This window comes from Halorubrum aethiopicum (genome assembly GCF_001542905.1).
GTDB classification, from domain to species: domain Archaea; phylum Halobacteriota; class Halobacteria; order Halobacteriales; family Haloferacaceae; genus Halorubrum; species Halorubrum aethiopicum.
In genome coordinates this window covers 54,641-110,687 of sequence record NZ_LOAJ01000001.1, presented here as the reverse complement: position 1 = coordinate 110,687, position 56,047 = coordinate 54,641, and the positions used below count along the sequence as shown (strand labels likewise).

52 protein-coding genes, 1 tRNA gene and 1 pseudogene (1 of these 54 only partly in view) are annotated in these 56,047 nt (G+C 65.8%); 20 read left to right on the top strand and 34 right to left on the bottom strand.

Annotated elements, in window-relative coordinates:
- Window positions 1-281: 281 nt before the first annotated feature.
- Entirely contained in the window at window positions 282-2,126 is a 1,845-nt protein-coding gene (locus AXA68_RS00535) for an ATP-binding protein (protein ID WP_066411376.1), read from the bottom strand.
- A gap of 318 nt (window positions 2,127-2,444) precedes the next feature.
- Between AXA68_RS00535 and AXA68_RS00530 the strand changes: the two genes are divergently transcribed.
- Together AXA68_RS00530 and AXA68_RS00525 are read left to right on the top strand one after the other, a co-directional pair.
- Complete coding sequence (locus AXA68_RS00530) at window positions 2,445-3,197, top strand: hypothetical protein (RefSeq protein ID WP_066411373.1); 753 nt, start codon at window positions 2,445-2,447, stop codon at window positions 3,195-3,197.
- A 292-nt stretch (window positions 3,198-3,489) separates the two neighbouring features.
- Window positions 3,490-3,717, top strand: a complete 228-nt coding sequence (locus tag AXA68_RS00525) for a hypothetical protein (RefSeq protein ID WP_066411370.1) — start codon at window positions 3,490-3,492, stop codon at window positions 3,715-3,717.
- On the opposite strand, the gene AXA68_RS00520 is transcribed toward AXA68_RS00525, so the two are convergent.
- Window positions 3,700-4,098 (bottom strand): hypothetical protein, encoded by a 399-nt coding sequence (locus AXA68_RS00520; RefSeq protein ID WP_066411367.1) that lies wholly within the window; start codon window positions 4,096-4,098, stop codon window positions 3,700-3,702. The two genes, AXA68_RS00525 and AXA68_RS00520, sit on opposite strands and share 18 nt — an antisense overlap.
- Complete coding sequence (locus AXA68_RS00515; RefSeq protein WP_066411364.1) at window positions 4,091-4,396, bottom strand: hypothetical protein; 306 nt, start codon at window positions 4,394-4,396, stop codon at window positions 4,091-4,093. Before AXA68_RS00515 ends, AXA68_RS00520 begins: the two co-directional genes overlap by 8 nt.
- A 531-nt stretch (window positions 4,397-4,927) precedes the next feature.
- Here AXA68_RS00515 and AXA68_RS16565 point away from each other — a divergent pair.
- Window positions 4,928-5,467, top strand: a complete 540-nt coding sequence (locus AXA68_RS16565) for a hypothetical protein (RefSeq protein ID WP_157884764.1) — start codon at window positions 4,928-4,930, stop codon at window positions 5,465-5,467.
- 1,163 nt (window positions 5,468-6,630) lie between these two features.
- On the opposite strand, the gene AXA68_RS00510 is transcribed toward AXA68_RS16565, so the two are convergent.
- The 10 genes from AXA68_RS00510 to AXA68_RS00465 all read right to left on the bottom strand — a co-directional run bounded on the left by AXA68_RS00510 (window position 6,631) and on the right by AXA68_RS00465 (window position 19,531).
- Complete coding sequence (locus tag AXA68_RS00510; RefSeq protein WP_066411362.1) at window positions 6,631-7,587, bottom strand: tyrosine-type recombinase/integrase; 957 nt, start codon at window positions 7,585-7,587, stop codon at window positions 6,631-6,633.
- A 3-nt stretch (window positions 7,588-7,590) separates the two neighbouring features.
- The gene (locus AXA68_RS00505) at window positions 7,591-8,139 is read right to left on the bottom strand and encodes a MarR family transcriptional regulator (RefSeq protein WP_066411360.1); all 549 of its coding nucleotides are present in this window, start codon (window positions 8,137-8,139) and stop codon (window positions 7,591-7,593) included.
- 1,037 nt (window positions 8,140-9,176) lie between these two features.
- Window positions 9,177-9,899 (bottom strand): M48 family metallopeptidase, encoded by a 723-nt coding sequence (locus AXA68_RS00500; protein WP_066411358.1) that lies wholly within the window; start codon window positions 9,897-9,899, stop codon window positions 9,177-9,179.
- The gene (locus AXA68_RS00495; protein ID WP_066411355.1) at window positions 9,889-12,924 is read right to left on the bottom strand and encodes an HsdR family type I site-specific deoxyribonuclease; all 3,036 of its coding nucleotides are present in this window, start codon (window positions 12,922-12,924) and stop codon (window positions 9,889-9,891) included. The genes AXA68_RS00500 and AXA68_RS00495 overlap by 11 nt, the downstream gene beginning before the upstream one ends.
- Window positions 12,917-14,296, bottom strand: coding sequence for a restriction endonuclease subunit S (locus tag AXA68_RS00490; RefSeq protein ID WP_066411354.1), 1,380 nt, complete (start codon window positions 14,294-14,296; stop codon window positions 12,917-12,919). The genes AXA68_RS00495 and AXA68_RS00490 overlap by 8 nt, the downstream gene beginning before the upstream one ends.
- On the bottom strand, window positions 14,289-15,908 hold the full coding sequence (locus AXA68_RS00485; RefSeq protein WP_066411352.1) for a class I SAM-dependent DNA methyltransferase: 1,620 nt from the start codon (window positions 15,906-15,908) through the stop codon (window positions 14,289-14,291). Before AXA68_RS00485 ends, AXA68_RS00490 begins: the two co-directional genes overlap by 8 nt.
- Window positions 15,905-16,594, bottom strand: coding sequence for a hypothetical protein (locus AXA68_RS00480; RefSeq protein WP_066411350.1), 690 nt, complete (start codon window positions 16,592-16,594; stop codon window positions 15,905-15,907). The genes AXA68_RS00485 and AXA68_RS00480 overlap by 4 nt, the downstream gene beginning before the upstream one ends.
- A 2-nt stretch (window positions 16,595-16,596) precedes the next feature.
- Window positions 16,597-17,211: a hypothetical protein gene (locus AXA68_RS00475; protein WP_157884763.1), complete on the bottom strand. Its 615-nt coding sequence runs from the start codon at window positions 17,209-17,211 to the stop codon at window positions 16,597-16,599.
- Between the two features lie 199 nt (window positions 17,212-17,410).
- On the bottom strand, window positions 17,411-18,928 hold the full coding sequence (locus AXA68_RS00470) for a site-specific integrase (protein WP_157884762.1): 1,518 nt from the start codon (window positions 18,926-18,928) through the stop codon (window positions 17,411-17,413).
- Between the two features lie 186 nt (window positions 18,929-19,114).
- On the bottom strand, window positions 19,115-19,531 hold the full coding sequence (locus AXA68_RS00465) for a hypothetical protein (protein WP_066411340.1): 417 nt from the start codon (window positions 19,529-19,531) through the stop codon (window positions 19,115-19,117).
- Window positions 19,532-19,657: 126 nt separating this feature from the next.
- Here AXA68_RS00465 and AXA68_RS00460 point away from each other — a divergent pair, with 126 nt between their 5' ends.
- Both AXA68_RS00460 and AXA68_RS00455 read left to right on the top strand, forming a co-directional pair.
- Window positions 19,658-20,263 (top strand): hypothetical protein, encoded by a 606-nt coding sequence (locus AXA68_RS00460; protein WP_066411338.1) that lies wholly within the window; start codon window positions 19,658-19,660, stop codon window positions 20,261-20,263.
- 156 nt (window positions 20,264-20,419) lie between these two features.
- The gene (locus AXA68_RS00455; RefSeq protein WP_066411336.1) at window positions 20,420-21,193 is read left to right on the top strand and encodes a 23S rRNA (uridine(2552)-2'-O)-methyltransferase; all 774 of its coding nucleotides are present in this window, start codon (window positions 20,420-20,422) and stop codon (window positions 21,191-21,193) included.
- A 4-nt stretch (window positions 21,194-21,197) separates the two neighbouring features.
- Here AXA68_RS00455 and AXA68_RS00450 read toward each other — a convergent pair whose 3' ends face one another.
- The 4 genes from AXA68_RS00450 to thsB form a co-directional block, all read right to left on the bottom strand.
- Window positions 21,198-21,824: a dihydrofolate reductase gene (locus AXA68_RS00450; RefSeq protein ID WP_066411335.1), complete on the bottom strand. Its 627-nt coding sequence runs from the start codon at window positions 21,822-21,824 to the stop codon at window positions 21,198-21,200.
- 115 nt (window positions 21,825-21,939) lie between these two features.
- A complete protein-coding gene (locus tag AXA68_RS00445; protein ID WP_066411333.1) occupies window positions 21,940-22,956 on the bottom strand; it encodes an ornithine cyclodeaminase family protein in 1,017 nt (338 codons plus the stop codon).
- Window positions 22,957-23,094: 138 nt separating this feature from the next.
- Complete coding sequence (locus AXA68_RS00440; protein WP_066411331.1) at window positions 23,095-24,555, bottom strand: sensor histidine kinase; 1,461 nt, start codon at window positions 24,553-24,555, stop codon at window positions 23,095-23,097.
- Between the two features lie 237 nt (window positions 24,556-24,792).
- On the bottom strand, window positions 24,793-26,442 hold the full coding sequence (thsB, locus tag AXA68_RS00435) for a thermosome subunit beta (RefSeq protein WP_066418275.1): 1,650 nt from the start codon (window positions 26,440-26,442) through the stop codon (window positions 24,793-24,795).
- Between the two features lie 258 nt (window positions 26,443-26,700).
- Between thsB and AXA68_RS00430 the strand changes: the two genes are divergently transcribed.
- Window positions 26,701-29,217, top strand: a complete 2,517-nt coding sequence (locus AXA68_RS00430; protein WP_066411329.1) for an extracellular solute-binding protein — start codon at window positions 26,701-26,703, stop codon at window positions 29,215-29,217.
- A gap of 33 nt (window positions 29,218-29,250) precedes the next feature.
- Here the strand turns inward: AXA68_RS00430 and AXA68_RS16955 are convergent, their stop codons facing one another.
- The 4 genes from AXA68_RS16955 to AXA68_RS00415 form a co-directional block, all read right to left on the bottom strand.
- Window positions 29,251-29,421: a hypothetical protein gene (locus AXA68_RS16955; RefSeq protein ID WP_198529998.1), complete on the bottom strand. Its 171-nt coding sequence runs from the start codon at window positions 29,419-29,421 to the stop codon at window positions 29,251-29,253.
- A 102-nt stretch (window positions 29,422-29,523) separates the two neighbouring features.
- Window positions 29,524-29,605, bottom strand: a tRNA-Ser gene (locus AXA68_RS00425).
- Window positions 29,606-29,632: 27 nt separating this feature from the next.
- Entirely contained in the window at window positions 29,633-30,046 is a 414-nt protein-coding gene (locus tag AXA68_RS17540; RefSeq protein ID WP_394326463.1) for a hypothetical protein, read from the bottom strand.
- Between the two features lies 1 nt (window position 30,047).
- A complete protein-coding gene (locus tag AXA68_RS00415; RefSeq protein ID WP_066411327.1) occupies window positions 30,048-30,428 on the bottom strand; it encodes a Rid family detoxifying hydrolase in 381 nt (126 codons plus the stop codon).
- Window positions 30,429-30,521: 93 nt separating this feature from the next.
- Between AXA68_RS00415 and AXA68_RS00410 the strand changes: the two genes are divergently transcribed.
- The gene (locus AXA68_RS00410; RefSeq protein ID WP_066411326.1) at window positions 30,522-30,923 is read left to right on the top strand and encodes a DUF7577 domain-containing protein; all 402 of its coding nucleotides are present in this window, start codon (window positions 30,522-30,524) and stop codon (window positions 30,921-30,923) included.
- A 27-nt stretch (window positions 30,924-30,950) separates the two neighbouring features.
- Here the strand turns inward: AXA68_RS00410 and AXA68_RS00405 are convergent, their stop codons facing one another.
- The 3 genes from AXA68_RS00405 to AXA68_RS00395 all read right to left on the bottom strand — a co-directional run bounded on the left by AXA68_RS00405 (window position 30,951) and on the right by AXA68_RS00395 (window position 32,707).
- On the bottom strand, window positions 30,951-31,262 hold the full coding sequence (locus tag AXA68_RS00405) for an MTH1187 family thiamine-binding protein (protein WP_066411323.1): 312 nt from the start codon (window positions 31,260-31,262) through the stop codon (window positions 30,951-30,953).
- A gap of 69 nt (window positions 31,263-31,331) precedes the next feature.
- A complete protein-coding gene (locus tag AXA68_RS00400; RefSeq protein ID WP_066411321.1) occupies window positions 31,332-32,270 on the bottom strand; it encodes an alpha/beta hydrolase in 939 nt (312 codons plus the stop codon).
- Window positions 32,267-32,707, bottom strand: a complete 441-nt coding sequence (locus tag AXA68_RS00395; RefSeq protein WP_066411318.1) for a hypothetical protein — start codon at window positions 32,705-32,707, stop codon at window positions 32,267-32,269. Before AXA68_RS00395 ends, AXA68_RS00400 begins: the two co-directional genes overlap by 4 nt.
- Before the next feature lie 395 nt (window positions 32,708-33,102).
- Between AXA68_RS00395 and AXA68_RS00390 the strand changes: the two genes are divergently transcribed.
- The 3 genes from AXA68_RS00390 (at window position 33,103) to AXA68_RS00380 (ending at window position 37,205) form a co-directional block, all read left to right on the top strand.
- Window positions 33,103-34,332, top strand: coding sequence for a DUF4013 domain-containing protein (locus tag AXA68_RS00390; protein WP_066411310.1), 1,230 nt, complete (start codon window positions 33,103-33,105; stop codon window positions 34,330-34,332).
- Between the two features lie 103 nt (window positions 34,333-34,435).
- Entirely contained in the window at window positions 34,436-35,503 is a 1,068-nt protein-coding gene (locus AXA68_RS00385; RefSeq protein WP_066411308.1) for an mRNA surveillance protein pelota, read from the top strand.
- A gap of 226 nt (window positions 35,504-35,729) precedes the next feature.
- On the top strand, window positions 35,730-37,205 hold the full coding sequence (locus AXA68_RS00380; protein WP_232745032.1) for an MATE family efflux transporter: 1,476 nt from the start codon (window positions 35,730-35,732) through the stop codon (window positions 37,203-37,205).
- Window positions 37,206-37,244: 39 nt separating this feature from the next.
- Here the strand turns inward: AXA68_RS00380 and AXA68_RS00375 are convergent, their stop codons facing one another.
- The 4 genes from AXA68_RS00375 to glyA form a co-directional block, all read right to left on the bottom strand.
- Window positions 37,245-38,243: an ornithine cyclodeaminase family protein gene (locus tag AXA68_RS00375; RefSeq protein ID WP_066411307.1), complete on the bottom strand. Its 999-nt coding sequence runs from the start codon at window positions 38,241-38,243 to the stop codon at window positions 37,245-37,247.
- A gap of 47 nt (window positions 38,244-38,290) precedes the next feature.
- On the bottom strand, window positions 38,291-38,539 hold the full coding sequence (locus tag AXA68_RS00370; protein WP_066411304.1) for a hypothetical protein: 249 nt from the start codon (window positions 38,537-38,539) through the stop codon (window positions 38,291-38,293).
- Between the two features lie 651 nt (window positions 38,540-39,190).
- On the bottom strand, window positions 39,191-39,601 hold the full coding sequence (locus AXA68_RS00365) for a DUF3054 domain-containing protein (RefSeq protein ID WP_066411302.1): 411 nt from the start codon (window positions 39,599-39,601) through the stop codon (window positions 39,191-39,193).
- An 86-nt stretch (window positions 39,602-39,687) separates the two neighbouring features.
- Window positions 39,688-40,935, bottom strand: a complete 1,248-nt coding sequence (gene glyA / locus AXA68_RS00360; protein WP_066411300.1) for a serine hydroxymethyltransferase — start codon at window positions 40,933-40,935, stop codon at window positions 39,688-39,690.
- Window positions 40,936-41,111: 176 nt separating this feature from the next.
- Here glyA and tbsP point away from each other — a divergent pair, with 176 nt between their 5' ends.
- From tbsP to AXA68_RS00310, 10 genes are all read left to right on the top strand, one after another.
- Window positions 41,112-41,924, top strand: coding sequence for a transcriptional regulator TbsP (tbsP, locus tag AXA68_RS00355; protein WP_066411298.1), 813 nt, complete (start codon window positions 41,112-41,114; stop codon window positions 41,922-41,924).
- A 95-nt stretch (window positions 41,925-42,019) separates the two neighbouring features.
- Window positions 42,020-43,807: a YcaO-like family protein gene (locus tag AXA68_RS00350; protein ID WP_066411296.1), complete on the top strand. Its 1,788-nt coding sequence runs from the start codon at window positions 42,020-42,022 to the stop codon at window positions 43,805-43,807.
- 102 nt (window positions 43,808-43,909) lie between these two features.
- Window positions 43,910-44,248, top strand: a complete 339-nt coding sequence (locus AXA68_RS00345; RefSeq protein WP_066411294.1) for a cupin domain-containing protein — start codon at window positions 43,910-43,912, stop codon at window positions 44,246-44,248.
- 85 nt (window positions 44,249-44,333) lie between these two features.
- Window positions 44,334-44,834, top strand: coding sequence for a PaaI family thioesterase (locus AXA68_RS00340; protein WP_066411291.1), 501 nt, complete (start codon window positions 44,334-44,336; stop codon window positions 44,832-44,834).
- 107 nt (window positions 44,835-44,941) lie between these two features.
- Window positions 44,942-46,090, top strand: coding sequence for a beta-ribofuranosylaminobenzene 5'-phosphate synthase family protein (locus tag AXA68_RS00335; RefSeq protein ID WP_066411288.1), 1,149 nt, complete (start codon window positions 44,942-44,944; stop codon window positions 46,088-46,090).
- Between the two features lie 25 nt (window positions 46,091-46,115).
- A complete protein-coding gene (locus AXA68_RS00330; RefSeq protein WP_066411286.1) occupies window positions 46,116-46,952 on the top strand; it encodes an RAD55 family ATPase in 837 nt (278 codons plus the stop codon).
- Window positions 46,953-47,153: 201 nt separating this feature from the next.
- Window positions 47,154-48,089, top strand: a complete 936-nt coding sequence (locus AXA68_RS00325; protein WP_066411283.1) for a hypothetical protein — start codon at window positions 47,154-47,156, stop codon at window positions 48,087-48,089.
- Window positions 48,086-48,613 (top strand): hypothetical protein, encoded by a 528-nt coding sequence (locus AXA68_RS00320; RefSeq protein ID WP_066411281.1) that lies wholly within the window; start codon window positions 48,086-48,088, stop codon window positions 48,611-48,613. The genes AXA68_RS00325 and AXA68_RS00320 overlap by 4 nt, the downstream gene beginning before the upstream one ends.
- A gap of 59 nt (window positions 48,614-48,672) precedes the next feature.
- Window positions 48,673-49,002, top strand: coding sequence for a transcription factor S (locus AXA68_RS00315; RefSeq protein WP_066411278.1), 330 nt, complete (start codon window positions 48,673-48,675; stop codon window positions 49,000-49,002).
- Between the two features lie 5 nt (window positions 49,003-49,007).
- Window positions 49,008-49,517: a hypothetical protein gene (locus AXA68_RS00310; protein ID WP_066411275.1), complete on the top strand. Its 510-nt coding sequence runs from the start codon at window positions 49,008-49,010 to the stop codon at window positions 49,515-49,517.
- 25 nt (window positions 49,518-49,542) lie between these two features.
- On the opposite strand, the pseudogene AXA68_RS00305 reads toward AXA68_RS00310, so the two are convergent.
- The 6 genes and pseudogenes from AXA68_RS00305 to AXA68_RS00280 form a co-directional block, all read right to left on the bottom strand.
- Window positions 49,543-50,165 (bottom strand): annotated as a pseudogene (locus AXA68_RS00305) (alpha/beta hydrolase).
- A gap of 47 nt (window positions 50,166-50,212) precedes the next feature.
- Window positions 50,213-50,611, bottom strand: a complete 399-nt coding sequence (locus AXA68_RS00300; RefSeq protein WP_066411272.1) for a DUF5778 family protein — start codon at window positions 50,609-50,611, stop codon at window positions 50,213-50,215.
- 141 nt (window positions 50,612-50,752) lie between these two features.
- Entirely contained in the window at window positions 50,753-52,114 is a 1,362-nt protein-coding gene (locus AXA68_RS00295) for an NAD-dependent succinate-semialdehyde dehydrogenase (RefSeq protein ID WP_066411270.1), read from the bottom strand.
- A gap of 170 nt (window positions 52,115-52,284) precedes the next feature.
- The gene (locus AXA68_RS00290; protein WP_066411267.1) at window positions 52,285-53,235 is read right to left on the bottom strand and encodes an A/G-specific adenine glycosylase; all 951 of its coding nucleotides are present in this window, start codon (window positions 53,233-53,235) and stop codon (window positions 52,285-52,287) included.
- 48 nt (window positions 53,236-53,283) lie between these two features.
- Window positions 53,284-54,672: a serine hydrolase gene (locus AXA68_RS00285; RefSeq protein WP_066411264.1), complete on the bottom strand. Its 1,389-nt coding sequence runs from the start codon at window positions 54,670-54,672 to the stop codon at window positions 53,284-53,286.
- Window positions 54,673-54,865: 193 nt separating this feature from the next.
- Window positions 54,866-56,047, bottom strand: partial view of an aminotransferase class III-fold pyridoxal phosphate-dependent enzyme gene (locus AXA68_RS00280; protein WP_066411262.1) — the 3' portion only. 159 nt of this gene lie beyond the right edge of the window; 1,182 of the gene's 1,341 nt are visible here — the last part of the coding sequence; the start codon falls outside the window, past its right edge; its stop codon occupies window positions 54,866-54,868.

Below are 56,047 nucleotides of genomic sequence, written 5' to 3'. Positions count from 1 at the left end.
TTCGAGAGGTAAGGAGTAAGGGTAAGTCATAACTTTCGTCGCGGATGCAGAGGGCAGGAGACAGTAAGGGACAGACGTTAGTTCTATAAAAACTAAACGCTCTACAGAAGCCCATAGGAGTGCGAAAAAGAGGTACAGAGAATATCCCGAACGAGTTATTGTGATGGGCTTGGCGTAGAATCTCTCGAATGAGACCTTCGTAATCTTGACTTAGATAGTGAGAACCAAGATACCGGTTTATAAGTAAAGCAGATACTATCTAAGTCTACTACAGAGGTGGCTCATTTCGAAGCTGAGGAGGTTAAGTCGTCCTCGATTGTGTCAATTGCTACGTCAATATTCCCTTGATCGGTAAAGTCATTGAGCTTATCCTCAATGAGATCGTCTAACGCGTACACGTACTCGCCTCGCTTCCGTTTGCGAATGAAATTTTTCTCGACCAACGTCTCGGCCTTCTCGTACCGCTGAGAGGAGTTGGGCGATCCCCCGGCGTGGAAGTACGCGTCCTCGATCGAACCACTCTCGTTGTAGAGGAAGAACTCGAGCATTCCACGCTCGTACTTGTCTAGGGCTGCGAGTTCCTCCCGAAGCCGCGCAAGCACGCGGTCTACGTACGGATGGTCGAGAATGTCGCCCTCCCCGTCGTCGGCCTCTGATGAGGCCGAACTGCTGGTGCCCTCGCCGAGAGCGTCACGTTCTGCCCGAAGTTGCTGGATCTTATTCCGCTGCTCTCGGATCTGTTGCTCTCGCTCCTCGAGCTCCGCTTCAAGCTCCTCAATCGACGTCTCCCGATCGCGAATCTTCGACTGGAGCTCGTCAATTTCTTTCCGTTGCTCGTCGACGGTAGTTTCGAGTTCCGCGATCCGTTCATTAGTTTCCCCCTCCTGCTCCTGTTCGAGTCGCTCGCGAAGCCGATCGCGTTCTGTTTCGAGTTCGTCGATGCGTTCCTTGAGTCGCGCGACTGTTGCCGATGTCACTTCCTCGTCTAGTTCTGTCTGGCGGTCATCGACCGCGGCAGCATCCCGGGCGTGGTCGCTCGTTTGGAACATCCCCTCGCTTCCTTCGTGATGTTTCGTCCGACGCTCGCGAACATCGACGAAGGTCGGCGAGGCGATTACGTCGCCGACGAACAGCACCTCGCCAGTCTGGAGCTTCTGGATCTGCGTGCCCCACGAGGAATCGAGCCCCTCAGCGCTCTTGATGATCTTCTTGATATCGGTGTCGTCTGTGAGCTTGTGAATCGTAAACGCCTGCAACTGGGCGCGGATGTTTGGATAGATTTCGCTCGGACGTTGGCTGATTAGTGTCAGCGTGAAGCCGAACTTACGGCCCTCCTTGGCGATGTTCTCGATGACGGAGCGCGGCTCGTTTTTCCGCTGGGGGGCGAACAGATGAGCCTCTTCGAGGAAGACCTTAGTCGCGGGGATGCGATCCCGTTTTCGGGCCAAAAACAGAGCGTCGAGAAGGGTCGCCACGATGTCTTCTTGACGCTCGGTGTCCACCCCGCGAAGGTTGAGAACGGTCGCCTGTCCGGGCCGGGCGAGGTCAAGCGGATCGATGCTGTCGAGATCGAGATCGCGATCTGCGGCTGAATTAAATTCGAGGTCGGCATATTCAACGACCCGATAGTCGCTCGCCTCCCCGTCAGGTTTCACTTTTAGCGATGCATACTCGCCGTGAGGGTCGACGATCACCATCGGCTGGTCGTATTCAAATAGCTCTTCCATCAGCACTCCGGCAGTGTACGACTTCCCGCTTCCCGTCCGTCCAAAGACGCCCACTTGTTTTTCCATGAACTTCTCGACGGAGAGGTAGAGGGGTGTCCCAAAGCTACGGAGCGCCCCAATCTGGATACCGCTGGAGGGCAATGAGAGCGTTTCGAGAACTAAGTCTTCATCGGCCCTCTCAACTTCAGTACCCTGTCGAAACGGGAGACTGGGGTAACTACCGATGACAGATGCACTCGCCTCGATGTGTCCGTCGTCTGTCTCTGTATGGGTGATCTGTGCCACATATTTACTCTCCTCCGGGCCGGGAACTTGGACGAAGTCTCCTTCCACAAATCCCTCATCGTACTCCATCTCGAGTTCAAACCCGAGGGTGCTAGAGTGGGTGATGGTGGCCATCGTCGGGCTTGTATAGTATCATTGTCTCACTCGCTTGTAGATTTTGGGTTAAACTACTACTAGCAGTTGGCTTCAATAACTACATTCAATACTGGCCGCTCCCTCCACAACGCGATAACACAGGGTTGTGACAACCGAAGTCTTCGACTGCGCTGATGGCCAAAGCAACGGGAGCAAAACATCTCGATCGGTGGCTATTTTCACTAGATTGTTTGGAGAGGTAATAGACGCTGTCTAGATCCGAATGAAAAGACACGGTATAGGATCTTCGCGACCCATAATGGTAAATAAATAAAAGGACACCTTGTTGAACAATAGATGAACTTCGACAGACTTCTGCAACACGCCGAATACTCGAGCAAAAAGGAGGTCGTTGGCCTCGCTATCTATTACTTAGAAGAGTTCGAGGATCAACAACCGGTAGCTCACGAAGACGTTCGGAACGTCATTGACGACTCACGGGAGTCAGTCCCGTCGAAGCACGTCTCGACGTACTTTAATCGCCTTGAAGACGCAGACTGGCTTTCGCCGAGCAACGGGGGATACGTGCTATCTCCGACAGGATTGGAGCATTTTGAGAACTGTGTGGATACCTCCCTTGTGGAGGAACCGCGAGAGGATCGATTTATTGACACAGATGTCGTGGAGGATCAGTTCTACGAACAGTTGGTCGAGGACATAAATGAGTGTTATCGCGTCCGTGTCAATGACGCCGTACTAGTCCTGACTCGGAAATTATTCGAGAATCTGCTCGCAGATATCCTACGCGGCCACTACGGGCGGCAGAACATCGAACTGTTCTTCGATTCTGATCGTGGGTATCATCACAGCTTGGCAGAGCTTAAGAAGAATTTACGGGATAATGTCGGTGATTTCCGAATCTATTCACGTGATATTGACGAGGAACTCCTTGACAAATTAGATGATTTCAAGGAACATGGGGATGCTGGGGCACATTCGATTGTAGTGGGCCGAACCGACGAAGAGATTGAGGGAATGGCGGATGAGGCGACCCGACTAACCAAGGTACTCTATGACCTTTGGCAGGGCGTTCAATCAGCACAGAGTTGAGCTATTTTTTAGGGCGTAGTGCCGTGATAGTGGTTGAACGGCCGCATCACATCCACAAGTTTCGACTTTCTATCCTCCAATCTGGGCAACCACACACCCCACGTCTTGAATGAAACCCACTCTAGCCCCTCTGTTTCTTGTGGAACTCTAAAATCCCGCTTGTGACGTACTGATTAGACCCGTGAAGTTGGTATAGTGTCTACGGGGATAGGCTAGAACGCCATCACAGTCGAAGAGACGGCAGAGCAGCTGTAGGCCGGCATTCATTAGGGTCGAGTCGACGGATCCGGATATGCCCGATGACCTTGGGATGACAATCGAGATCCTGAGGAGGAACTACGAGGAGCTGGACAGCAGCGAGTCAGACGAGCAGCTACGACACAATATGCAGAACTTTCTGGCAAGCGTGAACTCACTCGTCGCACACTCTTATCGAATCGCCGGAGAACACGAGAAGATGGAGGAGTGGGAAGTTGAGCAAAAAATGCGGGAGCTACAGGAGCTATTCGACGGCATCTGAGCCACCGTTATAGCTCTTCTCACGGAGCCGCTGCCACTCCTGTTCTCGGTACTCACGCAGTATCTCGAATTCTCTCTCGTATTCGTCGTGGAACTCGAGAGCCTGCTCGACAGCTTCCCGCATTTCTTTCACTACCTCTGGGGAACAGAGATTGGGTGCGAACATATCCACATAGGCGTCGACATCGCCGTCATACACTTCCCGAACAAAATCGACGGCGTGCGTCACCCAAATCCGATGGACATACCCACCATAGACGAGGTTCGGTTTCACGCCACAACACCCGATCCGGTTCTTGATGCGGTCGAACCGTTCTGGCGGCTCAAGGATTGTATCCGGGATAACATCCAATTCCAAGTATGAAGGAAGCTCGTCACTCATACTCCACCCAGTCCGACGTTGCAACAAACCGTTCGATCAGTTCATCTTCGTCGTACTCATCCCGAGCTGCCCGTCGTATCGCTTCCTCTATCTCGCGGTCACCACGAATCCACTCAACTGCCTCAAGCGCCTCCGCCTCGTCGGCCGGCGCTTCTACAGCCACAGAGAGCTGGCCAAACCAAATCATCGGATCATCTGATTCTGGAAGTTCCGAGGAATCGCTCTCACCTCTCTCAAAGTCGGGAAACCCCACGATGGGCGTAGCGGCAGCCGCTACGAAGAACTCGCGGCGCTGCATACTCGGGACAATGCACTGTATGATAGAATATGTTGCCTTTCCGATAACAGAAAGTATCGAGTGAGGGCTCCTCTCTCGCGGATCGTGATTCGCAATTACATTCAAGATGAGGGGTGTGTGCCCCGGTCACCAATAGTGACTATACGACAGTGAAAGCAAGAGATATTCATTCAAGACGTGGGGTGTGTGTTCCTGAACGCTATTTGTCCCACCGAGATCCCACTCCTGACATAATTCTTATTTACACGGGGTAGATCCTCGAGGGCAGCACCAGCAGTCGGTGCTATAGACCGACCACAGGAGGCGAGCAAACGACCAATGATCGAGACAGGCATGACTGGCCATCCAAGGCCACGATGCAGAGGCACTGACATTCGACCAGCCGGAAGACGGTTAACCGGAAGATTGGCACGTTCAGCTGATCGGCCCGGGAGAGACAACCCGTTCTTAACCTCTCGTCGTCAATTAAGAGGGCTGAAGAGTCACTTCGCCCTCTCCCGACAGCGATTCCCTAGGGGTTGGGGGTGACCGATGCGACGCTACCCTCTACGCGATGAGGAGTACCAGCTCGACCACACCTCTTCGAGTTCAGACGATCCACCGATCTGGTGGCGTGCCGAGAAGTATCTTCGTGAGAAATTTGAGTTGGAAGAAGATCACGGATCGTGGTACGACGCTCGAACATCCGATGGCGACGAGGTCGAAATCAAGTCCTGCCAGTACAAATACGAAGACGGTGAGCTAGGCTGTTTCAATATCTGGTCAGAGCAGCTTACAAAGTTGCTTCTGGACGACGGTTATATCGCTCTCCTAGTCTACGTACCCACGGATCCTCCAGCAGTACTCGCAACACAGCTGCTTTCGAACGATGAGGTATCAGCTGAGGATGGTGTCTCATTTAGGGTCACTCATCCAACGATGGGCAGAAAGACTCTCGTTCGGATTCCGTGGACAGAGACGATATCTTTAGACGCTATCCGTCTCGGCTGTCGTTACAGCTTTCTCGAACACTATTCGGAAGTTGAACGTGAGGACACGTTCTACTTCGATCCTCCCGCTGATGTAGAGTAGATCTGCGACCTCGACAGTTCCTCGCTTTTTCTTCTCCGAAATCAAGATAGAGTAAATCTGGAGTTGAGATTGCGAACGGTACGCCGAATATATGCCGCCTGTCGGTTGATCTATTTCACTATATGGCCGCTATCAGTACCACTGTACATATCGACAAAGCTCATTCCTGACTAAGATTCCACGATGAAACCTCTCTGGCTCTCCGTTTTGAATGCCGTGTAGACCTATCCGCAATGGTGCTCGTGTATCTGACTGAAATTGTCAAATTACCTACGCAGCTTTTTTCACACCGCTTCGGATCCTCGAGATCCGTATCAAAATGATATCCCACGTCTGTACGTCCCGGTCACATTCGATACAACCCGGCCTCGAAATGTCCCGGGTATCATCCGTATGGTACTCTCTAACTCCTCAATTCGAACAAAGGAGGTCAGGGTATGCTCAATAAGAGTGGCATTTTCGCCGCACCCGACAACACAATTGAGGTGTGGTGCCTGCTGGAGGTGGAGTATTCTGATGGAGGTGACTGTGTCGGATGGAATGTCGGATTCGGAAACATAAACCAGCTAGTGCGAAAAGAGTCGCGGTCGCTGTCTGCAGTAGATTGCGAAGGTAGTCTGTTGAAGGAACTGATGGAAGAACATCTTCAGCCCTGTCGGAATAAGGAAAGAAGAACGACCCTTATTACCTCGTCCGCCTCAACCCTTCCACGAATTCGTACACGGCTTCTTGCTCACGGGTGCGACACAAGTTTCCGCGGCCTCAATCACCTCTGCCTCGAGACGGTGATTGAGGATTATTTCCACCAGCCAGAATCGTCGGCTAGCGCTCACTTTGACGCTGATATGTGGATTACCGACAATCTGCGAGCTGTAGATGATGATCAGCCGGTGAAAGAACTCTGGCGTCGGGTCAAACAGATCGGCCCACTCGTTCCTCGACAGGCAATGATAGGAACTCGATTGTAACCAACTTCCTCGTTTCGTCGCACTCTTTGGATTGTTCAGTAGGATTTACCGCTTCGTTTCAGATACACACGGAGCACACATCTTAGCAATTCTAAAAACTTTTAGAACAATTCCAGTGTGTAGTTCGTGTGTAAGCTGTCTCAGAAGGGTTGAAGGAATAGGAATTACTGCTCGTCAGAAACAGTCTTCCTGTTACTAGATACCCTCGTAAGAGGAGTTGTAAGCCTTCACTGCTTCACCTATCTCGTTGCTCTCGATGTACACTTCTACTGATTCCTCGTTTTCTTGGCCAAGGAACGCTGCAAGATCTCCCTTGGTCATCCCATCTTCGAACCCGTGTGTGGCGAAGGAGTGACGTAGAACGTGGGTCGTGACCTTGTAGATATTATTGTCGTGGGCTGTTTGACCAACAACCTCTTGGATTCCCGCTCGACCAGCCGCCTCGTGGACGATTTTCCAGATGCGCTCTTTGCACAATCGCTCGGCTGACTGTTCGCCGACAAAGACATAGGGACTCTCGCTCGCTGGCGGATACGCTTCGCGTTCCTCGGTGAGCCACACACGAAGCAAGAACTCTATATCGTCGTGGATCGAGATCTCCCGCTCGCCACTGTTTTTGAGGTTATCGATGTAGATCGTACCGGCCTCAAGATCAACGTCACGAAGCTTGAGTTTAGCTGGAATCGACGCCCGATTGCCGGTGTAATAGAGGTACCCGATAATGAGAGCATCTCGGAGTGACTGTGTAGCGTCGATCAGCTGCCTCACTTCGTCGCGATCAAGCGGCTTGCGCTCGTGCGGGTCGTTGAGGTTGTTATACATCTCGGGGATATTCGCCACCCCCGGCATATTCGCATCGTGGAACCGGTTGAGATACTGATGCAGCTTGCTGATCGAGCTGAGGTAGACGCGGATCGTGGACTCTGGGCATCCCTTGTCGACGAGTTGGTCAACGAAGTCAACGACATCCGGGAATTCTGCCTCTTCAACCGACTTCTCTCCCAGCATCGGAAGGTACTGTCGGAAGACTGTTTTGTCGTTTTCGACAGATGACTCCTTGTTCTGGCGCTGACGTCGACACAGGAACTTCCGAACGAGAGGGTCATTGAATTCGCGAAACTCGTCATCGTCGTTGGAGTCAGCAGTTGCCATACTTTACCTCACCTCCCAGACGGGAACGCTCCCATTCTCGTCCCTCTCCGTAATTACGAAGTCGGCCTCGAGTCTGGCGATAGCTCGTTGCACCGTGTGTCGTTCGAAGGATGTCTCCTCAACCAGTTCCGGGATCGTCGCTCCGTCTATGTCCCTGATATGAGCAAGGACAGAATCCGTTGTCTCGTTTGAGAGCGAATCACCGTCGTCGGACACTACGTTGTCTCCGTTCCGCTCGGCCACTTCCTTGATGAGTGACTGAAGCTGATCGAGTTGAGAGGTGAGGTTCTCGACACCCTCTCCGACCCCTTCAATCTCGTCAAGGAGTGGCTGGAACTCACGAGCGACACCGTCATTTTCCAGTCGATGACGACGGGCCTCGACTGCCCGACGGACGAAAGAACTGAATGTCTCCCCGCGGTTCTCGACGAAATCAACCACCTCGTCATGGTGCTCCTCATCCATCGTGATGTTGTACCGCTTGATATTGCTCTCGCTCGAGTCGTCTGTCTCTTTGGAAACGGATTCCGTATCTTTATGAGTTGCTGACATTATTTTGGTGGACGTACAGCAGTCTTTGCGTGGTGGCTGGGCGTCTGTTCGACTAACCAAGCGCAGGGTTGGCGGAAACGCCCCGCTGTACAACCCTGTCTGAGAGATGGTGTCCATTCGATTCGGATGTCGTGCCACCTCCATGGACGGCTACAACCGGCCGACGATTTGAACGCCAAAACGCGAGCATAATCGACGCTGAAGCACCGATCTCGTCCCGACAGGAGTGCGTCAGTCATCGTCGGAGCTTCCCCTCGTTGGAGCATGGAGTGCTTTCGAGGGGTGGTTGAACCGACCATACCGATTCAAACGGTGGTCGGAAAGGTGTATTTGTCCGAATATGTAAGCTTATCTGGTGCCGCCACAAACATCTAAAATAGCGGCATATAGGCCTTCTAGAGAGCATATACTGGAAACCAGAAGTATTAGTATAGTGGGTAAGTATCAAAATACATATTATTCTACCCCGTGCCGCATTTCGTGATCAGTAAGGAAGGTTTTAGAGAAAGAGAGAGTCCTCTGTTCGTGTGGTTTTGCTCATCACCGGAATTTGAATTATGTTCAGAATTATTATAATATGGGTTTGGGGCCTATTGAGCATCGGTGCGGGCCAGCAGGGTACATCTGAAGATCGCGAACACCCGCTCGTTAAGTGACTATTCTCGTGTGCCATTCGTACCATCTGCTCAGAGATCTCGACAAATCGTAAGGTCAGACAAGTGTTGAACGAAGTTTTCAACACAGTCGCATTCGGCGGTGGTGCAGAATATTTCAAGTTCTTACTCGCTGGATCCCGGTTGCCACTTCACGAATAAACAGATTAGAGAGCTGGCCCAATATCGTTCTACATCGCCTTGGAATCTACTATCACTAACAATAGAGATCCGGCATACAGGGTGAGAAGACTTCTGCACCACCGTCACAAGTATTAGGCTATCTATCCGCCGATCTGTGGACGCCAGATAGTTATCGCCATCTCAGACAGAGATAGTTCATATAAAGAGAGTGTGACCTTCCGGGAACTAGAGCGAGTTGCATCACAAGTCGTCCTCGGTGAAAATGAGCTTTGAGCTGTTCTCGGTAAGCCAGTCAACGTGTTCCTCATAATTGGGGTCATACCGACCAACAATATTCCAAAACTGGCGCGTGTGATTCTGTTCGCATAGATGTGCAAGTTCGTGGATGACTACGTAATCAATCACGTCATCAGGAGCCATTATGAGTCTCCAGTTGAAGCTGAGTGTCCGCTGTGGCGAACAGCTGGCCCATCGAGTTCGCTGGTTACGCAGTTCCAACTTGCCGGGATTGACATCCATCTCGTCTGCGTAGTGGTCGATTCGGGTCTCGAATACCGACCTCGCCTCCCGACGATAGAGGGTCTCCAGCGTAACCTGAATTCCAGCTTCATCCACGTTATCGCTGGCGAGGACGAACGCGTCGGGGGCAACATACGATCGGTCAACGGCCCTGACCTCAACCGGAAGGTCTCGACCCCGGTAGGGAAACGTCTCGCCGGGCTCGAACGAGCGTGACGGTGCCTGCTCTCGATGGGCTTCGTAGTCGCGCCATTTCTCCAGCACCCACTGGGCGTTGTCCTCCACGAGTTTCTGCGGGTCGATATCGCGGCCTGTCGGCAGAACGACCGTCACACCGTGAATGTCGACGTCGATCCGTGGCTGTGTGGCGTCGTCGCTCCGCCGCACCTCGTAGTTGATCGTCTCATCGAAGACCCGGAGCGAACTGCTCGTCTCACTCGGCATTTTCGACGAGGTACTCGATGGTCTGCTCAAGGAACTGGTCGTCCTTCGCGAGCGCGACCTTCCCGTGTTCCTTCGCCAGCCGACGGATGAGGAGCCGGCGGATCTGCTTGCGGGTCTCAGTGTGCGTCTCCCAGCCGTCGAACCGGTCGATCTCCTCGTCGAACTGCTCCCAGAGGTCGGTCGCGATGCGCTCGGCTTCGTCATCGTCGGCGACCTCCCCGTCGTAGCTCTCCGTCAGCTCGGAGTAGATGGCGTGCTCGGCCTCGTTCAGGCCGTGGTCGTCGAGGGCGTCCTCAAACTCGATGACATCCCGCTCCACGCGTTCGAGCTTCTCGACGGCCTCCGGGTCTTCGAGTTCGCCGCGCCGCCACCGGTCGACGATATTCTCCAGCTTCTCGCTGAGTGACCGGTACCGGGGATTCTGGTCGACGCGGGGCTGGAGGTGCTCCCGAGTGGCGTGCTCGATCGCGTTCGCCTTCGCCGCGGGCTCGGTCATCTGGTCGACCTGCTGGAGGTGGCGCTCGCCGAGCTTGTAGGTCTCGTAGTAGGACTTGATCTGCTCAATCTCGACGTTGTCGGCGATGATCTCCTTCGTCTTCTCCCGCAGGTTCTCCTCGGGGTTCTCCTCCCGGTTGTTGTTCCGTCGGAAGGCCACGTACACGTTGGTCAGCCACTTGTAGTCGTCCTGAATCCCCCGCTCGACCAGCTCCTCGTCCGGCGAGAGGGTCTCGTAGAGATCCTGCAGCTCGCGGTACCCCTGCTTGAAGTCGCGCTTCGGCTGAGACTTGCTGAGCCGGGCGAGGCACTGGTTCAGCGTCTCCTGCCGGTTGTCTCGCGGGATTCCGTCGAACAGCCCCATAAGGTCGTCGACGAGCCGCTCGATGTCCTCGAACAACTGCTCCCGGTCGCGCCTGATCTCGTCCTTGACGTCCGACCCATAGTCGAGCGCGTCGTCGAGGTTGGCGTAGACGCCCTGATAGTCCACGATCTCCCCGTTGTGCTTGCCGTCGGCCGGGCGGTTCGTCCGCGCGATGGCCTGCAGGAGGTTGTGGTTCTTCAGGTTCCGGTCGAGGTACATCGTCTTCAGCACCGGCGCGTCGAACCCCGTCAGGAGCATGTCCACGACGACGAGCAGCTTCGGATCCGCGTCGGGATCCTTGAAGTCCTCCACGATGGCGTCCCGCTCCTCGGGCGTCGTGTGGAACTGGCGGACGGTCTCGGGGTCGTCACCGGTGCTGGTGTACAGCACCGCGACCTCCTCGGGGTCGTAGTACTTCTGCAGCTCCTCGCCGTAGATGGCCGCGGCCTTCCGGCTGGGCGTGACGACCATCCCCTTCCAGTTGTTGGGGCGCACCGTCTTCTCGAAGTGATCGATGATGCCCTTCTGGTCGCCGGCCCAGACGACCTCCTCGACGCGGGGCCGGAGTTCTGAGATCTCCGTGGTGGTGAGGTACTTCTCGATGACATCCTGCCTCTCGTCCATCGAGAGGTCGGCGAACTCGCGGTCGAACTCGGCGTCGATCGCCTCGGCGTCGATGTCCCACTCCATGTCGTGCCGCAGGGTGAAGTGGACGGGGAGGATCAGGCCGTCGTCGATTCCCTCGCCGATGGAGTAGTAGTGGAGGTACAGCTCCTCGGGCTTGCCCTCGGGCCGGTAATTGGCGAAGGTGTCGCGCTCGGACTCGCGCACGGGCGTCCCAGTGAATCCGAAGTGGAACGCGTCTGGGAGCGCGGCGGCCAGCCGGTTGCCGAGATCCTTCTCCATGAACCGGTGGGCCTCGTCGGACATGACGACCGTGGGCTGCTCCCGCTGCAGGTTGGACTCCACGTCCTCGAACTTCTGGATGGTCGTGACGAGGAGTTCGCTCTGGTCGATCTGGAGCCGGCGCTCGAGGTGGTCGATGCTCTTGGCCCGGGTGAACTGCTCGAAGTGACCGAGGTTGTTGAGCGTCTGGGCCATCTGATCCTCCAGATCCTTCGTGTCGACCACGAGGACGACCTTCGGGTGGTCGAGGACGCCGCGCTCCAGCAGCATCCGGGCGGCGTACAGCATGGTGAACGACTTCCCGCTGCCCTGCGTGTGCCAGATCAGCCCCCGGCGCATCTCGGGGTCGGTGCGGCCCTCGCGCACGCGGTCGACGATGCGGTTGGCGGCGTAGTACTGCATGTACCGCGGGATGATCTTCGCCGTCCCGCCGGTGCGGTGCTCGTAGAACACGAAGTTGCGGAGGACGTCCAGCAGGGTCTCGTGGTTGCACATCGCCAGCACCGGCTCCTTGAGCGGGTTGGCCTCCTCCTCGCCGACGCGGTACTCCGGCGGCGTCTCGTCCTCGTCTGCCTCCCACGGCATGTAGAACGACGAGGACGCACCGACGGCGCCGTAGCGGTACGCCATCGAATCAGCGGCGACGTTCCAGAGGTTCGGGACGAACAGCCGAGAGACGTCTTCCTCGTAGTCTTTGAGGTCGCTGATGGCGTCGTAGTAGTCGTTCTCCTGCGCGATCGACTTCAGCTCCATCGTCACCAGCGGAATGCCGTTGACGAACAGGTTCACGTCCGGCCGGATGGAGTTGCCTCCGCGCTTCACGCGGAACTCGTCGGCGGCGACGAAGCGGTTGTTCTCGATGTCGCGGAGGTCGACGAGGCGCACGAAGATGCGCTTCGTCTCCTTGCCCTCCTCGCTCGTGACGGCGAACCGCTTTCCGCGGACGAGCAACCGGTGGAACTCCTCGTTGGCCTCCACGAGGTTGGCGCTGTCGTGAGAGAGATCGCGCCGGAGCGAGGTCAGGAAGTCATCGACGTTGTCTTCGGTGATCTGGTCGTTGTCGCCGACATCCGAGTCCACGAGCCACTCGCGGAGCATCCCGTAATAGATAACCTCTGTCGGGTCGCGGCCGTACTTTTCGTCAAGCACAGCCGCCCCCTCCGCAGTATCGATCCCGAAGGTCTCGTATCCAAGTTCACTTGCCCAACGGAGGATGTCTAATTTAACACCTTCTTCGTCAGGCGCTGCGGTTTTAGACATATTCAGTTACCTCTTTTAGAGTCTCAATCTGACTCTCACTCACCCGCTTATCTCCTTTGAGCAGCTCTTGCAAGAGGCCCTGTTTTAGTTTGGATAATTTCGACGCATTTTCCCGGTGAGTGCGAACCTCACTCTCAGCATTATGGATGACCTCTTTGATCTGCTCCTGTTCATGCAGAGGCGGAACAAAGATTTCGAACTTCTCTATCGCTGACTGAGTCAGATTCTGCTGGTGCGTTCCCGCACCAAGCGCAACGAGCTGGTTCTTCCGATGAACGAGTTGCTGATGAAGGAAGTAGGGGTCGATCTTGTCTTCGTCAACAACAATTCCACAGCACGCCTGATTCATCGCCGCTTCCATTCCAAGACGACCGTTCTGCCCCAGAGACCCACCATACATAGCGAAAATAACTGTCCCCTCCGGGAATAACTTCGCAGCGGAGTTCTCGAGTCCAGTTTCGGTGATCTTGGTCTTTGTTTTAGTAACTGCCTCCCCATTCAGGTCATCAGTTTTCACCCACGGAATTTCACCCGCATAGTATTCCTCGTTACTGGTATCTGGAGTTCCTCCCGATCCAATACGAGTTGCTACTTCCCTCACCGTAGCTAGTTCCCAGTCCGCTGGGATAGATCCGTATTGGGTTTCAACGAACTCGTCATGATCATTGAACCCTGTGTGTAGGAAGTCCTGCATCAGGCCACGTTGAATTCGTTCTGATTTTTCTGCAATCTCGGTACTGTTCTCTATCGCGAGATCAAGATTGTAGAGAACAGAGGCTATCGATTGCTGTTCAGCCATCGGCGGCATAGCCACATCTAGCTCCCGACGGAACACATCAAACGGAACTCGCTGGCGCCCCGTCGAGCCGCGCATCCGCGAGATGGCGTAGTTCCGAACGGGGTGGGATTTTGCAACGTAGTAAAGGTACAGCGGGTGGATGTGCTCCCGGTCGGGCGAGAGGACGGCGTACTCGGTGGAGCCGATGCCGACATCGGTGTCCATCTCGTCAATGAAGGCCGCCTTGCCGTTCTCCGTGCAGGGCGTGATGCGGGCGAACAGGGTGTCGCCCTCGCGGAAGAGCTTCCCGCTGAAGTCCGCCGCCTTGCGCTTTTTGGAGTACTTCGGGAACGGCAGTTCGGTGTCGAGGGCATCCATCTCGATGTACGTGACTTCCTCCTCCTCGGGCGTGTACGAGGGGTTAACGTCGTAGACCTCGGAGCCCTCGACTAGCTCCCATCCAGAGGGGACGATGCCCCAGAAGCGGCTCTGCGGCGCCTCGGTCGCCACGGCGCCACCGTCGACAGCTGTCTCGGCAGCGTCGGTCGTGGGCGAATCGTCGGTCTGCTCAGCGGGGATGTCGTCCTCACTCATAGTTGAGAGCCTCCATGTGCTGGTCAAGTCGGGCTTCGATGTCGGCTCGCTCCTGCTGGAGTTCGCGCAGGTCGGCGAGTTCTTCGGCGACGTCAATGTCCTCTTCGGGTTCTGTCGTGTCGACGTACAACGCGATGTTGAGGTTGTAGTCGTTCTCCCGGATCTCTTCGCGCTTGACCGTGCGGCTGACCTTCTCCTCGGTCGTCCAGTCGTGGTAGTTGTCGACGATGTGGTCGACACCGTTCTCCGTCAGCTCGTTCTGACTACTGTTGGAGACGTCCCGATAGAACGGCTCGTCGACTGCGTGGTTGTCCGCCGCGTGGAGGAACAGGACTTCGTCCTCGCGCTCCTCCGGCTTGTCCTCGTTCAGCACGAGGATTGACGTCGGGATGGAATTGTTCTGGAAGAGGTCGGCCGGCAGGCCGATGACCGCTTCCACGAGGTTGTGATCCCCTACCATCGCCTCCCGGTACCGCTGTTCATGCTTGCGGAACAGCACCCCGTTCGGGACGACGATAGCGGCCCGACCAGTCTCGTTGAGCTGCTCGGCGATGTGCATGATGAACGCGTAGTCGCCGCGGTCGGCACGGGGGAGCTTGTCCGCCCAGTCGAAGCGGCCGTACGGATCGTCCTGCAGGCCATCCTTGTCCCAGTTGGCCGAGAACGGGAAATTGGCGAGGACGTAGTCGAACTTCTGCAGCGTGGTGTCGTCCTCGGTGAACAGGGGTTCGCTCAGCGAGTCCTGACGCCGAACCTCGCCGTTGAGGCCGTTCAGGAACAGGTTCATCTTCGCGATGGACGCGATGTCGGGGTTGACCTCCTGCCCGGTCATCGTGAGCTTGGAGGGGTCACCGTCCTGTTCCTTGCGGAAGTGATGGGCCGCTTCGATGAGGAAGCCAGCCGAACCGCAGGTCGGGTCGTGGAACGTGTCGCCCGCCTCGTAGGGCGCAAGTAGCCGCACCATCATCTGGACGATCTGCGGCGGCGTGAAGAACTCGCCCCCGTCCCGCCCCTCCTCGGACGCGAAGTGCCGCACTAGGTCCATGTACGCCTCACCAAGCATGTCGTCGGGAAGCCGCTCCTGACTCAGGTTGTGCGTGCTGAGGTGTTCGACGAGTCGAACGAGCTTGCCGTCGGACTCGGCGAGCGCGTCCGCGGCCATGAAGTCCGAGCGGAACACCCCGTCGAGCTGGTCGGGGTTCGCGTTCTCGATCTCGGTGAACGCCTCGTCGATGAACGACGCGACGTTCTCCTTCTGGCTCCGGAGATCCTGCTCGGCGTCCTTCCCCTCCCACTCGTACCCGTCGGGGAGCGCGTCGTCGTCGGCCTCCCACAGGTACCCCTCCGGGATCTGGAAGTCGTGGAACGCCTCGTCACGAGCCAGTTCGGGATCGTCGAACTCCTCGAGGTTCTCCGCATACTCGTCGACGAAGGTGTCGCTGATGCTCTTGTAGAACACCAGCGGGAGGATGTAGTCCTTGTAGTCGGTCTTGTCGACCGTGTTGCGGATGATGTCCGCGCACTTGAAGAGGTGCTTCTCTAGCTCCTCGGTCGTCAGGCTGGTCGTCGGCTGGCTGTCCGTGAGCGTCTGCTGGCTGGGATCGTCAGTCATGCGTTGTTGGTGAAGTAGGTCGCGATCGTTGCCGCCGGCGTGTCGCCGGGGAAGTACTCTGCAACGTCTGCGTGTGCGTCCGCGAGCGCATCGAGGCCCTCATGGACACGGTCGAGCGCGACGGCGAGTTGAAGCAGGGGCCGCACGGAGTCCCACGCCGGATCGTCCCGGCCCGCGAAGTCGGGGTGGGTCACGATGTGGGTGGCCGCGCTCCGCACCAGTTGGTCGGCGTGGAGCATCACCTCGCGGATCGTCTGGATGCGGCTGTCGTCGAGCCCGTCGACGAGGGCCGCAACGAGGATATCGAGGAGCAGGTCGTTGTCCTCGAACATCTCGCGCAGACCGCGCTTGGTGGCCGTACGCGTCTCGTTGTACGCGGCCACCTCCTCCTCGAACCGGCCGGAGGCGGATTCACGGGCGAGGTACCGGTCGACATGTTCCCGGTAGAGCGATAGCAGTTCGGCCTCGACGATCTCGTAACGGCGGTCGTCTCTTTCGCGAACGAGGCCAGTATCGACCAGCTTGCCGCAGTTGTTGGAGATGGCACCCTTGGTGACCGGAAGGAGATCGTCGAGGTCGCTTTGCCTCGGCGGCTTGCCCTCGCGGAATTGCATTTTGGCAATCCCCGCAACGATATCAGTCTGCGTGCGCCCCTCGCGAGCGTCGAGAAGTGAGGTTGCCGGCATCCTCATTCCTCGTACTCCGCGGCGAGAGCGGCGTGCGCCGCAGTTCCGTTGAGATCGGTGATGACCACCTCGACGACATCACCCTCCTCGTACCCCGTGGCGTCGTCGACGTCCACGAACGTCTGTACTTTCTCCAGTTTCCCGCGGAGCGTCGGGTTCGGCCCTCCCTCAATCTCCTCGATGAAGAGTTCCCGTTCCTCGCCTCGGTCGAAGGGGATCGAAGAGTCCTGCGCATCTACGTGGGCCTGCTTCTCATCCAGCAAGTCGGGGTTGAGACAGGCCTCGACAGCGTCGAGGCGGGACTCAATTTCATCCGCTCGATCTTCGAGGGTTCCGACCTCCTCCTCGACTGTCTGTTCTAGTTCGGCCACGTTCGCAGTCAGTTGCTGGAGGGCGTTACCAAGATCGTCTATCTCAGCCCGAAGTTCGTCGGTTTCGTCCCCCAGTTCGTCGATGCTCCCGCCGAGAGCGTCGACGCGGGCGGTGAGCGTGCGAAGATCCTCGTCGATCTCCGGGACGGCCGAGCAGAGAAGCGCAATAGTCTCCAGCTCGGTGGAGAGACTGTCGAGGCCTTCCGCTCCCAACCCGCTTCGACCGCCGAGACTTTGAGCGCTCATCACGTCATCAAATTGTTCCTACACCCACTTAGTACTTTTGTATGCCATTTCTCTCTTCTATTTCTAAGAGTTTAGCAGTACTTACTATCCGCTACTAGCCCCGAATACGCCATTTATGGCAGGAATCGGCGGAGTTGCAGAAAAGTAACTGGGGGCGCGATACCCTTCGAAATGAATCCGCTATCAACCCAAATGGTCGTCAGCTTTCGAGTTCGCCCGGCTCAATACGTCTGATTTCCGCGGCATGGGGATGCTCTTCGACGTGCTGTTGGTCGATCCCGCTGATGTTGTCGTAGATCCACTGTCGATCATCGGGATCCTCGATCGACCGATGGTATGTCTCCTTCTGCTCTTCCGCAAGTTCTCCGTCAACCTTGCTTCGGACTGCACCCCCAATCATTCCGCTCAGGAGCACGCGTTTCACGTGGTCGAAGAGGTCGGGAACCAGTTCAGCAGCGTTGGCTGGCGGTAGCTCTTCGCGATATTTCTCCCGAACCGGATCATCCTCGTCGGTGATGCCGCGATAGATGCGCCACCAGCGTGGGGGCTCGTTGCGCTGCCGGAGCGAGCATTTCGGGCAGTACTCCGCATCTATGTCCACGATGGTGCCGCAACGAGGGCACTCCCGGTGTTCGACGCTGTCGCCGTCGTCCGTCGGCGCGAAGCCGTGCTTTCTCAAGATGCGTTCGGCCTCGTCGATCTCCGTGACGTGCTCATATCTCCCGTGCATCGGGGTGCCCTCCTCCCAGTCGAGTATCTGCTCGATGTCTTCCTTGCTGTACTTGTCGGAGGCCCGCATCTCGCTCGCGCGACCGTGCTTGAAGGTGTGCGGGCTGATGTGTTCGGCATCGATCTCTTCGGTACGACGAGCGATTCGCTTGAGTTGCTGGTGAACGCTGTGTGGGTGCAGGTGTTCGGAGGGATCATCTTGCGGGCGGATCCCGTGGAAGAGAGGAGCCTCGGGATCGTCGGACAGCTCGTGCTCCGATAGCCAGTTGTCCAAGTACCCGCGTGCGAACGTGATGGGTTTCGCCGAGTGCTCGGCACCCTTGAGACCGGTGACATAGGCGCCGGGAACTTGGACGACGCCATATCCCTCGCCCTTCGGCTTCCAGTGCTTGATCTTCAGGGCGGCGAGGGCGGTGACGCGACAGCCCGACTCCCAGAGGACGGTGTACATCGCCTTGTCGCGGATGCTTTCGCCGTCGATGAGCGCAAGCAAATCCTCGCGGCTGGGAACTGTCTCGATATCTACGGCGGCGTTTTCCAGTCCGACCTGCGGATAGTCGATTTCCGTGGCAGTCTCGACTCGGTCGTGCGCGAGAAAGTGGTTCCGTACGGTCAGGCAGTAATCTCGCTCGTTGCTTCTTGCCCAGTCGCGTTCGATGGACATCTCGGTGATCAGTTCGGTCACTTGCTCGGGCGTGAGATCGAGGAGACGGTCGGGATAATCGTCGCGTCCCTCGCAACCCGTCCACGTCGTACCCTCGTACTCCACCTCGTCCAGCCCCTGCAGTTGTCCTGCAAGAATGCGGAGATCCCGAGCGTTGTTGCGGATGGTCGCCTTGCTCCACGACGGCTTGGTGCGCTGGTTTGGCTTCGGGCTCGCGATGTTCCCTCGCCGCCCCTTCCGGACAGTCTTCAAGATGTCCGAGCGATTTGGTTCTCGAACGGTGCGCCGAACGCGTTCCACCTGCCGATCAGTGTATTCCTCCACGCGACCGGGGTCACTCCCACTGGGCATATCGGCCCCAGCGCCCACACGACAATAAATGCCGGCATAGAATCTCTAAAGCTCTCTAAGGCTTTCTTCTATCAGAAAGCGAACGGCGATAGAACCGCATATCATACGACCGGTTCGCGCGGATGCCCGCCATCGAACTGACGAGTGCTTGATGCCCTGCTAGTCTTGCTCGTGGTTCTCGGCCAACATTGCGTTGAATAGGACGGCCATATCTCGGTTGCGCGTTTCCGTTCCGCCAACCAGCGTGGCTGCACTCTGATCCATATCCGCAACCAGTCTCTCTACGCCCTCCTGCGGATCTTCCCATACGTCGTTTTCAATGAACTGCACGCTGGATTCGCACGCCGAGATCATCAGCCACCTTGCGACTACCTCGGTATCCACTTCATCTCTCACCCCGTATTCGGAAACAAGCGAGACGGCCGCATTCTGTGCGGCCTCGAAGAGTTCGTTGATCGTTGCGGGCGACACCCCAAGATCATCGAGTTCCTGACGCGCCTCCGCTACGCTCTCGTACGGAGGTGAGTTTCTCTCCCTGTGCCACCGCTGCTCGCGATAGTCGCGTTCGTTGCACACACCAACTCATACCGAGGGCGAAAAACTTGAAATTCCGCTTTCCAGAGTCTGAAAGTCCGTAATAGTCTTGATCTGATTGCTTGAGTCCGACGGCAGTTCTATCACAGCCACGACTCTTGTGAATATATGGAGGACGCCCTGTCGCTTGACGTGTTCACTGAGGCCATCGCTGACGCAGTACCGGCAGTCGACCGCAACACAACTGGGCAGTACGGCGATGGGCTCGGGTCAGAAGACGAGGAACGTCAGGTGGAGTTGCTGCTTGACCATCTCCGCGAGACGGACGACCGCTACGAAGAGGTCAACCGCGAGGTGCCATATCCTGATAGCAGCGAGAAATGCGATCTTGTTCTGCCGAACGGGATGCCCATCGAAGCGAAACTGATCCGCTACTGGCGGGCGAACGGCGATCCGGAGCCCGCTATGTACGGCCACGTCTTCAGCCCGTTTCACCAGAACACGCTACTAACGGATGCAAGCCGACTTCATACGTCGGAGTTCAGCGGACGGAGTGGGTTGCTCGGCCTGTTCTACAAGCGTGGCGACGATGATCCAGAGACGGTGGAGGCGCTCCCGGAGCGGTACACGGCGAGGGAGATCGCCGAGAAGCTCGTGGGGGATATCGAGCACTGGTACGAAATCGATGCGAGCGTGTGTTGCATCGCCGGTTTTGACGGACTCCGACATAACGTCCACAGACAAGGTGCAGTTATCTCGTGGATCGTTGAGTAGGCGCGTATCGATGTATTAGCTGCTACGGCTGGCGGGGTCGGCACCGCCGACACCATCCGATGTCCCTTTCCGGTTCGACGGCGTCTTGTCTTGTATGAACGCGAATTCGCCGGCAGTTCCTGCGCGGAACATGTCAAGGAATTTGGTGAAGTACGCATGACAGACCGGGATATGTACTACAACCGATCGAAACAGCAGGGGTACCGGAGCCGCGCCTCCTACAAGCTGAAACAGCTCGACGAGGAGGCGGACCTCCTCTCGCCGGGCGACACCGTCGTCGACCTCGGAGCCGCGCCGGGCGGCTGGCTCCAGGTGGCCGCGGAGGCCGTCGGCGAGGCCGGCACCGTCGTCGGCGTCGACCTCCAGCGCATCGACGACCTCGAGGAGCACGACGTGGAGACGATCCGCGGCGACATGACGGAGGAGCGCACCCGCCACTACCTGCGCGAGGCGGTCGGCGAGGGCGGCGCGGACGTCGTCGTGAGCGACATGGCCCCCAACATGACCGGCGAGTACTCGCTGGATCACGCCCGCTCGGTCCACCTCGCCCGCCAGGCGTTCGACGTGGCCGAGGAGCTGCTCGCGCCCGGCGGCGACTTCGTCGTGAAGGTGTTCCAGGGCGAGGACCTCGACGCGTTCCGCGACGAGGTCGCCGGGGAGTTCCAGTACGTCCGGACCGTCTCGCCGCCCGCCTCGCGCGACTCCTCCTCCGAGGTGTACCTCGTCGCCAAGGGGCTCACCGCCGCCCCCGTCGAGGAGGGCGACCGGATCGAGGTCACCGTCGAGGAGGTTGGCGACGAAGGCGACGGCATCGCGTACGTCGAGGGGTACTCGCTGTTCGTCGGCGACGCCGCCCCCGGTGAGACCCTCGAGGTGGTCGTCACCGACGTCAAGCCTCGGTTCGGCTTCGCCGAGCGAGTCGAGGAGTGACGCGTCAGTCGCTCGCCGGCCGCCGCCGCCACTCCCGCAGCGTGAACCGGTCGTGGTCGGTCTCCGCGGCCACCTCCCACTCCGTTTCGTCCCACTCCGGGTACCGCGTGTCCCCGTCGTAGCTCCCCTTCACGTGGCTGAGCGCCATTCCGTCGAGGTGCGGCTGGAACAGCCCGTATATCGCCCCGCCGCCGAGGACGTAGACGGCGTCGTCGGCCGCGGCAGGTCCCGTCGATCGCGGCGGAATCGGGTCGAGATCGTCCGTGACCGGGTCCGCTTCGCCCGCGACCAGGTCGGTCTCGTCCGGCCTCGAACCGCTTTCGGCGTCGTCCGCGGACTCCCCGGCGTCTGCGACGATCTCTCGAGCCGCCTCGATCGCCGCCTCGACGCCGTCGACGACGACCGCGGTCGGTACGTCGACGGACGACACGCTCCGGCTCACCACGATCTGGCGGCTCCCGGGGAGGTCGTCGCGCATCGAGTCGAAGGTGCGCCGTCCGAGGATGACGGGGGAGTCCGCGACGCGCTCGCGGTACTGGCGGACGTCGGCCTCGATATGCGGCCAGGGGACCTCGCCGTCGCTCCCGATGACGCCGTTTTCCGCCACCGCCGCGACGCTGACGAGTCGCATACCCGTGTCTGGAACGCGACGGTATAAAATCACGCGGCCGGGGACGGGGTGTCGGGCCGGTCGAGTCGATCGATCCGGTCGAACCGGTCGAGCCGGCCGAACCGCCGTATGCCCGCTACTCCGCGAGGCCGAGCAGGTCGAACGGGTAGCCGTTGTCGTTGTCGTCGGCCTCCTCGTAGACGACGCGGGCTGCCGCGACGTCCTGGATCGCGAGGCCGGTCGAGTCGAAGACGGTGACGCCGGTCACGCCCTCGTCGCCCGTCCCTCTGGCACCCGCCCGTCCCGCGCGGTTCCCGACGACGATCTCGCCGATCTCGCCGTAGATGTCGTCGTCGCCGAGGACGCCCGCGGCGTACGGGACGTTGATCTCGCCGGAGTGGGTACACTGCGCGTGGTCGTCGATGACGACCGTCGCGTCGAGAAGGAGATCGTCGGCCAGCTCGTGTTTGCCCTCGGCGTCGGCACCCATCGCGTTGACGTGGGTGTGCTCGCCCACGTCGTCGGGGCCGACGATCGGGTCCTCGACGGGGGTCACCGTCGAGAGCACGTCGCAGTGGCCCGCCTCCGAGATGGAGCCCGCGCGCACGTCGAAGCGGTCCTCGAAGGCGTCGATGAAGTTCGCCACGCGCTCCTCGTCGAGGTCGCTCACGACGACCTCCTCGATGTCGCGCACCGCGGCGATCGCCTCGAGCTGCGTGTACGCCTGGACGCCCGCGCCGACGATCCCCATCGAGCTCGCGTCCGGGACCGCGAGGTGGTCGGTGGCGACCGCGGCGGCCGCGCCGGTCCGCTTCATCGTGAGCTCCGTCCCGTCCATGATCGCGAGCGGGAAGGCGGTCTCCGGGTCCGAGTAGATCATCGTCCCCATCACGGTCGGGAGGTCGTGGTCGGCGGGGTTGTCCGTGTGGACGTTCACCCACTTGATCCCGGCGGCGTCCCAGTCGCCCGCGTCCATGTAGGCGGGCATCGACCGGAAGTCGCCGTTGTACTCCGGGAGGTCGATGTACGACTTCGGCGGCATCTGGGCGTCGCCGCGCTCGTAGGCGGCGAACGCGCCCTCGACCGCCTCGATGACGCGATCCATCCGCGCGTTCTCGTCGACGTCGTCGCCGTTGAGCAGCAGCGTCTGCATGTCGCAACTCTTACCGGAGGGGTACTTATGCGTGCTGAAGCAGTCCGGTGCCGAGAACGGGGAGGTGACTCCGGTGGCGACCCGGGGACCGCCGGCGCGGGGTCGGGCGTCCGGCGACTACGGCCCGAAGTTCGGCGACTACGGCCCGGAGCCCGCCGCCGCGGGGTCGTCGCCGTCGGCCGTCTCGAGGTCGGTGCCGGTGATCTCGAACCGGGCACCGCCGTCGGACCCCGTCGCGATCTCGATCTCCCACCCGTGTGCCGTGACGATCTGATCGACGATCGCGAGCCCGAACCCGGTTCCGTGTTCGGACGTGGTGTGGCCCCGTTCGAAGACGGCCTCGCGCTCGGACGGGGGGATTCCCGGCCCGTCGTCCTCGACGTAGAACCCGTTCCCCGCCTCGAGCACGCCCGCGGTGACGGTCACGGACTCGCCGCCGTGATCGAGGGCGTTGCGAAACAGGTTCTCCAGTGCCTCCTCGGTCCGATCCGGGTCACACCGGAGCGTTCCCGATCCGACGATCTCGAGGGTCGTCTCCGGCAGGAGGAGGTTCTCGCTCGCGGACCGGACCAGCGACTCGAACGCGATCGGCGACCGCTCGTCGATCGCCGCTCCCTCCTTCGCGAGCGCGAGCAGATCGTCGATGAGATCGCCCATCTTCGCGAGCGCCCGAGCGGCGGTCTCGAGGCGCGGATCCTCGCGGTTCTCCCTCGCGAGGTCGACGTTCCCGTCGGCGACGTTCAGGGGGTTACGCAGGTCGTGCGCGACCGTCGACGCGAACTGCTCCAACTGCTCGTTCTTCTCGACGAGGCTCGCCTCGTAGTACTTCCGGTCGGTGATGTCCCGGCTGAACCCGCTGATGAAGTCGACGTCTCCCCGTTGGTCGGTGACCGGGGTACACCGCGACTCGACCCACGACTGGAGCTCCGCGGAGGTGTTCACGCGGTACTCGATCCGGACGTACTCTCCCTCCGAGGCGCGACCCATCGCCCGCTCGACGCGGTCCACGTCGTCCGGGTGTATCCGCTCGAGGAACGACCGCGGCTCCGACCGGAGCTCCTCGACCGGCTGTCCGAAGACGGACTCGTACGCGGAGTTGATGAAGTGGAGCTCCCGCCAGTCCGCCGAGAAGATCCACAGCGCGTCGTCGGTCGCCTCGGCGACGGACCGGAGCTGTCGGGACGTCCGGTCGATCCGTCGCTGGGTTCGCTCGTGGTCGACCGCCGAGAGCACCTTCCGCGCCAGAAGCGGCGAGGGGTCGCCGATGGCCCGGTGGATGACGTAGTCGGTGACGCCCGCGGAGATGGCCTCGCTCGCGACCTCCTCGTCGCCCGTCTCGGTGAAGAGCACGAACGGGATCCCGTCGTCGTCCTCGCGGACCGACCGGAGGTAGTCGAGACCAGTCCGGCCCGTCATGTGGTGGTCGCTCACGATACAGTCGACGTCGTGACGCGAGCGAACCCGCTCCGCCGCGTCGACCGACTCCGCCGTCCGAACGTCGACCCGGTCCTCCTCGCGCTCGAGCCGCCGAGCGACCAGCTCGCGGAGATCGGGGTCGTCGTTGACGTAGAGTACGGAGACGTCCGTCGCTCCGGTCATTATCGTGAACTGTCGTCGTCGACACAAGACGCTTCGGGATCGATTATCAACTGCCGTAACGGCTCGCGAGACGGCGGGCGAAAGAACGGAGCGCGTATCGATGGGGCCGTTCGGCGGAACGCGGTTCGACGGGGGATCGGCGGTGGACGGAGTCGCGTGAACGGTGCGGACCGACGCTCACGTCGAGCGCGTCGGGCTCCGTCCTGACGGTCTATGGAGATCTGTCTCCGACAGATTTCACATAGCGCCGCCCATGCCGCCCATACCGCCCATGCCTCCCATGCCGCCGGCGCCGCCCTCGTCGTCGTCGCCGGAGGTGGAGAGGTCGCCGGCCGCGATGATGTCGTCGATCTTGAGCACGAGGTTCGCGGCCTCGGCGGCGGAGGCGATCGCCTGCTCCTTGGCGTGGGCCGTCTCGACGACGCCCGCCTCGAAGGTGTCCTCGACCTCGCCGGTGAAGACGTTGAGCCCGGCGTGCGCGTCGCCCGACTCGTGGGCCGCACGGAGGTCGACGAGCAGGTCGATGGAATCGAGCCCGGCGTTCTCGGCGAGGACGCGGGGGATCAGCTCGAGCGCGTCGGCGAACGCCTCGACGGCGAGCTGTTCGCGTCCCGAGACGGAGTCCGCGTAGTCGCGGAGCCGGCTCGCGAGCTCGACCTCGATCGCGCCGCCGCCGGGGAGCGTCCGGCCGTCCGAGACGGTCGTCGCGACCACGTCGATCGCGTCCTCGATGCCGCGCTCGAGCTCGTCGACGACGTGCTCGGTGGAGCCGTACAGCAACAGCGTCGCGCCGTGGGGGTTCTCGCCCTCGACGTAGAACAGCTCCTCGTCGGCGTCACGGCTGACCGAGCCGACCGCGACGTCGTCCGCCGAAAGCGAGTCGAGGTCGGTGACGATCGCCGCGTCGAGGACGTTCTTGAGGAACTTCATGTCGGACTTCTTGGTCCGACGGACCGCGAGGATGCCCTCCTTCGCGAGGTAGTGCTGGGCGAGGTCGTCGATCCCCTTCTGACAGAAGACGACGTCCGCGCCGCTCTCGACGATCTTGTCGACCTTCTCGCGGAGCTGCTCCTCCTCCTGGTCGAGGAACTTCTGGAGCTGGTCGGGCGAGTCGACGTTGACGGAGGTGTCGACGTCGGCCTCCTCGACCTCGATGGCCTCGTTGAGAAGCAGGACGTTCGCCTCCTCGAAGTCCGTGGGCATGTCGTCGTGGACCGGGTCCTTGTCGACGACCGCGCCGGAGAGCAGCCGGGACTCGCCGGCCGAGCGCCCGGTCCGCGTCTCGATGTTCAGGTTCTGGAGGTCGACGACGTGCGAGCCGTCCTCGGCCTCGACGGTGACCTCCTGGATCGCGCGGACGACGAGGTCCGCGAGGACGTCCTTCTCGAGCTCCGCACCCTTGCCAGTCATCGACGTCTCGGCGACGTTCTTCAGCGTCTCCGTATCGTCGGCGTCGACCGGGGTGGCGACCTCGTCGACCTGTTCGCGGGCGTACTCGCTCGCGAGGTTGAACCCCTTGATCACGGCGGTGGGGTGGATGTCCTGCTCGAGGAGGTCCTCGGCGTTCTTGAGGAGCTCGCCCGCGATGGCGACCGCGCTCGTCGTGCCGTCGCCGGCCTCGTCCTCCTGGGTCTCGGCGACCTCGACGATCATCTCGGCGGTCGGGTTGTCGATGTCCATCGTCTGCAGGATGGTGACGCCGTCGTTCGTGATGGTGACGTCGCCCATCGAGTCGACGAGCATCTTGTCCATCCCCTTCGGTCCGAGCGTCGAGCGTACGGACTCGGCGACGCCGCGCGCCGCGGAGATGTTGTACTCCTGTGCGTCCTTGTCCTTGACGCGCTGGGCGTCGTCGCCCATGATGATCATCGGCTGACCCTGCTGCATTCGCTGGCTCATACAGCGTCCGATTGTTTGTGATTCTATATAAACCCATCGCAACCGACTCCACCGGCGCGAACCGCGGAGGCGAACGCTCCGACGACGAAACCACCGGACAGCGAGCCCACGGATCGGGGATAGTGTTGACTATTCCCATGGGTTTTCCGCGGCGGCCGCGACCGCGAGAGGGACGCTTTATAACCTGGGTATCAGCCGCGAGATCGATGCCCACCCGTTATTAGGCGGCACCGAAAACGACGGCGTATGGACAGGTTGGACGGTCCCGTGGAGGGACGGAACGGCACGTGGTCGGTCGGCGACCGCGTCGGGCGGACGCCACGGTGGACGACGTATCGCGGAACGGACGAGGAGGGGACTCCCGTCGCGATCCGGACGCCGACCGGGACGGTCCCGAGCGACCGGCACGACCGCTTCGACGCGCTCGCCCGGCAGTGGGGGACCGTCGACGAGCGGCGGACCGTCCGCGGACTGCTCGACTGGGGGACCGACCCCGAGCCGTGGGTCGCCGTCGAGTACGTCCCCGACGAGCTCGAGGCGTGGGCCGCCGGAACCTCCCTCGAGACCGCGCGGGCGTGCGACCCGCGGACGCGGGCGGAACTCCTCTTCGACGTGTGCGAGGTCCTCCGGACCTACTCGCGGTACGGCTCGACGCCCTGTCACCTCGCGCTCCACCCCGACTGTCTCTCCTTCCGGGTCGACGCCGACGGACCGGTCGCGGTCGTCGACGACTGGGGACTCAGCCGGCTCGTCGAGGACCCCCCGACGACCCCGTACACCGCGCCCGAGCAGCTCGAGGGCGACCACGCCTCGAAGCGGACCGACGTCTACCGGATCGGCGCGCTCGCGGCCGCGGCGCTCGGCGACGGCACCCCGTTCCCCGGCGTCGACGCCGACGACCCGGCCGCGCTGGCCGACGCGATCCGCGCGGGCATCGACGCCGACGCGCTCGGCGACGACTTCCCCGAGGGGGCCGTGCGACCGGTCGACCGGGCGACGGAGGGCGATCCGGCCGACCGGTACGCGACGACGTACCCGCTCGGACGGGACCTCCTCGACGCCGTCCCGACGGTCGACACGGGCGACCGCGAGGCGGACGCGCTCGCCGCGACCGTCGCGCCGACGCCCGAGGAGCCGGACGACGGAGAGTCGGATGCGCGGGCCGAGGACGCGGCCGCGGGTGCCGCCGCGGCCGCGACGGGCGACGACGGCTCGGATGCGGCCGACTCGGACGACGAGCCGGCCGAGGCTATCGCCGGAGGCGGCGGCGGGTCGGGAGGTGCGGGCTCGACCGACGGAGACGGGGGTTCCGACGGAGGCGGCTCCAGACGGTCGTTCCTCAAGTACGGGATCGGCGCGTTCGCGCTCGCCGGCGTCGGGGTCGGTGGGCTCATCGCGATGGATCGCAACGAGCCGGCGCCTCGGGCGATCGAGGACGGAACGGGAACGTCCGGCTCGGACTCCGGATCCGGGACCGATACCGGCACCGAGTCGGAGATCCAGTCCGAGCCGGAACCGGAAGAGGAGGCGGCGACCGAGATCACGGGCGGGACCGTCACCGTCGACGCCCGGTACTACCAGTGGCTCGCGGACCTCCCGGGGGCGATCGACGAGTCGGACGTTCCCGACGCCGTCGACGTGGAGGTCCGTTCCGACGACGACGGCACCAGGCCGATCGGCGAGATCCTCTCCCGGGTCGAGGCCGGCGAACCGAAACCGGACGTGTTCCTCGTCAGCGGCTGGGAGCTCGGGCAGGTCTTCTCGAGGAACGCGACCGAGCCGCTCTCGGCGCACGCGGACGCCCATCGGATCGGCGAGGTGATCGACGAGACGTTCCCCGCGCTCGACGTCGTCGCGCGGCACCCCGGAGACGGCGAGGCACACGCGCTGCCGTACTCGTTCATGCCACAGGGGGTCGTCTACCGGCGGCCGCGGTTCCGGGAGGCCGGGATCGACGACGAGGGATGGATGACCGAGCCGCCGACCTGGCCGCAGTGGTCGCAGGCGGTCGCCACCGTCCGGCAGAACGCCGGCTTCGTCTGGAGCGGCCGGCCGCAGCGACTCCCGTCGACGTTCACCGGCGTGCTGGCCGGATTCGGCGGGTCCTTCTACGAGCGGGGGGACACGGCGCCGGCGAACGACGCCACGGTGACGATCGGGGACGAGTCGGGGGTTCGAGCGGCGAACGTCCTCCACGACCTCGCGCTCGGGGGCGGCAGGGCGGAGCCATCGATCGAGCAGACGTCCACCGAGGAGGTGCTCGAGTACGGCTTCGGCGAGGTCATGAACCGATTCCTCGGCGGGGACGCCGTCGCCGCGCTGCTCCCGCTCACCGTGGCGGTCGGGCGGGCGGGCGACGTGGATCCCGAGGCGCTCGGCGTGATGCCGCTACCCGCGGGCTCGGCGGGGTCGCGAACGACGCTGTACGGCCAGTACGTCGTCGTCAACCCCAACACGGAGCTGCTCGGCGAGGCGCTCGCGGTCGCTCGGGGGTTCCGGTCGGAAGCCGTCGGGTCGCTGCTCGTCACGAACGGCCGGCTCCCCACGATGAACGGGGACCCCTTCTCGCTGGACGCCGCGGCGTCGTCCCCGTACGCGCCACACGAGCCGGCGATCCGGTTCATGGCCGAGAACGGCGTCCACGAACCGCCGACGGAGACGTGGTTCGGAGAACGGACGAGGATCGGCGAGGTGCTCCGTCGGGGGATCACTGACGATCCGAGGGCAGCACTCAGCGAGCTGATATCGATCCTCGGCGAGTAACAAGAGAACGGTTCGACCGGACCGTCGGGACGCCTACTCGGCGGCCGGCTCGCCGGGCTCGTCGAGATACTCCGAATCGACCGTCTCGAACGTCGGCTCCGGCGGTTCGTCGTCGGCCTCGAGTTCCCGTCGGGTGAGGTGGTTCTCGAGCTGCTGGCGCTTCCCTCTCCCCTTCCGTTCGCGTCCCGATTTCGTGTCTGGCATCGTCACCCGTGTCAACACCTCCCATACATATGAAGGTTATGTAGGTCCGTTGAAACCCGTCGGCGCCGCTCCGCTCCTCGTTCGTCGTTGCGACAGCAAAAGCGCCAGGAGAGGGATTTGAACCCCCGATCCCGGAAGGGAACACGCTTTCCAGGCGTGCGCCTTACCACTCGGCCATCCTGGCTCGTCCGGAGGTAATCCGGTGAGACTGTTAAGTCCTTCTTTTCGACCCCCGTCGAGCGATCCGGTGTTCCGTGAGGTACGCCACCACGAGGGTGCCGCCGGCGACGACCGCGGCCGTCCCGAACAGCCACGCGTACCCGAAGGGGAGCGAGCCGTCGACGAGGAGGTATCCCTGGGCGGCGACGAGGAACGCGAACCCGCCAACCGCCCCCCAAAGCGCCGCCGAGCGTAGTCGGTTCCGCCGCGTGGCGATGACGCCGGGCGCGTCGCCGGGATCGCCGTCGGCGAGGTCGTCGTCGGGGCGGTCGCTGACGGAGGGGTCGCCGTCAGTGTCGACGGCGGCCGCGGCGTCGGTGCTGGCGGCGGAGCGGTCGCCGCCGATGTCGTCGGTGTCGGCGGCGGACGTGTCGTCGCGGTCGGGCTCCTCGCCGCCCCCGCTCATCTCACTCCACGCTCGCGACGGCCTCGATCTCGACGCCGACGCCCTTCGGGAGCGCGCCGGCCTGGACCGCCGACCGCGCCGGCGGCGCGCGGTCGAAGTAGCTCGCGTACACCTCGTTCATCTCCTCGAAGTCGTCGATGTCGCCGAGGAAGACGGTCGTCTTGAGCACGTCCTCCGGCTCCGCGCCGGCCTCCGCGAGGACCGCGAGCAGGTTGTCGAGCGCCTGCTCCGTCTGCTCGGCGATCGGGGCGTCCTCGAGGAGTTCGCCCTCCGGCGTCAGCGGTATCTGTCCGGCGGTGAACACGAGCTCGCCGTTCGTCGTCGCCTGGCTGTACGCGCCGACCGCCTCCGGGGCCGCGTTCGTGTGGATGATCTCCGACATGCGTCGACCCTTCGACGCGGATCACTAAGTGTGTCGGGAACGCGGCCGATCCGACCGCCGAGCATATTAGCGTGGAGTGCTAACGTTACACACATGTCGGTGGCACTGCTCGCCGCGCTGCTGGCGGGGATGCTCCTGATCAACGTGGCGGTCGCGTGGACGCTCGCCCGCCGGGACCGCGGCCCCGGTGACGCGCCCGACGCGGAGGGGCGACCGCCGGACGACGATCCCACCGGGTTCGACGCGGTGCTCGCCAGGCGGGGGGCTCGAGAGCGATCCGCGGACGGCGACGACGACGCGCTCTCGCCGTCCGCGGATCCGTCGGCTGACGAGCCGCCGCCGCTCGAGGCCGACGGCGAGACGGTCGTCTGCGGGAACTGCGGCGCGAGAAATCGATCGGGATACCGCTACTGCCGCTGGTGTGTCCGGTCCGCCCTCGTGGACGACGGGCGGGGCCGTGGCGACGCGGCCGGAGCCGCCCGTCGGCCGCTCTGAGCCCGTTAGGGGTCCGTCGGGAGGACGTCACCGCTCCCGTTTCGCCTCGCGTCCGAGGTGCTCCTCGACCGCCTCGACCTTCCGGTCGGCCGTGGTCTCGACGGTCCGTTTGTCGTCTATCTTCAGGAACGTGGAGACGCGGTCGCCGTCGACCGCTCGGTGTGCGGCCCCGACGGCGTCGAGCAGCGTGTCGACGTCGTCGGCCTCGATGGTGGTTCCCATCGGGTTCGTCTCGTAGCTCACGTCGAAGTCGTCGAGGGCCGCCACCGCCTCGGCGACCTCCTCGGCCATGCTCCCCTCGATCACCGGTGCCACGCTCAACAGGGCGACGACAGTCATGGGCGGGGGTACGCGACTCGGCGGAATAAATGCCGTACCCGATCGCCGCTCCGGACGGGGTCCCGGCCACTACCCGTCGAGCGCGTCCCGCAGGAACGAGAGCTGGTGGCCGACCGCCGGCTCGAAGTCCGCCCCGAACGGCGAGAAGTGGTCGGCGGGCATCGAGACGACGGTGCCGCGTCGGAGCTCCTCGGCGGCTCCGCGGACCGACTCGATCGGGACGATGGGATCGTCGGTACCCGCCAGAAGCAGCGTCGGGGCGGCGATCTCCGCGAGCCGCTCGCCCGGCCGGTAGGTGACGAGCCGCAGCAGCGACCGCGCGGGGGTCTCGTTCCGCCAGGCCGACTCCCGGTCGACGAGGTCGAGGTAGCCGCGCTTCGTTCCCGGCTCGGTGATCGCCGCGAGCTCGTCGACGCCGCCGACGATCGGGACCGATCGGCCGCGACCGAACCGGTGACCGAGCAGATCGCGGAGGCCGGCGAGCCCCGAACGGACGAGGTACCGGCCGCCGCGGGCGGAGGCGACGGCGCGCGCGTCGAGCAGGGGCGTCACCGCGATCACGGCGTCGACGTCCCGGCGCTCGGCCGCGAGCGTCAGGACGTGCCCCGCCGACAGCGACGCGCCCCAGAGGACCCGGTCCCGACCGACCGCGTCGACGCGCTCGAGGCGGTCGAGCGCGCCCGCGTAGTCGGCGCGCTGTCGACCCGGATGGACCGACTGGGAATCGCCGTCGGCGTCGCCGAACCCGCGGTAGTCGAAGCAGAACGCGGCGTAGCCGGCGTCGGCGAACCGCTCGGCGACCGCGGGGTAGCCGAAGCTCCGCTCCGCGCCGAGACCCGGAGCCATGACGACGGCCGGCGGACCGTCGTCGTCACCGCTCGGGAGGTACAGCGTCCCCCGACAGGTCTCCCCGTCGACGTCGAACGAGAGGTCGCGCGTCGAGAAGCGCTCGCGCGGCGGCCGGGCGAGCCGTCGCTGGGCGCGGTTCACCGGGTCGCGTCGGGTCACGGCGTCCGGTCCTCCTCGATCTCCCCGCCGTTCGATCCGTCGTCGCCGCCGTCGCCGTCGTCGCGCCCGCCGCCGTCCTCACCACCCTCCTCGACGTGCGTGAGCGTTTCGAGGACGCGCGTCGAGAACTCGGTCTCCGTCAGTTCGTCCGCGAGGAGGCCCTCGAACCAGGCGGGCTCCGCGGTCCACGTCCCGAGCGGGTCGCCCGGCGACCGGACCACGGTCGCCTCGACCCGGACGGGATCCCACGCGTCCGCCTCCGCGCGGTCGATGAGGGCGTTCAGCGCCCGGCCGATCTCGCGGCGGTGGACCTCGCGGCCGGGGAACGCCGTCATGTACGTCACCTCGAGGGGATCGCCGGCGTCGATCGACTCGACGCTGATGCCGTAGCTTCGGAGGGTCGGTTCGACCCCGCCCGTCGGCTCGTCGTCGCTCATACCGGAGGGTCGGCGGGACGGGATAAATCGGTACCGGCGCACCGCTCCCGGAGCGGTTCGAGCGGGAACGCGGTCGAGAACGCGAGCGGAAAGCCGCTGACGGGGGCCGTCGGTGGCGACGGCCGATATCGGCTCTGTCAGAGGCACACGATTGTCCCGCGCGGCCAAGACCACCTACTCCATCCTCGGGCATAAACGCTCGGTGAACGATGTTTCAGTCATCTGTTTTACAGACGGCGACCGCCGGCCGCCGCCGACCCCGTCGCCGGCTCCGTACGACTCCGTCCGGTTTCGTCCGGTTTCGTCCGCCGGCGACCGCTCCGCTCGACGCGTCCCGTCGCCCGCGCCCGCGCGGCTCCGACATGATTTATACGCCTTCCGCGGGAACGATCGGTATGCTCCGGGCCGCGCTGGCGACGCCGCTTCGATCCGAGGACGCGGCCGGGACGCTCGTCATCGGGACGGTCCTGACGCTCCTCGCGTGGGTCGTCACGCCGCTTTGGGTGATCGGGACGCTCTCCGTTCCCCTTCTCGTTCTGGTCGCGCCGCTCGCGCTCGCGCCGGCGTTCGTCGGCCGCGGCTACCTCCTGCGGGTGGTCGCCGCCGGGATCGAGTCGGTCGACGGATCCGGGTCGGACGCCGGATCCGGGTCGGACGCCGGGATCGGCCCCGCGGCCGACGCCTCCCCGAGGGCCCCGCCCTTCGTTCGATGGGGGCGACTCTACCGCGACGGGGTCGCGTCCGCGCTGCTCACCGTCGCGTACCTCCTCCCGCTCGTCGTCGGGCTGGCCGCCGTCGGGATCGCGGGGGCGTTCGTCGAACTCGGTCGCGTGGATCCGACGCCGCTCGCGGAGTCGGTCGCTGGAGCCGACTCGGGGGGAACCTCCGGCGTCGAAGCGGGCGTACCGCCCGTCGCCCCGGTCTACGGGATCGTCGGCGCGTTCGTCGCCGTCGTCTCGCTCGCGTACCTCGTCGCGTTCGCGTACGTCAGGCCGGCGGCGCTCGCCGCGCTCGCCGCGACGGGCCGGCTTCGCGACGGACTCCGGCCGACCGCGGTCGGTCGCGTCGCGCTCTCGGGCGAGTACGCGGTCGCGTGGTCGCTGGCCATGGTGACGCTGCTCACGGGGTACGCCCTCGCGGGGCCGTTCGTTCCGCTCCTCGTCGGGATCGGCGGGGTGTTCGCGGTTCGGATCGTCGTCCACACGCTGTACGGTCTCGGGGCGGGAGACGCGATCGACCGCGTCCGATCGCCCGTCGCCGTCGACGACGCGGACGTCGACGCCGATCCGAGGAGTTCCGACGAGTCGGCGGCCGGGTCGACCGCCGTCGAGGTCGCCTCCGGGATCGCCTCCGAGGTCGACCCGGCGGTCCAGACCGGCCGGACCGTCTCCGGCGGAGCCGCGGCCCGGGTTCCCGAGGCGGTCGGCGCGGTCGACCTCGACTCCCTCGTCGACGGTGGCGGTGACGGGGACGGCGATCGCGATCGGGCAGCCGGCGACGACGACGACGATCGCGACGGGATCGGTCCTGCCGCCGACCGCGACACCGCCCCTGCCGCCGACCGCGACGACACCGGCGAGCGCGCGGACGGCGACGCGGCCGACGCGTTCGACTGGGGGCCGTGACCAGTCCGCGAGCTCCGTGCCCGGTCGGCGACGCCGCCGACCGCGGGGCCGCGCGACCGACGCGGAAGCCAAGAGTTGATACCCTCCCGATCGAACCCGGCGTATGCGAATCTCCGAGCGGGGCTACGGCGAGGAGGGCCGAGAGCGGCTCACGCTCGTCCCCGAGAACGTCGACGACCTCTGGCACCTGTCGCACGTCCTCGAACCGGGCGACCGCGTCGAGGGCGACACCACCCGCCGGATCCAGCGGGACGACGACCGGATGCGGGACACGGGCGGACAGCGCGAGCACCTCTTCGTGACTCTCGAGGTCGACGACGTCGAGTTCGCGCGCTTCGCCAACCGGCTGCGCGTCTCGGGCGTCATCGTCGCCTGCTCGCGCGAGGACCAGCTCAACGCCCACCACACGATAAACGTCGAGGAGCACGACGAGATCACGGTCGAGAAGCACTTCAAGCCGGACCAGACGGAGCGGCTGGAGGCGGCGACGGAGGCCGCGGAGAACCCCGACGTCGCCATCGCGACCGTCGAGGAGGGCGCCGCGTACGTCCACACGGTCCAGCAGTACGGCACCGAGGAGTACGCCTCCTTCACGAAGCCGACGGGGAAAGGGGAGTTCTCTCGGCCGCGCGAGGAGCTGTTCGCGGAGCTCGGCGAGGCGCTCTCCCACCTCGACGCCGACGCCGTGATCCTCGCCGGTCCGGGGTTCACGAAGCAGGACGCCCGCGACTACATCGCCGAGGAGCACCGCGATCTGGCCGACCGGATCAGCGTCGTCGACACCTCGGCGGCCGGCGACCGCGGCGTCCACGAGGTGCTCAAACGCGGCGCGGTCGACGAGGTGCAAAAGGAGACGCGGATCTCCAGGGAGGCGAGCCTCATCGACGAGCTCACGGAGAACATCGCGACGGGCGCGAAGGCCACCTACGGCCCCGAGGACGTGGCGGAGGCCGCGGAGTTCGGCGCGGTCGAGACGCTGCTCGTCGTCGACGACCGGCTCCGGACCGAGCGGCAGGGCGAGGGCGACTGGGAGATCGACGTCAACGAGGTGATCGAGTCGGTCGAGCGACAGGGCGGCGACGTGGTCGTCTTCTCCGCCGACTTCGCCCCCGGCGAACAGCTCTCGAACCTCGGCGGCATCGCCGCGATCCTCCGATACCGGCTCCAGTGAGACGGGGGTGAGATCGTCGACGACCGACGACCGACGGCGAATCGCACGACGACGAATCGCACGACGACGAACCGTACGACGACGAACCGCACGACGAGGGCGAGCCGGTCTGACGCTCGGTCCGGCGTCCCGTCCCGCCTAACTCGGCGTTTCCGGCGTCGCCGATCCCTCCATCTCCGCCGGTTCCCGTGACCTTATGCGTGGACCCGGTTCAGTGTGAGAAGTAGTGGCAAGCGATCACTCGCTTCGGGAGATCCTCTCTCGGCTCCCGAACCCCGTTCATCGTCTCATTCTGGCCATCGGGCTCCTGCTCGCCCGGGCCGGACGGGTCGACGAGAACCGGGTACGCCGCACGACCGACCTCGCGTGGCCTCGAATCCTCACCGGGCTGGCTCGAAAGTCGAAAACCGCCGTCGACGTCGCGATGGTGGGGATCGCCGTCGGTCCGGCCGCGATCGCCGGGATCGGGTTCGCCGGGCCGTTCTGGGGACTGGCGTTCACCCTCGGCGGCGGCCTCGCGACCGGGACGATCGCCCTCGTCTCCCAGCGGTACGGGGCGGAGGCGTTCGACCGGATCGGCCAGGCCGTCCGGACGAGCGGCCTGATCGTCGTCGCGACGACGCTCCCGATCACGGCGGTGCTGTTCGCGTTCCCGACCGAACTGATCGGCCTGCTCACGGACGACGCACGGGCGATCGATCTCGGTGCCGCGTACCTCCGGATCGTCGCCCTCGGGATCCCCTTCGCCGGGCTCAACCTCGTCGGGGGGCGGGTCCTCATCGGGGCCGACGACGCCTGGACGCCGATGGTCATCCGCGGGGGCGGTGCCGTCGCCAACATCGGCCTCAACGCGGCGTTGATATTCGGATCGGGGATGGGCGTCGTCGGGGCCGCGATCGGGACCGTCGCGTCGAACGTCCTCGTCACCGCCGTGTTCGGAGTCGGGTTCGCCGCCGGACGGCTTCCGGGACTCGGCGCGTTTCCCGTCACCCTCTCCTTCCGCGGCCGATACGTCGATCCGGCGACGATCCGGGACGTGGTCCGCATCAGCACGCCCGCGGTCGGGCGACGCATGGTGTGGACGGGGGCCCGCTTCCCGCTTCTCGCGTTCGTCGCGCTGTTCGGGTCGCACGTCGTCGCCGCCTACGTGATCAGCCGGCAGGTCTGGGGACTGATCAACACGCCCGGGTGGGGGTTCGCCCTCGCGGCGAGCAGCCTCGTGGGACAGTCGCTCGGCGAGAACGACGAGGACCTCGCCGAGGCGTACGGCCACGAGATCACGTATATCTCCGTGGTGACGTACGCGGTCGGTGCCGGCGCGGTCTTCGTTCTCGCCGACCCGATCGCCGTCCGGTTCGTCGGCGATCCGACGAGCGAGACCGTCCCGGTCGCGGCCGCGCTCATCCGCGCGGCGGCCGTCGCCGTGATCGCCCGCGGGGTCGGAGGGACGTACGCCGGAGCCCTCGACGCCACGGGAGACACTCGCTGGCCGTTCTACAGCCGCGCCGCCGGAATGTTCGGGGTCGCCCTGCCGCTGACGTATCTGGGCGCGACGACGACCCTCGGACTGTGGGGACTCTACCTCTCGTACTTCGGCCAGTCGGTCGTCCCGGCGGTCGTCAACCGCTACCGCTTCTCCACCGGCCGGTGGAAGGCGATCAGTCGAGAGTACCGCCCGGACGCCGCCGCCGCGGACGACTGATCCGGCCGTCGGCCGCGCGTCGGACTCGTCGAGATCCGCTCAGCGACCCGTCAACGCCTCGCTCGCGGGCGCGAACTCGATCGTCTGTCCTCGCCCCTTCTCGCTCGCCCGCTCGTAGAGCATGTGGGCGGCCGCGACCGTCTCGATGCCCGTCCCGCCGGAGTCGAAGACGGTTACCTCCTCGTCTCCCGTTCGCCCCGGATGGGTGCCCGCGACGACGTCGCCCAGTTCGGCGTCGACCCCGTCCTCGTCGACCAGTCCCGCCTCGAGCGCCGCGAGGAACGAGCCGGCGTCGCGCGTGGCGCGGTCGCGGAGGTCGGGGACGTACGTCGCGCGAGCGACCAGTTCCGGCGGAAGCTCGTTCTTCCCGGGGGCGTACTGGCCCATCGCCGTGACGTGCGTGCCCGGCTCCACGTCGGCGTCGTCGATCACCGGGTCGCTCGCGGTCGTCGCCGTGATCACGACGTCCGCGCCGGCGACCGCGTCGCTCGCGCTCGCGACCGCCTCGACCGTCGCGTCGAGCCGGTCGTCGAACTCCGCCGCGAACGACTCGCGGTTCTCGGCCGTCGGCGAGAACACGCGGACCGCCTCGAACCGGCGGACCGTCGCGGCCGCGCGGAGCTGTCCGCGCGCCTGCGAGCCGCTCCCGATCACCGCGACCTCGGTCGCGTCCTCGCGGGCGAGCGCGTCCACCGCCACCGCGCCCGCCGCGCCCGTCTTGAACGGGTTCATCGACGCGCCGTCGAGGAGCGCCAGCGGCTCGCCGGACGCCGCGTCGAAGACCGGCGTCATGAACCACGCGTCGCGCTCGCCGAAGCCGGCGGAGTAGGTGTAGCCGCCCATCGCGCCCGTCTCCGGAAGGAGCGCGACGTAGGTCGTGAGCATCCCCGGCGGGTCGTCGCTGCCGAGTTTCGTCCGCGGCTCGGCGGGCGCGCCCTCGCCGACCTGGCGGTACCCCTCGCGGACGGCCGCGACGTAGTCGGCCGGCTCCGCGAGGTCGTCGACGTCGGCGCTCGTGAGAAACAGCGTGTCGGTCATGTCTCCCCCATCGGGCGGGGGTGACTAAACGGTACAGGACGCGGCGATCAGTCCGAGCCGGAGCCGGCGAAGGGGGCGGAAGCGGAGCGAGAGGCGGTGCCGGCGGCGTCGGCGGTCCGAGCCGCGTCGTCGAGGGGAGCCCGGACGAACATCGCGTGGCCCATGAGCGCCACCGCGATGCCCGCGCCCACGGGAACGGCCGCCGTCAACGACAGCCCGACTAGGTTCAGGAAGGCGGTTACACCGATCAGGGCGGCCGGAATGAGTCCGAGGACGTAGTCGTAATACCTACTCATGATTCGCGTGGATCTATACCATGATACCACATAATTGTTTCGCGTACCTCTGAAGTCATAGCTGTCGTGGGACGAGAGAACCATCTCATAACTTATGACGGGATCGGGGTAGGATCGTTGCCGGGATGCGGCCTCCTCGAAGTCCCGTCTTCGGATGTGGATCGGGATGAAACGGCCGTCATAGATCGAGTGCTAGTGGTGGGGCTGTTTCGTGAATGATCGATGTGAATTAAAACCGACCGTTACTGGCGCGGAGAACACGACCACGGCGGACACCGCCAAAGCCCCAGTCGCGAGGACTCGCGCGGCTCGTTGCGCGCTTCAGTCACTCACTTCGTTCGTTCCTTCCAGTGCTTACGTCGCCGGGCTTCGTCCTCGCGACTGCCCCTTTGAGTCCCGCCCGCCCCGCACAGCCCCCGCACCTCACGCCTCCCCAGCCTCGCCACTCGCGCTTTTCAAGCGCTCGTGGCGTCCCTCGCGGGCTCCTCGTGCCCCGCCGGGGCACTCGGAGGCGCGCCGACCGCACCGCAGAATCGCTCCCCTTCACCTATATTGACCGAGCCGAGTCAAAACGCGTCGTCCGCGGATTTCGACGGGACAGAGGGAAGAACGTCCATCCGAGAACTTGAGTCGAACCGCGGCGGAGTGCGGCTACCGCAGCCGGAAGTAGACCGCCCGCCAGCCGCCGAGCGCGACCGCGCCGGTCACGAGGATGACGGCGACGAAGATCGGGGCGACGCCCCCGCGGAACACGAACGCGCGCAGGACGAACCCGACGGCGGCCGCGGGGACCCACGAGCGCACGACGAGCGGGACCGACGACTTCGCCGTCTCGGCCGCGCCCGCGGAGTACGCGCCGACGAGCGGCGCGAGGAGGATCCACCCGATCAGGAACGGGGCCCACACGCCGAGCAGGTACGTCGGATTGCTCGCGAGGAACTCGACCGACCTGTGACTGAGCGTTCCGACGGTCAGAAACGCCATCAACACGAGGACGTCGCCGACCGCGAGCGGCGCGGCCGCGCGGTCGAGACGCCGGGCCAGAAACGACTGGTCGTCCATACGCCCCCGTCGGACCCGCCCCTACTTTGTACGTACGGATCCGCGCCGGCGGGGCGGAACCGCGGATATCCGGTCCGGCGGCCGGTTCACTCGTACAGCGGGTACTCCCGGCAGAGCTCGACGACGCGCTCGCCGACCTCGTAGATCACGTCGTCGCTGTCGGCGTCGTCGATCACGCGGTAGATGAGGTCGCCGACCTCGGCCATCGCGTCCGCGTCGAATCCGCGGGTCGTGAGCCCGGCGGTGCCGGCGCGGATCCCGGAGGGGTCGAAGGGCGAGCGCGTCTCGTCGGGCACCGTGTTCCCGTTGAGCACGATGTTCGCGGCCGCGAGCGCGTCCTCGGCGTCGCCGCCCGAGAGGTCCGGATGCGACTCGCGGAGGTCGACCAACACGAGGTGGTTGTCGGTGCCGCCGGAGACCAGGGAGAGCCCGTGGCCCTGGAGCGTCTCCGCGAGGGTCTCGGCGTTGTCGACGACTTGTTGCGCGTACTCCTCGAACTCGGGCTCGAGCGCCTCCTTGAACCCCACCGCCTTCCCGGCGACGTTGTGCATCAGTGGGCCGCCCTGCCCGCCGGGGAAGACGGCCTTGTCGACGTCGTCGGCGAACTCCTCGTCGCACATCACGATCCCGCCGCGGCCGGCGCGGATCGTCTTGTGCGTCGAGCCGGTGACGAAGTCGGCGATCCCGACCGGCGAGGGGTGGACGCCGGCGGCGACGAGGCCGGTGATGTGGGCGATGTCGGCGAGGTGGTAGGCGTCGACGGCGTCGGCCGCGGCCTGGATCGCCTCCCAGTCGACCGTCCGCGGGTACGCGGAGTAGCCGGAGACGACGATGTCGGGGTCGAACGCCTCCGCGGTCTCGCGCAGGTCCTCGTAGTCGATGTAGCCGGTCTCGGGGTCGATCTCGTACTGCTCGACCTCGTAGATCTGCCCGGTGAAGTTCGCCGGGTGGCCGTGCGAGAGGTGGCCGCCGTGGTTCAGATCGAGCGAGAGGATCCGATCGCCCGGCTCGAGCACCGAGTAGTAGACCGCCTGGTTCGCCTGCGTCCCCGAGTGCGGCTGGACGTTGACGTGTTCGGCACCCCACAGCTCCGTCGCCCGCTCGATCGCGAGCTCCTCGACCTCGTCCGCGTACTCGCAGCCGGCGTAGTAGCGCGCGCCGGGATACCCCTCCGCGTACTTGTTCGTGAGGACGCTCCCTTGCGCCTCCAGGACGGCCTCGCTGACGTGGTTCTCGCTCGCGATCATCGCGAGCGTCTCCTCCTGTCTCGTCCGCTCGCCGGCCAGCGCGTCCGCCACCGCCGGGTCGACCGCCCGGAGGTTCTCGTTGTCCATACTCCTCGTCGCGGTCGACGGCACATTAAGCCTGTCCGTCCGCGAGCGGAACGGGCGCGCGGTCGACGATCGGCGGATCCGCCGATTTCATCCGCGAGACGCCCCCAAACGGCGTTGTTCGCTTTCCAAATCCCGTTAATATTAAATAGATATCCGGATTGTATACGAGGAGATAGATGGTGTCGAATTTATTGGAATCGGACGTGGAGGACGTCCTCGAGGCGGCGTTCGCCGGGTCCGACGAGGAACTGTTCGTGATCGACCCGCCGGCGTCGACGATCGTCTCGCTCGTGGACGCCGCCGTCGACCGCGACGACCTCCCGGCGATGTCGATGCTCGCCGACGAGCGCGTGCTGAAAAGCGTCATGGACGACTTCCTCGTCGCCTCGAAGGCCGCGGACCTCCTCGATTCCGGGGCGTTGACGCTTCGCGTCCTCCCCGCGGACGCGGACAACGCGCTGTTCGTCTCCGAGTCGAAGGTCGTCGCGCTCGTGAACGCCGGCGACCGCGTCGCCGCCCTCTCGACGACGGACGAGGAGTTCGTCTCCGAGGTCTTCGGGACGCACCGCGACGCGTTCGCGGACGCAGGGGAGTACGCGCTCCGCACGCCGTCGATCAGCCGCGTTCGCGAGACGATGGCGGCCGACATCGGCGAGGACGTCCGCGACGACTTCGACGCGGTGCTCGCGTCCCTGGAGAGCGCGAGCGGCGACGACGGGCTCGACGAGGTGACGGTCTCGCTCCTCGTCGCCGCGCGCAACGACGTCCTGCTGTACGACATCTCGAAGTGGGGCGAGGACGTGGGGATCGCCTCGAAGGCGACGTTTTCCCGGACGAAGACCCGGCTCGAGGACGTCGGCGTCATCGACACGGAGAAGGTCCCGATCGACGTGGGTCGCCCGCGGCTCCGACTCAAACTCGGCGACGACCGGCTGGTCGGCGTCGACGCCGAGGAGTTCGCCGCCGCCGCGGCCGACCTGCTCGCGTAGCCGCGGTCGCCTCGTCGCGGTCGGCGTCGACCTCCCTCGTAGCCCGACGCCCCCGTCCCCGCGGGCTTTTTTTGCCTCCTCCCCGTCGACGCCGCATGGACATCGGACTGGTCGGCGACGGCCCCGCGGTCGAGGCCGTCTCGGCCGCGCTCGGCGACGTCGACGTGAACGTGATGCCGGTCGAGCCGTCCCTGCTCGACGGGTTCGACCTCGCCGTCGTCGTCGACACGACCGGATCGGCGACGTTCGACGCCGCGAACGACCTGCTCGACCGCTGGGTGGCCGTCGAGGTGGGCGGGGTCGGCGGGACCCCGCTCGCGGACGTCGACGCCGCGGTGACGGTGCTGGAGGACGCGTGTTACGACTGCCTCGGAAAGCGGGTCGCGAGCGGCGGCGCCGAGGCGGCGGACGCGCCGCAGGGGACGCGCTCCGCCGTCCGATACGCCGGGGCGGTCGCCGGCCGGACGGCGATCCGGCTGCTCGCCGGCGAACCGGTCGGCGACACGGTCCGAGAGGTCCCCGGTCCGACGCGGACGCTTCTCCCGGTGCCCGGCTGCGGCTGCGGCTCCGATCCCGGTCCGGCGCTCCCGCTCGAGGGCGAGCACCGGTCGATCTCCGGGGCATTGGAGCGCGCGGAGCGCGGCGTCGACGACCGGATCGGACCGATCGGCGAGGTGGGCGAACGCGAGTCGTTCCCGGTGCCGTACTACGTCTCGCACGTCGCCGACACCACGCCGTTCTCGGACGTCCGCGCCGCGGAGTTCGCCGCCGGAGCCGACGACGACTGGGACGCCGCCTTCATGAAGGCGCTCGGCGAGGGGCTCGAGCGCTACGCCGCGGGCGTCTATCGGGAGTCGTCGTTCACGACCGCGACCGAGGCCGACGTGCCGAACCCGGTGACGCCGGACGCGTTCGTCCGCCCGGACGACGCCGCGGCGTACGCGCCGGGGGACGAACTCGCGTGGACCACGGGCGAGCGGCTGGTCGGGACGACGGGTCCGGCGGGATCGCCGCCGCGGAACGGCGATCCGTCGCCGGATCCCGAGACGGTCGTCAGCCTCCCGGCGGAGTTCGTCCACTTTCCGCCGCCGGAGCCTCGGTACCGCCCCGCGATCACGACCGGGCTCGGTCTCGGCAACACCGGCGCGGAGGCCGCGCTGTCGGGGCTGTACGAGACGATCGAGCGCGACGCCACCATGACGACGTGGTACTCGACGACGGAGCCGCTCGGGCTCGACCTCGACGACCCGGTGGTCGATCGGCTCGAGAAGCGCGCCCGTGCCGAATCGCTGTCGGTGTCGACGCTGCTCGTCACGACCGACGTCGACGTGCCGGTCGTCGCCGCCGCCGTCCACCGCGACGGCGACTGGCCCCGGTTCGCCGCGGGGTCGGGCGCGGACCTCGACCCGGCCGCCGCGGCCCGGAACGCGCTCGCGGAGGCGCTCCAGAACTGGACGGAGCTCCGGTCGATGGGGAGAGAGACCGCCGGCGAGCAGGGTGCCGCGATCGGCCGCCACGCCGACCTCCCGGACGCGACGCGCGAGTTCTTTGACCCCGACGCGACGGTCCCGGCGACGACCCTCGACGCGCCCGACTTCGGCGGCGAGACGGGCGGCGAGTCCGACTCCCGGAGCGGGGACGGCGGAGTCGCCGAACTCGAGGCGGTCGTCGACCGCGTTCGCGCGGTGGGACTCGACCCCGTCGTCGCGCGCACGACGACCCGCGACGTGGCCGCGCTCGGCTTCGAGGCCGTTCGCGTCCTCGTTCCCGGCGCACAGCCGCTCTTCACCGGCGACCCGTTCTTCGGCGAGCGCGCCCGCGAGGTCCCCCGATCGATGGGGTTCGAGCCGACGCTCGACCGGGAGTACCACCCGTTCCCGTGAGCGCGTGACCTCGCCGGCGTTCTCCGGGAGTCCGGCGAGTGACCCACGCGGTCGCTCCCTCCGCCCCGCGTGTTTAAGTGACGGCGCGTCGCGGTGGGTCGTATGGACATCGTGTCTTCCGACGAGGTCGAGTCGACGGAGGCGGTCCCCGGCGTCCACCTCACCCAGGGGGCCGCGGGCGACGAGGCGAGCATCCAGCGGTTCTACATCGAACCGGGCGCGGAGGTCCCCGAACACGACCACCCGCACGAGCAGGTCGGGACGGTCACCGCGGGCGCGCTCACCTTCGTCGTCGACGGCGAGGAGCTGACGGTCCACGCCGGCGACACGTTCGCGATCCCCGGCGGGGAGCCGCACGCGGCGGTCAACGAGGGCGAGGTTCCCGTCGAGGGGTTCGACGTGTTCGCGCCCCCGCGACCGAACCCGGACTGGGAGGAGTAGCCGGCGAGCGGGGTCGGACCGCGCTGTCCTGCCAACCCGCGTCAGACGACGGCTCCGACGACCACCCTCCACCCCCGGACGATAGATGACGAACGAGGACACCGGATCCGACGGGACGGGAGAATCGATCGACGAGGAGACGGAGCGAGTCAGACTGGAGAGCGTCGAGGAGTACCTGAAGTACCTCCGGCGCTCGAACCCCTACTACGAGTGGCTCCAGCCGGAGCTGCTGACGGTCGAACGCGGGTTCGTCCGGATACGCCAGCCGGTCAGCGACCGGACGCGGCCGCCGGAGGTCGGTCCCGCGGAGGGGATAAATGGCGGCATTCTCATGACGCTGGCCGATGCAGCCGCCATGGCGGCGATCATCGCGGACGCGCTCGAGCCGGTCCCGCTCGCGACCACGCGGATCGACATGTCGTTTCACGACGGGGGAGACGAGCCGCACGTCGTCCAGGCCGACGTGATCGACGTCGGTTCGACGCTGGCCACGGCCCGGATCGAGGTGCTCCCCGAGAGCGACCTCGACGACCCGGACCCGCGGCTCTTCGCCTCCGGGGAGGCCACCGCGCGGCTGTTCGAGTGAACCGGGGCGACGACCCCGGAGGCGACCACGACCGCGAGCGGCCGGAACGGCGGTTTTCGCCCCCGTCTCGATCCCTTTTATGCGTCGGGGTCGAAGCGGGGACGACGATGGCACTCGCGAGCGCCGGGGCGCGGCTCCACTTCGGCTTCTGTAACCTCAGCCTCTCACACGAGCGCCTGTACGGCGCGCTCGGGCTGGCGCTCGCGGAGCCGCGGGTGACCGTCGAGGCGGTTCCAGCGGAGTCGGTGACGGTGGCCGTGGAGGCGGACGCGCTCGCCGGTGCCGACGGGTCCGGGGCGGACGCGGTCCCCGGCGAGGCCCGCGACGCGGTTCGCGACGACGCTCGCGACGCGATCCGTGCCGACGTTCACGACGAGGTCCGCGCCGACGCCCGCGAGTACGCCGTGACCGCCGTCGACCTGCTCGACGTTCCCGGCGCGGCCGTCACGGTCCGGGCGTCGCTCCCGCGACACGCGGGCCTGGGAAGCGGCACGCAGCTGGCCGCGACGACGCTCGCGGCCATCGCTCGCGCGCACGGCCGCGATCCGAAGGTCCGCGAGCGCGCTCCCGCGATGGGTCGGGGCGGTCGCTCCGGGGTCGGCGTCGCGGCCTTCGAGGCGGGGGGGTTCGTCCTCGACGCGGGCCACCCGACCGCGCGGTTCACGACCGACCGCCCGGCCGACGGGGAGTGGACCGTTCCGCCGGTCGCCGCGCGCCACGAGGTCCCCGACGACTGGCGGTTCCTGCTCGTCCGCCCGGACGCCGAGCCGGGGCGGAACGGGGAGAGCGAGGACGCCTCGATGCGCGCGGCCGTCGAGCGGGCGGAGCCGGGCCTCGCCGACCGGATCGCCGGGATCGTCACCCGTCGGGTGCTGCCCGCGGTCGCGGCGGGGCGCGCGGAGGCGTTCGGCGCGGCGGTCGCGTCGGTGGGGCGGCTCAACGGCGCGTGGTACGCGGACGAACAGGGCGGCGTCTACCGGCCGCCGGTCGGCGACGTGGTGGCGTCGCTGTCGTCGTCGCCGGCGGTGTTCGGGGCCGGGCAGTCCTCCTGGGGGCCGGCCGTCTACGGGGTCACGGACGCCGACCGCGCCGACGCGGCGATGGAGGCCGGCGAGCACGCGCTCGAGGCGGCGGGCGTCGGCGGCGGCGTCGCCGTCGTCCGGGCGGCGAACGAGGGCGCGCGGGTTCGTGGCGGGCCGGGCGGTTCGGACGGCTCGGGGAGCCCCGCTCGCGACCGCGACGAGGGACAACACTAAGCGGGCCCGCGACCCGTACCGAGGTATGTCGAGTGTCCCGTTCGGCGTCGCCCGACTGGATTCGATCCTGGACGGCGGCGCGCCGCCCGGAAGCGTGGTGCTGCTCGCCGGGGAGTCGGGAGCCGGCGCGCGGGAGTTCCTCTACACGAGCGCGGCGATGAACGCCCTCGGGCGGACCGACGAGGAGCTCTTCGACCTCTACTACGGCGACCTCCCCGGCGACGCGGCGGTCCCGCCGGAGGTCCACTACCTCTCTTTCACCGCCGGCGAGGCGGCGCTGACGAGGGAGATGGAGTACACGCTGGCCGAGGAGGTCGTCGACGCCGCCGCCGAGGGGATCGCGTTCCGCGACCTCTCGCCGGAGTTCTTCCAGCTCAGCCCGATCCCGCGGGAGTGGTACGAGGGCGAGACGACGACGATCGCGGATCTGGGCGACCACGGACGCTACGACGACGTGCTCACCGCCTTCGGCGACTACCTGACCGAGCACGCCGCCGGCAACGTGGTCTGTATCGACTCCGTGACCGACCTCGTCTCCGCCGCCTCCGACGACATGGAGTGGAGCGACGTCGCGATGGTGATGAAGGGGCTGAAGAAGGCCGCCACCCGGTGGCAGGGGCTCATCTTGGTGTTGGTCAACCACGACGCGCTCACCGACCGGGAGTTCGGCACGCTGATGGACGCCGCCGGCGGCACCCTCCAGTTCACCTGGGAGAGCGGCGGGTCGAAGCGGGCTCGGACCATGTTCGTCCGGGAGTTCCGCGGCGTCCTCTCGCGGCTGGAGGCGGAGAACATCGTCCGGTTCGAGACGGAGGTCCACGACGGCGGGTTCGACATCAGCGACGTCCGGAAGATACGGTGAGCGGCGGGTCGTGAGTCGGTCCCGCCGCCGCTGACGGCGACGAGGTCGACGACGCGGTCCCGCCGCCGCTGACGGCGACGCCGCCACGACCGCCGCGACCGCCACGACCGCCGCGGCCGCCGGGAGTATCGATCCGGAGAACCACGCGGCAGGTTACTTATGTCTCGCCGTCGAACGTGGCGTAGATGCAGGGGTACCGCGATGAGTGACTCCGACGGAGGGGGGACCGTCGAGGAGGCGGTCGACGGCGCTACCGGCGGGGGAGACGGCGTGGACGCCGCGGATCCCGAAAGCGACGGCCACGCCGTGGCGACCGCCGCGGATCTCACGGAGGACCTCGCCGAGATTCGGTCGGAGATCGAGGCGCTCCGCGCGTCGGTCGACGAGGACGTCGAGGACCTCCGCGAACGGTTCGTCCGGCTCTACCGCGATCTGGAGGGGAAAGCCGAGACGGACCACGACCACCCCGAGACGGCCGAGCGACTGGAGGCGGTCGCGGCCGACGTGGCCGGCGCCGTCGAGCGACTCGACGGCGTGGAGGCGCGCGTCGGATCGCTCGAGGACGCGCTCTCCCGGCTCGACGAGACGGCCGCGACGATCGAGAGCGACCTCGCCGGGATCGACGACCGAGTCGCGAGCGCGGAGGGGGAACTCTCCGAGACGGCGGACCGGCTCGCCGACACCGAGGACCGACTCGCCGCCGCCGAGGACCGCATCGAGGACCTGGCCGCGGCCGGCGAGGACCGCTCGGAGAAGCTCTCGCGCGTCGCGAGCGCGGTCGTCCGCGCACAGCGCGAGATCCGTGCGGTCCGACGCGAGCGCGCCGACCGCGATCGGCTCGACGCGATCCTCCGGACGGCGAACCGACACGGGGTGAAAAAGGCCGACTGCGGCGGCTGTGAGAACACCGTTCGTCTCTCGCTCCTCTCGACCCCGGAGTGTCCCTACTGTGAGTCGCCGTTCGACGACCTCGACCCCGCGGAGCGGTTCTACCGGCGCTCGACGCTGACCGTCGACGACAGACCCGCGCTCGAGGGCGACGTGGCTTCGAACGCGGACGACGGGGACCGGGCGAGCGGGGGGACGACGGATCGCGCCGACGGGACGACGGACGAGAGCGGTCGGGGCGGACGATGAGCGACGGCCCGCCCGACCGCTCTGAGGACCGGATCGACCGACCGGACGACGACGAGGCCGACCCGCTCGACGGGGATGAGGGCGCGAGCGACCCGTTCGATGGGATCGGGGGCGCGCGCGACGACCCGTTCGATGAGATCGACGACGACCCCGACGCGGATCCCTTCGCGGAACTCGACGACGAGACGGGGTCTCCGGACGCCGGCGGCGATCCATTCGAGCGGATGGAGGTCGACGAGGTCGACGTCGACGGGGTCTGGGACGCGCTGGAGGAGGACCCGGACGACCTCGCGGACGCGACGTTTCCGGAGAGTGACCCGCGCGAGTCGACCGACCACGTCGTCGACAAGCGGACGTACTGCCACCGCTGTCCGCACTTCGCGGATCCGCCGGAGACCGCCTGTACCCACGAGGACGCCTCGATACTCGAGGCGGTCGGCTTCGAGGAGTTCCGCGTCCGCGACTGCCCGATGGTGACCGACGACGGCCCCCGGTTCGACCGACACGGGCGGCTCGACGAGTGACCCGCGAGCGGCCGCGATCAACGGGGAGCATAAGGGCGCTCGGTCCCTACCGCGAGGAGATGCAGTTCTGTGACGACTGCGGCTCGATGATGGTCTCGCGGGATGGCGTGATGGTGTGTCGAAACGACGACTGCGGCGCGACGACCGAGCGCGACGAGGAGCTCGCCGAGCGGTTCGAGTCGACCACCGAACAGACCGGCGAGGAGGTGATCGAGACGGAGGAGGGCGCGAACTTCGAGGGCAAGCCCACCGCCACCGACGTCGTCTGCGAGGCCTGCGGCCACGGCGAGGCGTGGTACACGATCAAACAGACCGGCGCGGCCGACGAGCCGCCGACGCGATTCTTCAAGTGTAAGGAGTGCGGCCGCCGCTGGCGCGGCTACAACTGACTCCGATGCGCTCGCGACGACGGCTGCTCCTCGCGGCCGTTCCGATCCTTTCTGTCGTCGGATTTCTCCTCGGGCGGGGCCTCGGGTTCTGGCGTCTCCGGCTCGGCGTCGGGCGGCTGCTCGCGTCGCTGCCCGACGCCGTCCCGAACCACGTCCGGGTGCTGCCGCCGCCGCCCGACGAGTACGCCGGCACCCTCCCGCACACGCCGGCGGAGACCCGCGAGCGGCTGCCGGAGTGCGGCTTCTCCGAACTGATCCGCGCGTACTTTCACGCGTACGACCGCGACGGGGAGACGGTCCACGAGGTCGGCAGCTTCGTCCACCGGCCCGAGGGGATAACCGGCGACTGGCAGGTCCACGTCCGGCTGTTTCCGGCCCCGGACGGCTCGACGGAGGTGTGGGCACACTGGGAGCGGAACCCGTACGTCGCCCCGCTCGCGCACCTCCGCATGGAGGGGTACGACCCCGCCCGCGGCGAGCGGATGGCCGCCGAGCTGATCGACGGGCTGCGGTGAGACGGGTTCCGGTCGGGACCCCGAGCTACTCCTCCCCCCGGAGCCACCGACCGAACGCCTCGGCGACGGGCTCTGCGGCGTCGCCGGCGCGCCCGACGAGGAAGTGGTCGGCGTCGAGCTCGACGACCTCCAGACCCAGCTCTCGCGCCCGCTCGACGACCGGTTCCCAGTCGGCGGTCGAGTCCCGGGTCGCGTACACGACCCGGACGCCCGCGTCCCGCGCCGAGAGGTCGTCGAGGGCGGCGACGGCGTCGATCTCGCGCGCGAGCCGGTCGGTCGGTGTGAGCGCGCAGACGCCGGCGAGCTCCGGTCTGCTCGCGGCGGCGACGAGCGCGACGGTGCCCCCGAAGGAGTAGCCGAATAGCCCGACCCGCGCGTAGCGGTCGAGCGCCCAGCCGACGGCGGCGTCGGCGTCGGTACACTCGCCGTACCCCTCGTCGTACGCGCCGTAGTCGAACCGGAGGCAGTCGATCCCGCGGTCGGCGAGCGCGTCGCCCACGGCGACGAGGCGCTCGTCCCCCGGTGGCCACCCTGGCGGGGATGTGGCGGACAGGCGACGACGACCGCCTCGGATCGGGTGTCGCCCGCGGCGGTGTCCAGGGTCGCGCGAACGTCGCGGCCGCCGGGGATCAGAACGGGGTCGGTCATGGGACGGTATCGGTCATGGAACGGTGTCGCTCGCGGTCGGAGCCCCTTCAGGGGACCCGCGTCACGCGGTCGACGCCGTCGAGGTCGGCCAGGTCGTCGGCGAGCGCCGCCTGGTCGACGCCGGCCTCGTAGTAGAACACCACGTCGAAGGTGCCGTCCCGGAGGAGCTGTTGACACTCCCAGACGAACGCCTCCTCGTCGAGGGTGCGCCCCTGGAACTGGTTCGAGGAGAAGTCGGTGTCGTCGTTGCCCGCCTCGATGTACGTCTCGCCCTTCCCGGCGTGGTCGGCGATGACCTCGTTGGCGTCGACGGTGAGCTCGTGCATCTCGAGGTCCTCCTGTCCGGACAGCTCCGTGTGGACGACACAGCCGACGAGGTCGATGTCGCCGGGCTCTAAGAGCGCCTTCGTCCGTTGATAGAGGTCCGACTCCAGGGTCTCGCTCATGCCCGATCGTTCGGTTCCGACGCTAAACGAGTGACGGTTCCGGCGCGGCGGCGGACCGGTCCTGCCGGGTCGTCCGCTACCGCGCCCGATCCCGCGGATCCTACCGCCACCCGGTCCGACCTCGCGGAGTCTCCCGCCGGCTCACTGTACCCAGACGGTCTTCCGGTTCACGAACTCCTTGATGCCCGCCTCCGAGAGCTCCCGGCCGAACCCGGAGACCCCGACGCCGCCGAACGGCACCCGCGGGTCGGAGGCGACGACGCGGTTGACGTAGACGCAGCCCGCGTCGATCTCGCGAGCGAGCCGCTCGCCGCGCTCCCGGTCGGTCGTCCAGACGCTCCCGCCGAGCCCGAACCGGGTGTCGTTGGCCCGCTCGATCGCCTCCTCCTCGTCGTCGACGCGGAAGACGGCCGCCACGGGACCGAACAGCTCGTCTCTGGCGGCCGGGGCGTCGTCCGGGACGTCCGTCAGCACCGTCGGCGGGTAGAACGCTCCGTCGCGGTCGAGCGGCTCCCCGCCCGTCTCGAGGGTCGCGCCCGCCTCGACGCTCCGTTCCACCTGGTCGTGGAGCTCCGCCATCAGGTCGGCGCTGGCCTGCGGCCCCACGTCGGTGTCGCGGTCGGTCGGGTCGCCCACGGTCAGCGCTTCGGCCCCCTCGACGAGTCCCGAGACGAACTCGTCGTAGACGTCGTCGTGGACGACGAAGCGTTTCGCGGCGATACACGACTGCCCGGAGTTCTGGTTGCGCGCCCAGACGCCCTCCTCGATCGTCGTCTCCAGGTCGGCGTCGTCGAGGACGACGAACGGGTCGCTGCCGCCGAGCTCGAGGACGGACTTCTTGATCCGCTTTCCGGACGCGGACGCGACCGCGCTCCCGGCGGGGCCGCTGCCCGTGAGCGTCGTCGCCTTCACCCGGTCGTCGTCGATGGCGTCCTCGACGAGGTCCGAGGGGACGAGGAGCGTCTGGAAGGCGTCCTCGGGGAAGCCGGCGTCGCGGAGCACCTCCTCGATGGCGAGCGCGCAGCCGGGGACGTTCGAGGCGTGTTTCAGCAGGCCGACGTTGCCGGCGACGAGGTTGGGCGCGGCGAAGCGGAAGACCTGCCAGAACGGGAAGTTCCACGGCATCACGGCGAGGACGGGTCCGAGCGGCTCGTAGGAGGTCTTGACCTCCGATCCTGGCGGGCTCGGGTGGTACTCGTCCTCGAGGTAGGCGCTCGCGAACTCGGCGTAGTGGTCACACACCCACGCGCACTTCTCGATCTCGCCTTCCGCCTGCTCGATCGGCTTGCCCATCTCCCGCGTCACGAGTTCGGCGTACTCGGACTTCCGCTCGCGGAGGATCTCGGCCGCGGCGACGAGCAGCTCCTCGCGGTCGCGTCGGGGGCGCTCGCGCCAGGAGTCGAAGGCCGCCTCGGCGCGGTCCAGCGCGTCCGCGACGTCCGCCGCGTCGTCCTCCTCGTACGTCTCGACCGTCTCGCCGGTCGCGGGATCGACCACGTCCATGGACGGAGGTCCCGCTCTCCGCACCTATGCCTTTCCATGGAGATCGATGAGAAATAATTAAATACGGTTTCTATACCCGGGATATCCGAGATCAATGAAACCGAATATAGTTTCTCTCTTCGTTGTCCGTCTTCGACGCCTCGGAGGCGGTTCGGCGCGTTCGGACCGGACTACCGGAGGCGAGCGACCGTCAGATCGTCCCGTTCCTCGATCCTGACGAGGCCGTCGTCGGCGAGGTCCGAAAGCAGCCCGCGGAGCCACTCGCGCCCGTGCTCGCCGTCGGGCGTGTAATCCACGCGAATCCGGTGGCCGAGCGCGTCGAGGTCCATCTCGTCGTGCTCGCCGAGGAGCCGGACGACCCGCCCCCGGAACTGCCGCCGGCTCCCCTCGAAACTCGGCTGGGTGGGCACGTCGGGCGCGGTGAAGTCGCCGGTCCGGTAGGCGTGACACCACTCGCGCCACGGGCAGCCGGCCTCGTCACAGCGCGGCGTCTGCCCGCAGGCGACGCCGCCGAGCTCCATGATCGCGTTGTTCCAGAGCCGGGAGTCGCCGTCGGGCATGAGGCCCGAGGCGACCCGCTCGAAGGCGTCGTCGTCGTCGGGAACGTCGAAGGCGCGGTGGAGCACCCGTTTCACGTTGGTGTCGACGACCGCGTCGCCGTTGTTGAACGCGAACGACGCCACCGCGTTGGCGGTGTAGGGGCCGACGCCCATCAGTTCCCGAAGCTCCTCCGGGGAGTCGGGAAACGCCCCGCCGTACTCCGTCTCGACCTGCGTCGCCGCCTCGTGGAGGTACGTCGCGCGGTTGTTGTAGCCGAGCGAGTGGTCCGACCAGAAGGCGACCACGTCGCTCCGGTCGGCGGCGGCGAGGTCGGCCGCGGTCGGCCAGCGCTCGAGGAAGTCCTCCCACGCGGGGACGACCCGGTCGAGCTGGGTCTGCTGGCTCATCACCTCGCTGACGAGGATCTCGTAGGGGTCCGCCGTCCGCCGCCAGGGGAACTCGCGGTGGTCCGCCTCGTACCACTCGCGGAGCGCGTCGCGGACCGCCTCGCGGTCCGCCGGGAGGGAGGGAGCGTCGCCGTCGGCGAGCCCGGAACCGGCGACGTCGTCGGCGTCGGTCATACGCCCCGTCGGGCGGCGGGCGGTTTATCCGTGGTGGTCCGGATCGAGTCACGCGTCGGTCCGCTGTAGCCGCCACCGCTGGAAGCGGAGATCTACGCCTCCCTCGCCGGTGGGTCTGAACTCGACCGGCTCGCGGGCACCCGCGGCGGTCACGGTCTCGAAGGTCAGATCGTCCGGATCGGTCGAGGTCGGGTGGAGGCTGAACTCCCGATCGAGCATCGAGAGCGTCGCGGTGCCGCCGGCCGGTTCGACCTCGGCTTCCACCAGACCCCGGTGTGACTCGTAGACGCCCGCGATCCGGTCGATCTTCTCGCGGAGCGCGAAGAACGGGACGGCGCTGGGCCGTTTCCCCGACAGGATCGCGAGAACCGCCGGCCCGACGTACATGGGGTGTGCTTCGGGGGTCGCGTTCGCCCCGATGGCGACGCCGATCCCCGCCTCCTCGAGGAATCCGACGTACCCGGTCGAGACGGTGACCGTCCCCCCGTGTTCGACGAGCCGGTCGTCGAGGAACTCCCGGAGCATCCAGCCGTAGCCGTACTCCACTGCGGTGCCGTCCAGACGGGTTTCCCGCGTCGTGTACGGTTCGTGCATCGTGGAGACGGCGTCCTCGCCGACCAGCCGTTCGCCGTCGAGCGCCCCGCCGTTCATCTGCATCCGGAGATAGCGCCCCATCTCGTCGACCGAACTGAGCAGGCCGCCCGGGGCGTCGATGACCCCGTCGTGCGGGAACCCTCCCTCGGTCAGCCCGTCGTCGTCCCGATGGTAGCCCGTCATCGCGTCGTCCGTGTCGTCGAACGCCTCACGGTCGAAGGTGGACCGGTCCATGTCAAGCGGGTCGAGCACGTTCTCCCGCACGTACTCCCGGTATCCCGTCCCGGAGACGGCCTCGATCACCTCGCCAAGCACGGTGTATCCGGAGTTGTAGTAGTAGAACGGGTCGTCCTCGTCGACCACGCGCGTGTCGACCGAGCTCTCGACGTGACGCCTGAAGTCGTCCGCGCTGCTGAGTGGAGTCGTCGACGACTTCCCAGTGACGTACCGGGTGATGAGCGCGACGGCCGTCGCGTCGCTCGGCATTCCGGACCCGTGACACAGCAGATCGTGGACCGTGATCGGATCGCCCGGAACGTCCTCGTAGACCGGCAGGTACTCGGTCACCGGATCGGCGACGTCGAGTGCCCCCTGCTCGGCGAGTTGCATGACCCCGAGCGCCGTGACGGACTTCGTACAGGACCCGATGCCGTAGAGCGTGTCCGACGTCATCGGGGCGTTCTCCGAGAGGTCGCGAGCCCCGAACCCCTTCGAGTAGCAGTGGCCGTCCTCGGTGACGATCGCCAGACTCATTCCGGGAACGTCCCCGTCGACGAGACGGTCGTCGATGAACGTCTCAACGCGGTCGAGCGTCTGCTCCGACGGACGGTGCCGTGGTGACATACCGGGACGTCCGTCCACCCCCAATTAGTCTCATCCCCTCCTATAGGGGGTCACGTCGTCGCGCGCTTCCGGAGGTCGAGCACGACACTGGTGGCCCGTCCGACGTTCGCTCCGCCTCGATGCGGTCCCCGACGAGACCGAGAAACCAACGGCGGGGACCGGGGTGAGATCGGGATCGCGGCGGGAGAGTCTCTCAGGCGACGTCCTCGATCGCGGTCGTCAACAGCTCACAGCCGAGTTCGATCTCGCGTTCGGTGACGTCCATCGGTGGGAGGATCCGGATCACCTTCTGGCCGCACGCGAGGGTAAGAAGCCCGTGTCGGACCGCCCGGTCGACCACCTCGTCGCGGCGGTCGGTGGTGTCGAACTCGACGGCGAGCATCAGCCCCTTGCCGCGCACGTCCACGACGCCCTCGGGATCGGCGTCGCGCATGACCTCGAGGAACTGTCGACCGCGCTCGCTCGCGTTCTCCATGAGCCCCTCCTCGAGGATGGCGTCGATCGTGAGCGACCCCTGGAGCGCGCCGACGACGTCGCCGGCACCCCACGTCGAGGAGATCCTCCCGGTCTCCTCGGGGAACACGTCCGAGCGGGAGACGGTCGCGCCGACGCGGAGCCCCTTCGCGCTCGTGATCACGTCGGGCTCGAGCGCGTAGTTGTCCGCGCCCCACATCTCGCCGGTGCGGCCGAGTCCGGACTGGATCTCGTCGGCGATGAGGGTGATGTCGTGCTCCTCGACGAGGTCCGCGATCTCGTCGGTGAACGCCTCGGAGGGGAACCGGTAGCCCCCCTCGCCCTGGATCGGCTCCACGATGAGGTACGCGACCTCGTCGGGGTCGATGTGGCCGGACTTCGGGTCGAGCTTCTCGCGCAGTTTGGACTCGCCGCCGGCGAAGAAGCCGCACGAGCAGGTGTCGGCCGAGCAGGTCCGGTCGTCGCAGTACGGCACGTCGTGGACGCCGCTCATCTCGGGGTAGTCCCGGCGGTAGACGGACTTCGAGCGGTTGAGAGACAGCGCGCCGAGGGTCCGACCGTGGAACGCGCCCTCGAAGGTGATCGCGTACTTCGCGCCGTCGGCGTCGTCGTAGGAGATCTTGATCGCGTTCTCGACCGCCTCCGCCCCGGAGTTCGAGAGGAAGACGGTGTCCATGTCGTAGTGGGAGGTGATGTCCGTGAGCCGGTCCATGAGGTCGGCGGGGCCGGGCGTCGCCTCGCCCGGCGGCTTGCCGTCGGAGACGTAGAAGTCCTGGCCCGCGATCTTCGTCGGGTCGACCACGCCGAACTCCTCGAGCGGTTCGGTGATGAGCGGGTTGTTGTACCCGAGCGGCGCGGCGGCGACGTGGCTCGTGAAGTCCATGAGGACGTTGCCGTCGAC

What these genes read in the sequence shown, in the direction of transcription:
- AXA68_RS00535 (WP_066411376.1), bottom strand. Translation starts at nt 2,126, where the DNA reads ATGGCCACCATCACCCACTCTAGCACCCTCGGGTTTGAACTCGAGATG.
- AXA68_RS00530 (WP_066411373.1), top strand. Translation starts at nt 2,445, where the DNA reads ATGAACTTCGACAGACTTCTGCAACACGCCGAATACTCGAGCAAAAAG.
- AXA68_RS00525 (WP_066411370.1), top strand. Translation starts at nt 3,490, where the DNA reads ATGCCCGATGACCTTGGGATGACAATCGAGATCCTGAGGAGGAACTAC.
- AXA68_RS00520 (WP_066411367.1), bottom strand. Translation starts at nt 4,098, where the DNA reads ATGAGTGACGAGCTTCCTTCATACTTGGAATTGGATGTTATCCCGGAT.
- AXA68_RS00515 (WP_066411364.1), bottom strand. Translation starts at nt 4,396, where the DNA reads ATGCAGCGCCGCGAGTTCTTCGTAGCGGCTGCCGCTACGCCCATCGTG.
- AXA68_RS16565 (WP_157884764.1), top strand. Translation starts at nt 4,928, where the DNA reads ATGCGACGCTACCCTCTACGCGATGAGGAGTACCAGCTCGACCACACC.
- AXA68_RS00510 (WP_066411362.1), bottom strand. Translation starts at nt 7,587, where the DNA reads ATGGCAACTGCTGACTCCAACGACGATGACGAGTTTCGCGAATTCAAT.
- AXA68_RS00505 (WP_066411360.1), bottom strand. Translation starts at nt 8,139, where the DNA reads ATGTCAGCAACTCATAAAGATACGGAATCCGTTTCCAAAGAGACAGAC.
- AXA68_RS00500 (WP_066411358.1), bottom strand. Translation starts at nt 9,899, where the DNA reads ATGCCGAGTGAGACGAGCAGTTCGCTCCGGGTCTTCGATGAGACGATC.
- AXA68_RS00495 (WP_066411355.1), bottom strand. Translation starts at nt 12,924, where the DNA reads ATGTCTAAAACCGCAGCGCCTGACGAAGAAGGTGTTAAATTAGACATC.
- AXA68_RS00490 (WP_066411354.1), bottom strand. Translation starts at nt 14,296, where the DNA reads ATGAGTGAGGACGACATCCCCGCTGAGCAGACCGACGATTCGCCCACG.
- AXA68_RS00485 (WP_066411352.1), bottom strand. Translation starts at nt 15,908, where the DNA reads ATGACTGACGATCCCAGCCAGCAGACGCTCACGGACAGCCAGCCGACG.
- AXA68_RS00480 (WP_066411350.1), bottom strand. Translation starts at nt 16,594, where the DNA reads ATGCCGGCAACCTCACTTCTCGACGCTCGCGAGGGGCGCACGCAGACT.
- AXA68_RS00475 (WP_157884763.1), bottom strand. Translation starts at nt 17,211, where the DNA reads ATGAGCGCTCAAAGTCTCGGCGGTCGAAGCGGGTTGGGAGCGGAAGGC.
- AXA68_RS00460 (WP_066411338.1), top strand. Translation starts at nt 19,658, where the DNA reads ATGGAGGACGCCCTGTCGCTTGACGTGTTCACTGAGGCCATCGCTGAC.
- AXA68_RS00455 (WP_066411336.1), top strand. Translation starts at nt 20,420, where the DNA reads ATGACAGACCGGGATATGTACTACAACCGATCGAAACAGCAGGGGTAC.
- AXA68_RS00450 (WP_066411335.1), bottom strand. Translation starts at nt 21,824, where the DNA reads ATGCGACTCGTCAGCGTCGCGGCGGTGGCGGAAAACGGCGTCATCGGG.
- AXA68_RS00445 (WP_066411333.1), bottom strand. Translation starts at nt 22,956, where the DNA reads ATGCAGACGCTGCTGCTCAACGGCGACGACGTCGACGAGAACGCGCGG.
- AXA68_RS00440 (WP_066411331.1), bottom strand. Translation starts at nt 24,555, where the DNA reads ATGACCGGAGCGACGGACGTCTCCGTACTCTACGTCAACGACGACCCC.
- thsB (WP_066418275.1), bottom strand. Translation starts at nt 26,442, where the DNA reads ATGCAGCAGGGTCAGCCGATGATCATCATGGGCGACGACGCCCAGCGC.
- AXA68_RS00430 (WP_066411329.1), top strand. Translation starts at nt 26,701, where the DNA reads ATGGACAGGTTGGACGGTCCCGTGGAGGGACGGAACGGCACGTGGTCG.
- AXA68_RS16955 (WP_198529998.1), bottom strand. Translation starts at nt 29,421, where the DNA reads ATGCCAGACACGAAATCGGGACGCGAACGGAAGGGGAGAGGGAAGCGC.
- AXA68_RS17540 (WP_394326463.1), bottom strand. Translation starts at nt 30,046, where the DNA reads ATGAGCGGGGGCGGCGAGGAGCCCGACCGCGACGACACGTCCGCCGCC.
- AXA68_RS00415 (WP_066411327.1), bottom strand. Translation starts at nt 30,428, where the DNA reads ATGTCGGAGATCATCCACACGAACGCGGCCCCGGAGGCGGTCGGCGCG.
- AXA68_RS00410 (WP_066411326.1), top strand. Translation starts at nt 30,522, where the DNA reads ATGTCGGTGGCACTGCTCGCCGCGCTGCTGGCGGGGATGCTCCTGATC.
- AXA68_RS00405 (WP_066411323.1), bottom strand. Translation starts at nt 31,262, where the DNA reads ATGACTGTCGTCGCCCTGTTGAGCGTGGCACCGGTGATCGAGGGGAGC.
- AXA68_RS00395 (WP_066411318.1), bottom strand. Translation starts at nt 32,707, where the DNA reads ATGAGCGACGACGAGCCGACGGGCGGGGTCGAACCGACCCTCCGAAGC.
- AXA68_RS00390 (WP_066411310.1), top strand. Translation starts at nt 33,103, where the DNA reads ATGCTCCGGGCCGCGCTGGCGACGCCGCTTCGATCCGAGGACGCGGCC.
- AXA68_RS00385 (WP_066411308.1), top strand. Translation starts at nt 34,436, where the DNA reads ATGCGAATCTCCGAGCGGGGCTACGGCGAGGAGGGCCGAGAGCGGCTC.
- AXA68_RS00375 (WP_066411307.1), bottom strand. Translation starts at nt 38,243, where the DNA reads ATGACCGACACGCTGTTTCTCACGAGCGCCGACGTCGACGACCTCGCG.
- AXA68_RS00370 (WP_066411304.1), bottom strand. Translation starts at nt 38,539, where the DNA reads ATGAGTAGGTATTACGACTACGTCCTCGGACTCATTCCGGCCGCCCTG.
- AXA68_RS00365 (WP_066411302.1), bottom strand. Translation starts at nt 39,601, where the DNA reads ATGGACGACCAGTCGTTTCTGGCCCGGCGTCTCGACCGCGCGGCCGCG.
- glyA (WP_066411300.1), bottom strand. Translation starts at nt 40,935, where the DNA reads ATGGACAACGAGAACCTCCGGGCGGTCGACCCGGCGGTGGCGGACGCG.
- tbsP (WP_066411298.1), top strand. Translation starts at nt 41,112, where the DNA reads ATGGTGTCGAATTTATTGGAATCGGACGTGGAGGACGTCCTCGAGGCG.
- AXA68_RS00350 (WP_066411296.1), top strand. Translation starts at nt 42,020, where the DNA reads ATGGACATCGGACTGGTCGGCGACGGCCCCGCGGTCGAGGCCGTCTCG.
- AXA68_RS00345 (WP_066411294.1), top strand. Translation starts at nt 43,910, where the DNA reads ATGGACATCGTGTCTTCCGACGAGGTCGAGTCGACGGAGGCGGTCCCC.
- AXA68_RS00340 (WP_066411291.1), top strand. Translation starts at nt 44,334, where the DNA reads ATGACGAACGAGGACACCGGATCCGACGGGACGGGAGAATCGATCGAC.
- AXA68_RS00335 (WP_066411288.1), top strand. Translation starts at nt 44,942, where the DNA reads ATGGCACTCGCGAGCGCCGGGGCGCGGCTCCACTTCGGCTTCTGTAAC.
- AXA68_RS00330 (WP_066411286.1), top strand. Translation starts at nt 46,116, where the DNA reads ATGTCGAGTGTCCCGTTCGGCGTCGCCCGACTGGATTCGATCCTGGAC.
- AXA68_RS00325 (WP_066411283.1), top strand. Translation starts at nt 47,154, where the DNA reads ATGAGTGACTCCGACGGAGGGGGGACCGTCGAGGAGGCGGTCGACGGC.
- AXA68_RS00320 (WP_066411281.1), top strand. Translation starts at nt 48,086, where the DNA reads ATGAGCGACGGCCCGCCCGACCGCTCTGAGGACCGGATCGACCGACCG.
- AXA68_RS00315 (WP_066411278.1), top strand. Translation starts at nt 48,673, where the DNA reads ATGCAGTTCTGTGACGACTGCGGCTCGATGATGGTCTCGCGGGATGGC.
- AXA68_RS00310 (WP_066411275.1), top strand. Translation starts at nt 49,008, where the DNA reads ATGCGCTCGCGACGACGGCTGCTCCTCGCGGCCGTTCCGATCCTTTCT.
- AXA68_RS00300 (WP_066411272.1), bottom strand. Translation starts at nt 50,611, where the DNA reads ATGAGCGAGACCCTGGAGTCGGACCTCTATCAACGGACGAAGGCGCTC.
- AXA68_RS00295 (WP_066411270.1), bottom strand. Translation starts at nt 52,114, where the DNA reads ATGGACGTGGTCGATCCCGCGACCGGCGAGACGGTCGAGACGTACGAG.
- AXA68_RS00290 (WP_066411267.1), bottom strand. Translation starts at nt 53,235, where the DNA reads ATGACCGACGCCGACGACGTCGCCGGTTCCGGGCTCGCCGACGGCGAC.
- AXA68_RS00285 (WP_066411264.1), bottom strand. Translation starts at nt 54,672, where the DNA reads ATGTCACCACGGCACCGTCCGTCGGAGCAGACGCTCGACCGCGTTGAG.